Origin of the sequence: Burkholderia latens (assembly GCF_902499045.1) — a bacterium.
GTDB lineage: Bacteria > Pseudomonadota > Gammaproteobacteria > Burkholderiales > Burkholderiaceae > Burkholderia > Burkholderia latens.
This window is the reverse complement of record NZ_CABVPL010000002.1, coordinates 1-57,671: the sequence shown is the minus strand read 5'-3', so window position 1 is coordinate 57,671 and position 57,671 is coordinate 1. Positions and strand designations below refer to the sequence as shown.

The following is a 57,671-nucleotide window of genomic DNA, read 5'->3' as shown; positions in this document are numbered from 1 at the left end:
CCGCGCACCTCGAAGCCGATCGCATCCGCGACGTTACCGCGCGCGTCGACGAGCTCGAGCCGGTGCCGGCCCGGCCACGGCATCCACGCGATGCGGTCGGCATGTCCGATCACCTTGTCGTCGAGCCGCCACGCGAACCGCGCCGCGTGCCCCGACGATCGCTCGAACCAGATCCGCTGGTTCTTCGGCGGAATGTCCGGATCGATCGCGAAGATCGTGCCGTCGGTCGGCGCGCCGATCGTCAGCGGCGCGCGTGCGCCGTCCTTGCCCGGCGTGACGGGCGCCGCGAGCCGGATCGTGTCGACCGCGGTGCCCGCGATGAACCACTCGCCGCGTGACGGCTCGACATCGCGCTCGAACGTGATCCGGCGCGTTTCGACGCCGGCCGGCGGACGCGGCGCGCGGCTCGGCGCGTCGCGATGCAGGTAGCCGGCGACGGCCGACCACACCGGCGATGCGCCCGTCACGCCCGACACGTCCCACATCGGCGAGCCGTCGGCATTGCCGACCCACACGCCGACCGTATAGCGCGACGTGAAGCCGATGGTCCAGTTGTCGCGCATGTCCTTGCTCGTGCCGGTCTTGACCGCGGAGAAGAAGCGCGTCGCGAGCGGGTTGTCGAAGCCGAACGTGCGAACGCGCGCGTTGTTGTCGGACAGGATGTCGGTGACGACGAAGCTGGCCGCTTCGCTGAACACACGTGTGCCGTCGTCCGCACGTGCCGATCCCGGCGATGCGCCGGAAGCGGGCACCGCGGCCGGTACGTCGACGACCTTGCGCGCGACGCCGCCGTTCGCGAGCGCGCGATACGCATTGGTCAGCGACAGCAGCGTGACGTCCGCGCTGCCGAGCGCGAGGCTGAACCCGTAGTAATCGCCTTCCTGCGCAAGCGGCAGCCCGAGCGCGGTCAGCGTGCGCGCGAAGCGATGCGGCGTGACGAGCACGAGCGTGCGCACGGCCGGCACGTTCAGCGAGCCGCCGAGCGCGCTGCGTACGCTGACCCAGCCCTTGAAGTCCTTGTCGTAGTTCTGCGGAATATAGAGGCCGCCGCCGGCCGCGAGATTGATCGGCGCGTCGTCGAGCAGCGACGCGGCCGTCAGCCGCTTCTCGTCGATCGCCTGCGCATAGAGGAACGGCTTGAGCGTCGAGCCGGCCTGGCGCGGCGCGAGCACCGCGTCGACCTCGCGTGCGCCCGACAACGCTCCCGACGAACCGACCCACGCGCGAATCTCGCCGCTCGCGTTGTCGAGCACGACGACCGCGCCGTCCTGCACGTTGCGCCGGTGCGCGGGCGCGTTGAGCTCGGTCAGCGCGCGCGTGAGCGTGTCGCGCGCGAACCGCTGCAGCGGCGCATCGAGCGTCGTGCGTACCTGCGCGCCGGCCGCCGGCTTCACTTCGGCGGCGATGCGGCGCGCGAAGTGCGGCGCGAGGGCGGGGCCGTACGCCGTGATGTCGTTACGCGCGGCATTGGCCGGCCGCGCGATCACGAGCTGCACGTAGCCGTCGAGCGACGCGCACGCGTGCTCCGCGCGCATGTCGCGCAGGATCCGGCACGCACGCTCGGCGACTTTCGCAGGCGCGGCGTTGGGCGCACGCACCAGCGCGGCGGCGATCGCGGCCTCGCGCGCGTCGAGGCCGGACGGCGCCTTGCCGAACAGCACCTGCGACAGCGCGGCGAGCCCGACCGTCTCGCCGCGGAACGGCACGAGGTTCAGGTACGCCTCGAGGATCTGGTCCTTGCGCCAGCGGCGCTCGAGCAGCAGCGCGTTCATCGCCTGCGTCGCCTTCTGCGGCAGCGACCGCTGGCCCGAGCGGCGCGGCGAATCGCCGAGCAGCCCGGCGAGCTGCATCGTCACGGTCGACGCGCCGCGCGTGCGCTCGTTCCACAGATTGCCCCACGCCGCGCCGGCGATCCCGCGCCAGTCGACGCCGCTGTGTTCGTAGAAGCGCTTGTCCTCGGACACGACGATCGCTTCGCGGAACGCCGGCGACACGTCGGCGAGCGACACCCAGTCGCCGCGCCGCTGCGCGAGGTCGACGCGCGTGCGCTGCAGCGGCGTGCCGTCGCGCGCGAGCAGCACCCAGTCGGAGCTGCGCCAGTTGCGGCGCACGTCGTCGTAGCCGGGCAGCGCATGCGCGACGAGCGGCGCGGCCAGCACGACGGCGACGAAGAGGCGGCCGGCGAAGCGTCCCGGCCGCGGCAATCGGCGATCGATCATCACGGGCCCGTTACTTGCCCGCGTCGGCCGGCTTCACGGTCATCGGCGGGTTCGGCCACAGGCCGTACACGGACGGCGCGTACAGCGCCTCGACGCGTGTCGGCGGCAGCCCGAACGTGCCGACGTTGTTCAGCCGCACCGTGTACTCGACCGAGAATTTGCCTTTCGGCAGATAGTCGTAATACGCGCGGTAGCCGTCGAAGTCGCGCTCGATGAACGCAGGCCATGCGCCGTCCGGCGATTTCTCGCCCTGCGTCGCGGCCTCGGAGTCGCGGCCGAGGCCGGAGCCGAGGATCGTCGCGCCGGACGGAATCGGATCGTTGACGACCACCCACGTCATGTCGCTCTGCGCATCGATGTCGAGATGCACGCGCACGACGTCGCCGCGCGTCAGCACGCCGTTGACGGCGGGCGACACGGGCGTGACGGTTTTCGTAATCCGGTAGCCGGCCGCGAACGGCGCGCGCAACGGCACGGCCGCGAGGCTTTCGACGGTCGCCCACGGTCGGCCCGTGCCGTCCTGCGTGACGGACAGCGTCGCCGGCGCCTGTGCTGCGCGCGGCCACGGCATCAGCACGCTGCGCGCGGCGGCGGCGCGCGTCGCGGGCGTGGCCGACGCCGGCGCATCGGCGGGCGCGGCCGCCGGGGCTTGCGACCACGAGATGGCGCGCTCGTTGCCGCCGAGCGCAACCTTCGTCGTGCCGGCGACCGGCGTGCTCTCGTAGGTGCGCGAGAACCGCTCGATCGCCAGCTGGCCGAGTGCATTCGACGTCGTCGTCTGCCATGCGCCGTGGCGTTGCAGCGCGAGCAGGCCGGCCGCCACGCGCGGCATCTCGTCCTTCCATGCCGGATCGCCGGCGAATGCCAGCGCGAGGCGCGCTGCGTTGGTCTCGTTGCTCGTCATCAGCCACCACAGGTCGTCGTCGCGCGCGGTCGAGAACACGAGCTGCGTGCCCTGGTACGTGAGGCGCGCCCGCAGGATCTGCTCGACCTGCGCGCGTTTCTCGTCGCGCTGCGGGATGTCCTTCACGCGCGTGAGGATCGCGTGATAGTCGATCACCGCCGACGTCGGCCACTGGTTCGGCGCGATCTCGATCGAGCCGAGCATCCGGCCTTGCGCGGCGCCGTAACGCGACAACGCCTCGATCGCGGCGAGCTTGCGCAAGTCGCGGTCCTGGCGCGGCGCCCATGCGTTGCGCTCGATGCGGCCGTCGATGAAGCGCGCGAGCCCGGCTTCGAGCTGCGTGCGCAGGTCTTCCGGCAGCGCGAAGCGCGGATCGAGCCGGCTGGCCTCGTCGGATACGACGAGCAGATACGACGACAGCGTCGGGCTGCCGTAGTGCGCATCGTCGGACGACGGCGGGAAGTAGTTCGCGAGCCCGTCGCTGTCGAGATACACGGGCATCCGCGCGACCAGCGCCTGCCATTGCGCGGCGTCGTGCAGGCCGATCGCGCGCGACGTCTGCTGTTCGAGGCAGCGGTACGGATAGCGCTCGAACCAGCGCCGCACGCCGGGCAGGCCGTCCGCGAGCTTCGATTGCAGCGACACGGCGATACCGCCGCGCGGCGCGCCCTGCGCGTTGTTGACGGCACCGGCCGGCGCCGCGACGGGCACCGTCAGCGTGCCGTCGACCTGCGCGAGCGTCGCCTGCTGCACGGTCACCGGCAGTGCGGGCACGACCTTCTGCGCGACGGCCAGCGCGTCGGACGCGCGCTTGCCGCCTTGCTCGGCCGCCTCGATGCGCCAGTTCAGCGCGCCGGCCGCGTCGAGCGCCTGCTCGGGCACGGTGATCGTCCATGCGACTTCGGTGGCCGCATTGGCCGCGAGCGACACCGTTTGCGGCGCGACGTCGAGGCCCGTCACGCGCGGCGTCACGACGACCTGCATCGCGCGGTCGGTCGTGTTGCGCAGCGTGACCTGCGCGCGGAACGCGTCGCCTTCGCGCACGAGCGGCGGCAGGCCGGAAATCAGCTGCAGATCCTGCGTGCTGCGGATCGACGTGCTGCCGGTGCCGAAGCGGTCGGGGCCGACTGCCGCGATCGCGACGATCCGGAACCGCGTGAGCGCGTCGTTCAGCGGCACGTCGACGGTCGCGCTGCCGTTCGCGTCGAGCGTCACGCGCGGATTCCACAGCAGCAGCGTGTCGAACAGCTCGCGCGTCGGCGCGCTGCCGCCGCCGCCGCCGGCCGGCACGGCCTTGCGGCCGAAGTGGCGGCGGCCGACGATTTCCATCTGCGCGGTGGCCGTCTCGACGCCGTACGCGCGCCGCTGCAGCATCGCGTCGAGCAGGTCCCAGCTGTTGTTCGGCATCAGTTCGAGCAGCGCCTCGTCGACGGCGGCGACCGCGATCTGCGTGCCGGCGGGGGCGGGCTGGCCGTTCGGCAGCGTCACCTTCACGTGAGCCTGCGCCTTGGCGCGCACCGTGTAGCGCGTCGCGTCGGTCGTCACGGTCACGCCGAGACGATGCGCGCCGGTGCCGACCTTGATCTCGCCGAGGCCGTAGCGGAACGCGGGCTTCGACAGGTCCACGAACGCGGTCGGCGCTTCGTAGTGACGGCCTTCGCGCCAGAACGCGCGCGCCCATTCGACCGGCGCTTTCCAGCCCCACGTGAAGAACGAATACCACGGCACTTCGCGAATGCGGCCGCGCAGCGCGAGCACCGACACGTAGACGTTCGGCCCCCACGATTCGCCGACCTTCAGGTCGACGGTCGGGTTCTTGCCGTTCAGCTGCACGACGTGCGTTTCCATCACGCCGCCGCGCTCGACCGCGACGAGCGCGGTCGCGTAGCGGAACGGCATGCGCACCTGGAAGCGGGCCGTCTCGCCCGGTTCGTAGGACGTCTTCTCCGGGATCACGTCGATCCGGTCGGTGTTGTCGCCGCCGAACCACAGCTCGTCCTCGCGCGTGACCCATACCGACGTCGACGCGTTCGACGTGCGGCCGTCGCCGTCCTTGGCGATCGCGATCAGCTGCACGTTGCCGGCCTGTTCGAGCGTGGCGTCGCAGGCCATGCGGCCCTTGTCGTCGGTCTTGCCCGAGCACAGCACGCCGAGGTCGCGCGTGTCGCTCTTGTTGTCGTACGCGTAGAAGCCGCCGACCATCCGCTTGCGCGACGAGGTCGTGACGTGCGCGACGCCCTTGATCTCGATCGCGACCGATGCACGCGGCTTGCCCTGCAGGTCGACCGCGAGCGCCTGCACCGGCACGCGCTGGCCGACCGATACCCAGCGGCCGGCCTTGATGCCGGCGACCACCGCGGCCGGCCACAGGATCGTGTCGCCGCGAATCGTCTGCACTTCGCCGTTCGGGTCCGCGAACGTTGCCTCGAGCGCGATGCGCTTCGGCGCGTCGACGTCGGGCAGGCCCTTGAGCGTGACCGAACCCGCGCCGTTGCGATCGAGCGTCAGCGGCAGCTTGTCCGCGATCAGCTTCGTCGCGTCGGGATCGTTGTTCGCGGCCGACGCGTTGTCGCCGTCCTGCGCATCGTCGTCCGCGTTGCCGTCGCCGCGGTCCGGACGATACGGCGTGAAGCTGAAGTCCTCGAAGCGATCCGCGAACGGCGGCGACGCCCACTTCATCAGCGCCGACACCTGCACGGGCAGGTTCGACGCGCCGCCGCCCGACACGTAGTCGATCTGCACCGCGAGCGGCGCTTCCTTCACCGCGACGAGCGGACTCTTCTGCGCGTCGCGCGCGCCGATGGTCCCTTTGAGCACCGGCAGGCGGAACGCCTCGACGCGGAAGCTGCCGCTGTAGTAACTGGCGGTCGGCGCGTCGTCCGGGCCGCCTTCGAGCGTGACGCTGTATTCGCCGAGCCGGGCCGCCGGCGGCAGCGTGAACTGCGTGTCGGCGCTGTGGTCGGCCGACCACGTGAGCGGCAGCTTGTACGTCTGGTCCGAGCCGAGATGGCGAATCGTCACGCGCGCCGGATACTGCGCGGGGAACGCGAGGCTCTGCAGCGTCTCGGTGCGCAGGAAGTGCTTCATCGACACGGTTTCGCCGGCGCGCAGCAGCGTGCGGTCGAACACGGTATGCGCACGCACGGTCGGTGCGCGGTCGGTGTCGGTCGGCACGTTGAAGCGCCACGACTCGATCCCGCGGTTCCAGTTCGAACTGACGAACGCCATGTCGGGGCCCGTCTTCGGGTCGTCGACGCGCGCCGACACGAAGTAATCGTCGAAGCGCTCAGACTGATTGCATTCGCGTTTCGGCTCGAACGGCCCGTCGAGGGTCAGCAGGCCCTGCGCATCGGTCTTGCCGGACGCGATTTCGTCGCCGTTGCAGTCCGACACGCGGATCTGCGCGTTCGGCACCGGCTTGCCCTTGTCGAGCGTCGTGACCCACACGAGGTTGTTCTCGCGGCCCTGTTTCAGATGCACGCCGAGGTTCGTGACGAGCACGGTGGTGCGCACGTACATGTTCGACGGCTTCGCGAGCAGCGAGCGGCCGAGTGCAGGCGACGCGAGTTCGAGCACGTAGAAGCCGGGCTTGTCCATCGGCACGCCGACGACCTCGAACGGACGCAGCGCCTTCGGATCGGCCTTCGGCAGCGTCAGCGCCTGCACTCCGGGTTCGCCGGTCAGCAGCGACAGCGAGCGCACGTCGATGCGGCGGTTCTGCGGTGCGGGCATCTTCTCGCCGGCTTCGAGCGGCACGTAGACGGGATGCTGGCCCTTGCGTTGCAGCAGGCCCGGAATCCGCTCGTCGATCGTGCCGGCCGTCATCGACCAGTTGTCGAAGCGGTCGACGGTCCGCATCCATTCACGGATCTCGGTGTCGTTCTCGACCTTCAGGTTCGAGAACTGCGCACCGCCCGCATTGAGGCCTGCAATGTGAAGATCGGCTTCGACGTTGCGCAGCGTGACCGGCACGAGCGCCGGCGTATCGGGTTCCGCGAAGCGTTCGACGATCCCGAACGTGCCCGACGAGAATTTGGCAAGCGGCGGCATCGGTGCGGTGCGTGTCGCGAGCGGGAACAGGTCGGCGTTCGACAGCGAGCGGTCGGTCACGTCGCGCAGGCCGGACGGCAGCTCGATCGTCAGGTTCGCCTGCGCAGGCAGCGGCGGATCGAACTTGACGGTCGTCACTTCGTCGCTGTGGTCGTCGGCCGAGAAGGCCGGCGAAAGCGAACCGTCGGGGCCGCGGAGCTTGATCGCCTCCGCGTTCTTGCGCGAGATCGGCGCATTGAACGACAGCGTCAACGGGCGCAGCGGCGTGCACGGCGCCTTCGCGTTCTCGCGCTCGCACGAGAAGCTTGCTGCGAACGGTGCGCGCACGGTGAAGTCGAAGCGGCGCTCGGTGTCGTTCGCGATGCCGCTCGGGCTCGCGACGCCCTTGCCGTACACGAGCTGCATCTTCGCGCTGGCAGGAAGGGCCTGCGCGCACGACAGCGTCAGCACGCGCGCGGCGTCCTTTTTCAGCCCGAAGTGGTCGAGCAGCGCGTTGCGCGTCGCGTCGTCGGCGGCGGTGACGGGGATGCGGTTGCCGATCCCGGCCGCCTCGCACCAGATGTTCGCGAGCGCCGAACGCGGCTCGGCCGGGCCGTTCAGCTTCAGCACGAAGACCTGGCGTTCCTCGATCTCCCGCGAGCCGGGGCGCACCGTCACCGGGAACGGGCCGCCGGTCTGGAACGTGAAGCGGCGCGGGCCGCTGACCGCATTGCCGGCGACCGAGCGCAGCGTGTCGTTGAGCGCGACCGAGCAACGCACGCCCGGCGGCAGGTCGTTCTCGAAGTCGTACACCCACGTCTTGTCGTCGAGCCAGTGCCCCTGGCCGCGTGCGGCAGCGGAATCGTTGCAGGTCATGCGCGCGGGGTTCGGCGCGGACGCCGACCCGAACGCGACCATCGGCTCGTCGAACTTGACGACGCTCTGCCGCACTTCGGTGACGGTGCCTTGCGGCGACACGCTCACGGTGCGTGCCGCGCCTGCATGCAGCGACAGCGCGGCGGCGGCGCCGAGCGCGGCGACCGCGCCGATGCGCCAGAGCAGTCGCGTGGTGTGGTTGGCTGGAAGCGTGTCGTTGTGTTTGTCGTGCTGCTTCATCGCTCGATGCCCTCGGAGGGAAGCTTTCTGTTTGATTGCACGCGATTCTAACCGACGCGCATGCGAGCGAATGGCGGGATGCGGCGTGTAGTCGGCTTGCGACATATCGGCATCCGGATGCAGAATTGTCGCGCCGACGACACAAAGATGCAGGGAAATGTCGATTGTCTCGGATTGCGGAACATTTAATGGACTATAAAAGCATTGTCCATTCCGCTTTGTGCGCGTACATTTCAGGGCCGCGCGAAAGTTTGAGAAATATCAAGCGTGGTTTTCCCGAATCCGGTGTTCGAGAGAAGGAAACATGCACAACGACAACACCCCCCACTCGCGTCGCGACAGCGACGCAGCCGCAACCGGCATCACGCGGCGTCAATGGCTGCAGGGCGCACTGGCGCTGACGGCGGCGAGTCTCACCGGCTCGCTGGCGTTGCGGGCCCTGGCCGACAACCCCGGCACCGCGCCGATCGACGCGTTCATGACACTCTCCGAAGCACTGACCGGCAAGAAAGGGCTGAGCCGCGTGCTGGGCGAACGCTACCTGCAGGCGTTGCAGAAGGGCTCGTTCAAGACCGCCGACGCGCTGTCGCAACTGGCGGGCGCGCTTGCGTCCGGCTCGTTGACTCCCGATCAGGAGGCCGCCGCGCTGTCGACGCTCGGCGCGTGGTATCTCGGCATCGTCGACAACGTCGTGATTGCCTACGAAGAAGCATTAATGTTCAGCGTCGTGTCCGATACGCTCGTGATTCCGTCGTATTGCCCCAACAAACCCGGCTTCTGGGCCGAAAAACCGATCGAGAGGCAAGCCTGATGGCCGATACCGATACGCAAAAAGCCGACGTCGTGGTCGTCGGGTCCGGTGTCGCGGGCGCAATCGTTGCGCACCAGCTGGCGATGGCCGGCAAGTCGGTGATCCTGCTCGAAGCAGGCCCGCGCATGCCGCGCGGCGACATCGTCGAGCGCTTTCGCAACCAGCCCGACAAGACGGACTTCATGGCGCCGTACCCGTCGAGCCCGTGGGCGCCGCATCCGGAATACGGGCCGCCGAACGACTACCTGATCCTGAAGGGCGAGCACAAGTTCAACTCGCAGTACATCCGCGCGGTGGGCGGCACGACGTGGCACTGGGCCGCGTCCGCGTGGCGCTTCATCCCGAACGACTTCAAGATGAAGACCGTGTACGGCGTCGGCCGCGACTGGCCGATCCAGTACGACGACCTCGAGCACTACTACCAGCGCGCGGAGGAAGAACTCGGCGTGTGGGGCCCCGGTCCCGAGGAAGACCTGTACTCGCCGCGCAAGCAGCCGTACCCGATGCCGCCGCTGCCGCTGTCGTTCAACGAGCAGACGATCAAGAGCGCGCTCAACGGCTACGACCCGAAGTTCCACGTCGTGACCGAGCCGGTCGCGCGCAACAGCCGTCCGTACGACGGGCGGCCGACCTGTTGCGGGAACAACAATTGCATGCCGATCTGCCCGATCGGCGCGATGTACAACGGCATCGTCCATGTGCAGAAGGCCGAGCAGGCCGGCGCGAAGCTGATCGACAGCGCGGTCGTCTACAAGCTCGAGACGGGCCCGGACAAGCGCATCGTCGCCGCGATCTACAAGGACAAGACGGGTGCAGACCATCGCGTCGAGGGCAAGTATTTCGTGCTCGCCGCGAACGGCATCGAGACGCCGAAGATCCTGCTGATGTCCGCGAACCGCGATTTCCCGAACGGCGTCGCGAACAGCTCCGACATGGTCGGGCGCAACCTGATGGACCACCCGGGCACCGGCGTGTCGTTCTATGCGAGCGAGAAGCTGTGGCCGGGCCGCGGCCCGCAGGAGATGACGTCGCTGATCGGCTTCCGCGACGGCCCGTTCCGCGCGACCGAAGCCGCGAAGAAGATCCACCTGTCGAACATGTCGCGCATCAATCAGGAGACGCAGAAGATCTTCAAGGCCGGCAAGCTGATGAAGCCCGACGAGCTGGACGCGCAGATCCGTGACCGCTCCGCGCGCTACGTGCAGTTCGACTGCTTCCACGAGATCCTGCCGCAGCCCGAGAACCGCATCGTGCCGAGCAAGACGGCCACCGACGCGATCGGCATTCCGCGTCCCGAAATCACGTACGCGATCGACGACTACGTGAAACGCGGCGCCGTGCACACGCGCGAGGTTTACGCGACCGCCGCGAAGGTGCTGGGCGGCACGGACGTCGTGTTCAACGACGAATTCGCGCCGAACAACCACATCACGGGTTCGACGATCATGGGCGCGGATGCGCGCGACTCCGTCGTCGACAAGGACTGCCGCACGTTCGACCATCCGAACCTGTTCATCTCGAGCAGCTCGACGATGCCGACCGTCGGTACGGTGAACGTGACGCTGACGATCGCGGCGCTGGCGCTGCGGATGTCGGACACGCTGAAGAAGGAAGTCTGACCGTGCGGAAATCTACTCTCACCTTGCTGCTCGCCGGCTGTGTCGCGCTGCCGGGCCTCGTGCGCGCGGCCGATTCGGCCGATCCCGCGCAGATCAAGCGCGGCGAATATCTCGCGGTCGCGGGCGACTGCATGGCGTGCCACACCGTGAAGGGCGGCAAGCCGTTCGCGGGCGGCCTCGCGATGCCGGTGCCGAAACTCGGCAAGATCTATACGAGCAACATCACGCCGGACCCGGACACCGGCATCGGCAAGTGGACGTTCGAGGACTTCGAGCGCGCCGTGCGCCACGGCGTGTCGAAGAACGGCGACAACCTGTATCCGGCCATGCCGTACGTGTCGTACGCGAAGATCAACGACGACGACGTGCGGGCGTTGTACGCGTACTTCATGCACGGCGTCGAACCGGTGAAGCAGGCGCCGCCGAAGAACGAGATCCCCGCGCTGCTGAGCATGCGCTGGCCGCTGAAGATCTGGAACTGGCTGTTCCTGAAGGACGGCGCGTACCAGCCGAAGCCGTCGCAGAGCGCCGAGTGGAATCGCGGCGCGTACCTGGTGCAGGGCCTCGCGCACTGCAGCACGTGCCATACGCCGCGCGGCATCGCGATGCAGGAGAAGTCGCTCGACGAGACGGGCGGCAGCTTCCTGTCGGGCTCGGTGCTCGCGGGCTGGGACGGCTACAACATCACGTCGGACCCGAACGCGGGCATCGGCAGCTGGACGCAGCAGCAGCTCGTCCAGTACCTGCGTACCGGCAGCGTGCCGGGCGTCGCGCAGGCGGCCGGCCCGATGGCCGAGGCGGTCGAGCACAGCTTCTCGAAGATGACCGACGCCGACATCGGCGCGATCGCGACGTACATCCGCACGGTGCCGGCCGTCGCCAACGGCGATGCGAAGCAGTCGCGCTCGTCGTGGGGCAAGCCCGCGGAAGACGGCCTGAAGCTGCGCGGCGTTCCGGTCGCGTCGTCGGGCATCGACCCGGCGCGGCTGTACCTCGGCAACTGCGCGACGTGCCACCAGATGCAGGGCAAGGGCACGCCGGACGGCTACTATCCGTCGCTGTTCCACAACTCGACGGTCGGTGCGCCGAACCCGACGAACCTCGTGCAGGTGATCCTGAACGGCGTCGAGCGCAAGGCCGGCAGCGAGGACGTCGGGATGCCCGCGTTCCGCAACGAGCTGACGGATGCGCAGATCGCCGCGCTGGCGAACTACGTGACGGGGCAGTTCGGCAACCCGGCGGCGAAGGTGACCGAGCAGGACGTCGCGAAGGCGCGTTGACGCCGGGCGCGATACGTCGCAGGCAGCACAACACTGACAAGAAGAGGAGGCACAGCACATCGGTTGGCCCCGATGCCGGTTGTTGCAGAGCGGGGCGGGCGGCGTTGGCGGCCGCCCGTCCTGGTTCGTTGGCAATCCGGTGCGTGCGGTTGCGCGCATCGTTTTCGTTGATCACACCATGATACCGAATCAACCGTTTCTCGCGTCCCAACGCGATGTGCTGCTGCTGTTGTCCCGAATCCTGCTCGTGATCCTGTTCGTGATGTTCGGCTGGCAGAAGATCGCCAATTTCTCCGGCACGATCGCGTTCATGGGAAGCGAGGGCGCGCCGGCGCCGATCATTTCGGCGGCGATCGCCGTCGTGATGGAGCTGATCGTCGGCATCGCGCTGCTCGTCGGCTTCCAGACGCGGCCGCTCGCGCTGCTGCTTGCGCTGTATACGGTCGGCACCGCCTTCATCGGCCATCACTACTGGACGATGACGGGCGGCGAGCAGATGAACAACATGATTCATTTCTACAAGAACATCGCGATCTCGGGCGGCCTGCTCGCGCTTTGCGCGGCCGGCCCCGGGCGTTTTTCGATCGATCGCGGGTAAACGGACCGCCGGCCTGTGCATGGGGCACATGCCGGTCGGTCGAGACTCCGAGGGGGCATCATTTTGCGACTCAAACACTTCGCATGGCTGATCGCGGCCGCCGCGCCGGCGGCCGCTTTCGCGCAGACGAGCGTGACGCTGTACGGCCGTATCGACGGCGGCGTCGAATACCTGAACCACATCGCGACACCCAACGGCAGCTCGACGCGCTGGAGCGCTGAAGGCGGCGACTGGGGCACCAGCATGTTCGGGCTGAAGGGTTACGAGGATCTGGGCGGCGGGATGTCGACGGTCTTCAACCTGGAGACCGCGTTCCAGGTGATGAACGGTACGACGGGCGGCGGGCGCATGTGGTCGCGCCGCGCGTATGTCGGGCTGAAGAGCGACACGTGGGGCCAGTTGCAGGCCGGCCGCAACCTGTTCATCGACAGCGACGGCGTGTGGGAATTCGATCCGTTCGTCCAGCAGGCGTTTTCGTCGGCATCGCTCGTGCGCGGCCGCAACTGGCAGCAGAGCAGCAACAACATCGAATATCACAGCCCGGTGATCGGCGGCTTCGACGTGCAGGCGCAGTATGCGTTCGGCAATCAGTCGCGCGGTTTCAACTACGGCGCGGCCGACGATTTCGGCCGCTCGGACGGGATCATGATCTCGTACCACTCGCCGGTGCTCGACGTGCGCGGCATCTACGACGAGCTGCGCGACAACAACGGCAAGTTCAGCAACATCTTCACCGCGTCGCGCGAGTATTTCGTCGGCGCGAACGTGAAGGTGTCGAAGTTCAAGATCCAGGGCGCGTATACGCACTATCAGGCGCCGGACAGTCCGGCTGGTGTCGCCGATCGTGCGGATCACTACTGGCTCGGCGCGACTTATGCGGCTACGCCCCAGTGGGCCGTGACGGGCGGCGGGTATTACGTGAAGGTGGGCGACGGCGGTGGTGACGCGTCGCACGATCCGTCGGGCCACGCGATCATGTACGTGCTCGGCACGACGTACAACCTGTCGAAGCGGACGTTCCTGTATGGGACGGTCGCGTATGTGCGTAATGGCGGGAATTCGAACTTCTCGCTGATCGCGTCGCCGCGTGACGCGACGTCGGGCACGAGCCCGATGACGGGCGAGTCGCAGACGGGCGCGTATGTGGGGATGATGCATACGTTCTGAGAGGGGCGGTTTGCGTAGGTGAAAGAGACTCGGGTGATCGGACCTGAGCCTTTTTGCGTTTACGGCGCTTAGAGGGCGCGTGCCTTGCACGAGCATGGCATTGCGGGGAGCCCGTGCTAGATGGCTTCACAGTTTTTGACCTTTATAGACGGAAAGCTCCAAGGCAAACGACAGTTATTCGATTTATCGCTATCTAGCTGGCCCCGGCTACGGTGGGCGCTGTCGTTACCGTTGCCTGACCCCACGGGCGGCGTGCCTGTGCCGCCTGCCGATATCGTTGTGCTCGAAAGCATGGCGCAAGTTGCATCCGAGTTGGATTTGATATGATGAATTCCGGCTCGATCCGGTGTGTGGCTTGAATCCTTTCTATGCCGAAAGCCCCAGCAGTGGCCGGAAAATTCTGGGCCTTTTTCCTATTTCGATGAGATACCAATCTGCCGCCCGGCGCTTCCCGGCGGCCGTTTTTGTTACTACACGGTACGGGGTAGCCTGATGGTTTCCGATCTCCTGAACAAGGCACTGCGCACGCAATACGTGCAACACGGACGAATTGTCCGCCTCGATACGCCGCTTGGCGAAGACTGGTTAGTCCCGCTTTATGTCCGGGGGCGCGCGTGTCTTGGGCGAGACTTCGAATTCACGATCGATGCAACGTCGACGCGGCTCGAAACGATTCAGGCCAAGGCGCTGATCCGGCAATCCGTGACGCTGTGGATTCGGCAAACGGACGGGAGTGAAATGCCGATTCACGGCTATGTGACTGCGTTCAGTCGCTTGGGCGGGGACGGAGCCAATACCTATTACCAGCTCCGATTCAATTCGTTCCTCGCGCTGCTGAGGCTCGGTAGTGACAGGCGTGACTGGATCGAGACGCCCGCGCAGCAAACCGTGTCCGACGTCCTCGCCAAGTATCCCCAATCATCCGGTAACGTGAATTGGCAATTGCGCCAAGCGCTGCGCTCGTATTCGCAGCGGATGCAATGGGAGTCCGACTGGAACTACGTCCACCGTACATTCGAAGAACTCGGTCTCTTTCCGCGTTTCGACATCGCGCCGGACGGCAAGTCACACAAGGTCGTCATCATGGACGATCTTTTTTCAGTTCCCGAATTAAAGCGCAAGATCATTTCGTTTAGCGGCGCGGTACAGGACGAGGAATTCGACGGCCTTCGGGAGTGGATCGATTCGCAGGAAATCCAGTCCGCCGAACTCGACAGGAGCACGTTCGACTACAAGCGTCCGGACCTTTCCAAGCACGTCACCATGCCCGCGTTCGATCTTGACGACGTTCCGGGCTTGGGCGAGCAGTACGACTACACTGGGTCGCATACGTGGTCGGATCGCGACATGGGCGAAACGCAAGCAAACGTTGTCGCTGAGGAATGGCGCTCGCGCGCACAGCGCTTTCACGGTGTCGGCGCATTGCGTTGCGCATGGCCGGGTCGCTATGGCGTGCTGACGGGGCACCCGGTGCACGATGCGCAGTCGGAACAGGATCGCGAGATGGCGATTCTTTCGGTGAACTGGCTCATCCAGAACAACGTGCCGGGTATCGAAAACCTGATGCGTTTTCGCAAGAGCCTGCGCGCCGAAATCGAGCAGGCGCGAGCGACCGGCGCGGGTTCGGCGGTGCGCCATGACGACGGCAGCGTTGGATTTTTCCACGTCGAAATCGAAGCGCAACGGCGTCGGGTCGCATTCCGCAGTCCCTTCGAACACAAGAAGCCCGTTATGCAGCTTCAGACGGGCATCATCGGTGGACCGGACAACGAGGAAATCTATACGGATGAATTGCTGCGGGCGAAGGTGCGACTGACATCGGATCGACTCAATTACGGCGACCAGAACGTGTCGGCGTGGATACGCGCGGCGATGCCCGATGCGGGCTACAAGCGCGGCGGCATGTTCCCGCTGCGCAAGAACGACGAAGTCCTAATCGATTTTATCAACGGTGATTGTGACCGTCCGGTGATCCTGTCCAGAATGCATGGTGGCGAAAGCAAGCCCGAATGGCACACGCACGGGCTGACCTCGGGCTTGCTGTCGCGCGAATACGGCGGAGAAGGCTACAACCAACTGATGATGGACGACGCCAGCGGGCAGAACCGCGTGCATCTGTACTCGACAAGTTATAGCTCTCATTTGCACCTGGGCTACCTGATTCAGCATTCGGGCAATACGCGCGGCGCGTTCATCGGTCACGGCTTCGACCTCAAGTCATTGGGTTACGGTGCGGTGCGGGCCGAGCAAGGGCTCTATGTGTCGACGCAACCCGCCGCCACGCAACCGATGAGCGCGACGGCGGCATCCGAACAACTGACGCGCGCCGAAGCAATGCTGGAAGCAACGTCAAAGGCGAGCCAGACGAATCACGCGCAAAGCCAGCAAGACGGCCACGACGCGCTGAAAGCGTTCACGGACGCGACGCAGCACCCGGTGGCCGGCACAACCAAGGGCGGGCGCACGGCAGGCGGCGGCACGGGCAATGCGAACGGCTTCGCCAAGGCAATCATGCTGCTGTCAAGCCCGGAAGGCATCGCCGCCTCGACGCAAGGTTCGGCGCACGTCACGGCAAATCAGCAGGCCAATGTGGTCGCCGGCGAGAACATCAACCTCGCGGCCGGACGGGCATTGCTCGCCAGCGTACTGGAACAAATCAGCCTGTTTGCGGAAAAACTCGGTGTCAAGATTTACGCGGCGAGCGGCCCCATAGACCTTCAGGCGCAGAACGATTCGATGAGCTTGGCCGCTGCGCAGGATGTCAAAATTACGGCCGGCAAGAAGATGGTCCTGTCGGCCGACGAAATCTGGATTGGCGCGAACGGGTCGTATATCAAACTGACGGCGAACATGATCGAGAACGCAACGTCAGGCCAGATTGTGGAAAAGTGCGCGGATTGGGAAAAGGCCGGCGCGGCAAGCGGTACGCTGAAAAACCCGCTGCATTCGTCGCCGGTATCGGTCGACGGCGGGCGTTCCGCGTTGTTCTCCGGTTGAATCGCGCAGCCGGTATCGTTTCACCATAAGAAATCCTGAAAACCGAATCCGAGTCGGGAATCATGACCAAAACGCCCCATAAGAAGAAGCACCATCCGGCGGCCGCGCCGCACCCGGCCGCCAAACCTGCCGAGCCGGTCGATACGCCGCTGAGTTGGGCCTACCCGTTCACGCCCGCAGACAAGAGCGACGCGGCCGACCCGATGACGTATTTCAGGGCGCTGGCGAAGTCCGCGACCGGCTTTTATCCGTTGGGCGTCAGCGGCATGTGGCATGGGGGCGTGCACTTCGACGACGGCAGTGCGCAAATGCTCAAGTTGGACGGCGGCGTACATGCGATTGCAGACGGCAAGATCGTCGCGTACCGGCTGAACACGAAATACGAGGAAACGAAGTACCCGAACAACAGTCTGGCGCACTTCTCGACCGGCTTTGTACTGGTCCGGCATGAACTGAAACTGCCGCCGAAGCCGGCCCCGAAGGAACCCGCGAAACCGGCTCCGGCGTCGACCCCCGCATCGGCTCCTGCGTCGGCACCCGCGCCCGCATCGACCACCGCCGCGCCTGCACCCGCGTCCGCTCCGGCAGCTCCCGCGCCATCCGACAGCAAACCGGCGAACGACAAAGCCCTCGTGTTCTTCAGCCTGTACATGCACACGATGGATTGGGCCAGCTACCAGAAGGCAATCGAACAGGCTAAATCGAACCCGAAGCCCGATCCGGCGCTTCCCGTGCCGATGTCGTATTGGGAAGGTGAGCGCTACTATCGGGTCGGCAGCAAGGCGAAGGACAAGCAAGCTATCCCGAAGCCGAAAGCGCCCGTTCCGCCTGCGAAGCGCACCGATGGGGCCGACGATCTGCCGATCAACAATACGAACGAAAGCGCGCCGCCGCCTGCAGATACCGATCAGGATGTCGCCCTGCCGCCGCCCGAGACGGGATTGAACATTCGGGAATTGCCGAACGGCAAGAGCAAGATTGTCGGCGTGTTGCCGACTGGGGCCGAAATCATTGCGGGCGAAGGCGACCCTGCTCACCCGGACTGGATCAAGATCAAGTCCATCAAATCGGGCACGGTCCTGTCTGCCGAAGTCGGCAAGCCGGTTTCCCCCCAAGCGCAGTGGAGCTATGTGTTCAAGGGGGAACTGGACGCCGTAGTCGACCCGCAGCCGCTTGATACGGTCGTGATCCTGAAGGAGCCGCAGCATATCAAGGCGGGCGAAGTCGTCGCCCACGTCGGCCAGTATCAATGGCCGATGAAGGCCAGTCCGATACCCCCGAAGCCGAACTACCCGATGCTGCATCTCGAAGTGTTCGCGGGGCCGGACCTGAAGGACTTCATCGATCGAAGCCGTGCGCGTGCGAAAGAACTGAACGAAAAAAACAAACAGCTTCTGGAAATCGAACCGGGGGCGAAGCTGGTCAGCGAAATTCCCGCACCGGACCAGAAACTGACCCAATCCGGGTTGAAGCTCGTGCCAATAGGCGATGCAAAGGGTTCGCGCTGGATCAAGGTGCAGCCCAATAGCGTGACGAATGTGCCCGCGAAAGGCAAACAGAAGGCCCAACAAAAGTTAGCGCCCGTCGGCAACCCGCTGTGGGTCGAAAGCAGTCTGGCGAACACGATCAGCACCGCGAACGTAGCGGGATGGCAGAATTTTCCGCTGGACGTTTCCAAGGCAAGCGGACCGGGCGCGGACTTTAGGAACGTGTTGCGCCGTACTGAACTCGACAAGCTCGGTGAGGGCAATGTCGCGGTCGACGACAAGGGCCATCATTGGTGGAACATCACGGTCGGCTCGAAGGACGGCTCTGGCCTGATTGGCTGGGTGTGCGACACCGATCACCCTCACGTACAGCTTCGTAGTCCGTGGGAATGGCCGGGTTTCGAATTGGTGGACAACGGCAGCGTCAGCCCGGCCGACATGTTCAAACGCCATATCCATACGACCGAACAATATTTGCCGGACGAGGAAGGCACTGAGTTTGCGGTGGAAGCGGTGAAGGTCAACGCTGGCGAACTCATCACGAAGATTGAACAGGCGATCGATACGGACCACGACGGGAAGGTGACAGCGCAAGAACTGAAACACGCACTGGAAACGCAATGGATGGCCGAAGCGGTGTCGCATCTTGTTGTGCGCAACGAAACCGAATGGGGCGGCGGTCTGAGCAAGTGGGAAGAACTTACCCCGCTCATGCAGAAGCAGACCGAGTTGTGGAAGACGGAACTGGATCGGCTCGCGAAGCTTCAGTGGTGGGACCAAATCAAGGGCGTCGACGGCTTCCCCACGGACCTTTCGCCGTGGCACCTTCATCCGATTGGGTTGATCGGGAATTTCACGGGTTGTAGCGCAAAATGTAAAACTGACGTGCTGGACTTTCTCACCACAGAGGGCATGTTCTATGCCTCCGTAGAAGGTTTTCACCTTATCCTCGATTCGGAAGGGTTTGGTGAAATTCCATACGTTCCAAAAAATAGCCAATCCAGTGGCGTAACAATTGGTTACGGCTATGACTTGGGGCAACAAACCGAGGCGATGGTTCGCAGTGATTTAGACGGCTTCTTTACCGAGGATGAGATTACCCGGTTATTAACCGCACTCGGAAAACGAGGGGATGCAGCGAGCAAGTTTATTCCATCTTTTGCCGATATAAAAATATCCGAACCAAAGGCCCTCGAGATGGCTAAGAGGGTCAAAAAGCGTTACGCTCAGTTTACCGGTGATGCATTCCCGGGCACTACAAAATTACATCCTCATTGCCAAGGAGCGCTGCTCAGCTTAGTCTATAATCGAGGGGCTCAACTTGAGGATAAACCCGGACAAAAATCACGAGCTCACATGAGGAACATTAGAGCAGCCATTGAGAATAAGAATCTTCCGGAGGTTGCCGTGCAGTTACGGGCCATGAAAGTACTGTGGGAAGGAACTGGGAACGATGGTCTACTCAAACGGCGAGAGAAAGAGGCAGTTCTGTTCGAGAAAGGTATGACTTGCGACTGTTGGAGATAGATTGTGACGAAGAATATCGTTTTTTTTGCACTGATGCTTATTTCGAGCGTAGCCTTTTCGAAGGTGGTCTGCGATGGTCAAACCAACGCGGAGTTAACCAATTGCGCACAAAGAAATTATGAGGCTGCCGATAAAATTTTAAATGGAAGCTACAATGAATTTCTAAGAAAAGCCACTCCTCCGGAGAGGCAAAATCTCATCGCAGCTCAACGAGCATGGGTTGCGTATAAAGAGAAATATTGCGATGCAGCTTTTGATGCCACCTCTCCGGGGGCGGAAGCGTCTATCGATAAATGGGCTTGCCTAACATCGGCAACAGAGGTGCGAACAAATGAAATTCGCTACTTAGAATCATCTATCGGTATGGACGATTTTAGGCGGTCACTATCCGTCATGGCGAATCTTTACGAAAACGGAGACACCACCAAGGTGATGTCGAAGTTGATAAAAAGCACACCCGACGGAAGCAATCCAAATTGGGTTAAATATGTAGATCTGAATTGCAAGATGACTGCGGCAAAGTTGCAGGAAGAACGCAACGCTTGTACTGCTAGACTTAATTTCTTTAAAAACTGGTGACTTTGTCCTTCACTTCGCCTTGACACTCGACAGATGATCAATTTGATTCGAATCGGCGACGACACCGACCACGGCGGCAAAGTCGAAACAGGCTCATCGACCATGAAATTCGATGGTCGCTACGTCGCGCGCAAAGGTGACCGCGTGTCGTGTCCGCTGCATCCGGAAGTGTCGCCGAACATCATCGAGGAAGGCGACGAATCGATGAAGGACAACGGCATCCCGATTGCGCGGCACGGCCATCGGGCTACGTGCGGCTGTCACCTGATTTCGAGCCTCGTGTAACGCTACAACAGTGGCGCGAGGCCTGGCCGCAGTGGGCAGCGCACGATCACGGAGCCGTCGTTCTTCGACAGCACGACGAGCTGCGTAAAGCTGTTGGCGGGAGCGTAGCGCGACAGGTATAGGTCGAGTTGAAGGATCAACACGCCGATACCGTTTTCAATGAACGCGCTCTCATCCGCCGCCATCACGATTTCGAAGCCTCTCACAAGGGCCGAATGCGGCTTGATCGCCAGTAGTCGCTCGACGACGTTCCGCTTGACGAACGAAATCGCGCCAATGTGTTCGGTGCATCGGTCGCTTGGCGCAAGCTGGCGCATGAGCTTCACGAAATCAGGCCACCCCTCACGTGTCAATTGCGTCACGTTGGCCGTCGTCAGCGCGAGCACGCGCCACTGTGCTTCCGACTCACGGGACGCGCTATAAGTCAGCGTCGGTTGTTTCAGCAGCGTAATCCTGCAAGGAACCTGATCGTTTTCGTTTTTCAGATCACCCTTGAGGGAGCCGATCCGCATCCACGAAGGCCAGTCGCGATTCGTGCAGGTGAGGTCGGCACTCAATTGCAGCGGCGTTTTCGCCACCGCTGTCCCGTCCCCGCGTAGCAATACGAGCGACGTTTCACGTCCGGGGTGATGGATTATCGCGTAAGGATCGTGGCGCGTGATCCAGAACCGTTCACCGGCCCCGACGCCCCACGCATTCGGCGGCGGAATAGCGGTCCCGTCTGACGGATCGCGAACTGCATCGACCGAATAGATACCGCGAATGTCTGGCCGGCTGGGCTTTGGCACGACGGGATAATCGGCAACGATTTCGCCACGCGTCGACTTGACGCCCATATGCTTGAACAGGTTCACGATTGGCGTACAGAACAGTCCGATGTTGTCCGCCGAGAGTGGCGTGAGCGCTTGCGCGATGCGCGAATCGGCGTGTACGCCTCCAATCGCCAGATGTAGTGTTACGCGACGTGCGCGGTTCGTTTGAACGGGTTCAAGACATCGGCGTAATTGAATGTCGACGAAGTCGAACTTGTCCGGAAATCCGACGTATTCCAGCAGCGGTTGAATCAGCGGCGAATTTTGTGACGGTGGCAGCAGCGTATCGACCGGGCCGAACCCGACCGGTGTGACCGGTATCCCCGCAGCTGGCATCCACCGCCCGCTGTCGTCGGCTTCCACATATGCGCCCCGGACGCGCAGCAGGACCGTATCCAGCAGCGCGACGACCGTCTGGCGTTCTCCAGCGAAATGAACGCGCAGCGTGTCGGGCGAAATCGCGCCGAGAGGCGAGGTGGCTACCGTCGACTCAATCGTGATGGAAATGAAGCTGGTTATGTTCGGCGGCAAGGTGACTTGTGCCGGTGCGACGGTGCTGCGCGAGAATCGAGCGTTTGCGATGTTGAGCGGCGCAAGCGTTACGTCATAAGCGGTTCGAAAGCGAACTTCCCCGCCGCGCGACGTGAGTTCCATGCCACGCGGCAAGACGGTCGGCTTGTCCGGGAATTCCTTGATCGAATCGAAGAGAGCGATCGAACATGAAGGGAACGGTCGCAAATAGTGCGGATGCAAGACATGAAGCAACGCTTCCGTGAACTTCGGTGCGCCGTCGTGCAGGTTGGCCCGGATTTCAGCTGCAATCAACGCGAACGCCTGCATCATCCGCTGGACGTGTGGGTCGTCCGTCTGTCCGCCTGTAAAGAGCAGGTCGGCGGCAATTCGTGGATACTCGTTGGAGAAGGTTGCGAACTGATTCTCCAGCTTCGTCAGTTCCTGTTCATAGTAGCCGCGGAGCTTGTCGTGCATATCCAACGTCGTAAGGCCTCTGCAGGTCACGACGTGCGTCGTATTGTCCAACGGTCATCGTAGTCGAATCTTCATTCTCCGAGTTCCTGCAGCCCAATAGTCCGACGCCAAAAGATGAGTCTGATGCGGTTACGGCAACTGCACGACGGCGGGAAGAAGCCGCTTACGTTCGCATGCAATTGATATTCAGTAAATGATATCGATGGATTTTTGCGTCAGCCGAGGGTTCCTCAATCTCGGCGGGAATATGTTTCGCAGTGTGAACTTCGAGGGGCGGCTCGTCGAGATAAGGTCGGGACGGCAGCCACCGACGCGGGACAGGATCAGTAGGGGGATGTCAGCGAGCGCGCGTTTCTCTTCGTATGGACGTTCGGGACCATGAAGCATCCCGGCATGCATGTCACTGAAGAACAGTGCGCGTTGAAGATAGCGGATCGGACATCGCGTTCTCCAGAGTGACCGGTATGGACGGAAACGCAAAAGGATCCCGTCCGGAACCGGCGGGGCCTGTGGGAATCTGTGACGCTACGATCTTGCGCGCACCCGCCGCACGGGCCCGCCGAAGGCGGTGGTGCGCGTGGTCGTCGAAAGGGTGATCGTGGCGTCGTGTATTGATCAATGATGCCCGATGCGCGCGCGACGTCAATGACGCTTCGCGTGCCGCACACCGGCCACCGCTCAATCCAGCGCCTTCCCAGCCTTCTCGTCCATGCAGCGGATCGCGAGCAGCGTCAGCACACCGCACCCGATCGCATACCACGCAGGCGCATTCGGATTGCCTGTCGCCGCGATCAGCCACGTGACGAAGAACTGCGCGAAACCGCCGAAGATCGCGACACCCACGCTATACACCAGCGCACCGCCCGTCGCCCGCACCGCCCGCGGGAACAGCTCGCCGAGCATCGCACCGGTCGCACCGATGTTGATCGCATGCACGATCGACAGCGCGGCGATGATCGACAGCAGCGACGCGGCGCCCGGCCAGCGGTTCAGCGCGATGAACGCCGGATAGATCGCGGCCATCAGCGCGATGCGCGTCCACCAGACGATCCGGTTGCGGCCGAACACGTCGGACAGCAGGCCGCCGATCGGCGTCACGAGCATCAGGATCGCACCGGCGACGCAGCCGGCCGTCATCGATAGCCACGTCGGCAGATGCAGCACCTGGACGCCGTAGATCGCCATGTAGAACACGATGATGTAGTGGATCGACGTGCCGCCGATCGTCACGCCGAGGCCCGCGAACACGGCCTTGCCGTGATGACGCAGCACGTCGGCGAGCGGCAGCGATGCGACCTTCTCGTCGGATGCGTGTGCGGCGGCGGGCACGGCGGCCGGCACTTCGTCGACGGTGCGGCGCAGCCAGTAACCCAGCGGCACGAACAGCGTGCCGATGATGAACGGCACGCGCCAGCCCCAGCTTGCGAGTTGCGCGGCAGTGAGCGTCGACGTCAGTGCGACACCGGTCAGCGCGCCCGCGAGCGCGGCGAGCCCCTGGCTCGAGAACTGGAAAGACGCGTAGAAGCCGCGCCGATGCTGCGGCGCCTGTTCGAGCAGCAGCGTCGTCGACGCGCCGACTTCGCCGCCCGACGCAAAACCCTGCAGCAGTCGCGCGAGCACGAGCAGCAGCGGCGCGGCGATGCCGATCTGCGCGAAGGTCGGCGCGACCGCGATCGTCGCGGTGCCGAGCGCCATCAGCAGCAACGTGAGGATCATCGCCTTCTTGCGGCCGGCGCGGTCCGCATACATGCCGATCACGAGCCCGCCGAGCGGGCGCGTGACGAAGCCGACGCCGAAGCTCGCGACCGCGAGCATCAATTGACCGAACGACGAATGCACCGGAAAGAACAGCTTGCCGATCAGGATCGCGAAGAAGCTGTAGACCGTGAAATCGTAGAACTCGAGCGCGTTGCCGACGGCGGCGGCCGCGATCAGCCGGCGTTTCTTCGCGGCGGCGCGGGCATCGGCCGGCGAGCCGGCGAACGAAAGGGCGGACGTTTCCATGAGGTTCCCCTGCTAAGCGCGGAACTGCGTGATGAAGGGCCGTCAGGCCGCGAGCCAGGCTTCGGCGACGCGGACCCAGTAGCTCGCGCCGATCGCGAGGATGTCGTCGTTGAAGTCGTAGCCGGGGTTGTGCACCATGCAGCCGCCCTTGCTGCCGATCCCGTTGCCGATGAACGCATAGCAGCCGGGGCGCGCTTCGAGCATGAACGCGAAGTCCTCGCTGCCCATCAGCGGCGGCGCGTCGGTCTCGACGCGCTCCGCGCCGAGCATCTGGCGTGCGATGTCGGCCGCGAACGCGGTCGGCTCGGGATGGTTGACGAGGACCGGGTAGCCATAGTCGTAATCCACGTCCGCGGTGACGCCGAAGCTCTCCGCCTGGCCCTTCGCGAGCGCTTCGATGCGGCGCGCGAGCAGTGCGCGCACGTCGGCATTCAGCGCGCGCACCGACAGCTTCATCACGACGGTTTCCGGAATGATGTTGAAGGTCTCGCCGGCCTGCACGCTGCCGACGGTGATCACCGCCGCGTGCTGCGCGTCGACCTCGCGCGCGACAATCGTCTGCAGCGCGACCATGATGCTGCCCGCGGCCGACATCGGATCGCGCGCGAAGTGCGGCATCGCGCCGTGGCCGCCGACGCCGCGCAGCGTGATCGTCACGCGGTCGGCCGACGCCATCGCGGCGCCGGTGCGAAACGCCATGTCGCCGGCGGCGCGGCCCGGCATGTTGTGGATCGCGAAGATCGCGTCGCACGGAAAGCGGTCGAACAGGCCGTCGTCCATCATCGCCTTCGCGCCGCCGAAATTCTCCTCGGCCGGCTGGAAGATCAGGTTCAGCGTGCCGGAGAACCGGCGCGTGGCCGCGAGATGGCGCGCGGCGCACAGCAGCATCGCCGTGTGGCCGTCGTGGCCGCACGCGTGCATCTTGTTCGCGTGCCGGCTCGCATACGGCAGGCCGGTGGTTTCGGCGAGCGGCAGCGCGTCCATGTCGGCGCGCAGCCCGACGGTGCGCGTGCCTTGCCCTTCGCGCAGCACGCCGACGACGCCGGTCTTGCCGATGCCGCGATGCACTTCATAGCCCCAGCCTGCGAGCAGCTCGGCGACGAGATTGCTCGTCAGCGTTTCCTCGAACGCGAGCTCGGGATGCGCATGGATGCGGCGGCGCACTTCGATCAGGTCGGGGGCGATCGCGGCGATGCCGGGGATCACGGGGTTCACGGCGTGCAGCATGGTGTCTCCAGTGGGGCAGGTGGTACCGGGGGGCGTTTGACGCGCATATGACGACCAAGCATATAAATTTATGTCGGGTACCAGAAGCTGCTAAATTGCTTTGGTGCTCACCACCGGTTGTCGCTCGGGAATACCCTGAGCGGCCGCGCGCGGCCGGGCATCGGGTATCCACGAATCACGCATGCCGTCATGAAATACCATCAGCTGAAAGCGTTCGTCACCGTCGCGGAAGAAGGGAGCATCCGCGCGGCCGCGCGGCGCCTGAACGTGTCGCCTGCGGCGTTGACGAAAGCAGTCAAGGAACTGGAGCTCGCGCTCGGCGTGTCGCTCGTGGTGCGTACCGCACGCGGCGTGCAGCTCACCGCGTTCGGGCAGCAGTTGCAGGTCAGGGCGCGGTTGATCGTCGCGGAGATGCAGCGGGCGCGTGACGACATCGAGCAGGCGCAGGGCGCGATGACGGGCTCGGTCGCCGCGGCGATCACGCCGGCCGCCGCGGTGACGATTCTGCCCGATGCGTTCCGCGCGTTCCGGCGGCGCTTTCCGGTCGCGCGCGTCAATCTGATCGAAGGGTTTCCGGGTGTCGCGCTGCCGCGGCTGCATGACGGTTCGCTCGACTTCGCGGTGGCCGTCGTCGTGCCCGAGCTGCTGGCGGCCGAATTCGATCACGCGGAACTGTATGCGAGCCGGTCGCTGATCGTCGCGCGCAACGGACATCCGCTCGCGCAGGCCACGTCGCTGGCCGATCTCGTCGACGCCGACTGGCTGATGAATCCGTCGCCGGAAAGCTCGACGCAGGTGCTGTTCAATTCGTTCGTCGCGTATGGATTGCCGGTGCCGCAGCGGGTCGTCGAATGTCCGAGCTTCGGGCTCGCGCACAGCCTGATGACGGGCTGCGACCTGATCGCGTCGATGCCCGAGCAACTGCTGCACGGCGAGTGGGCGCGCGACAAGCTCGCGGTGCTGCCGATTCGTGAGCGGCTGCCGGCCGTATCGGTGCAGGTGATCACGCGCCGCGACAGTCCGCTCACGCCCGCCGCGGCGATGCTGCTCGACTGCCTGCGCGATTCCGCGCGGCGCAAAGGGTTGGGATGAGCCATGCAGGCCGGCGCATGTGATGGATCGAATCGTCATCCTGACTACCCGACATGCACCTTCGGCGAGTCATGCGTGCGGCACGCACTTCGGCGCGCTCGCCGCGAGCCGGTATCATAACGGCCGGCCTGCCGCCCCGGCCGGCTTCCAACCATACGCCATCCGGCATCCAGCAATCAGAGGCATCACATGACCAGTGCAACCCAATTCGACAACGTATCGGTCGTCAAGCGCGCGAACGTCTATTTCGACGGCAAGTGCGTGTCGCATACCGTGCTCTTCCCGGACGGCACGCGCAAGACGCTTGGCGTGATCCTGCCGTGCGCGCTCAACTTCGGCACGGACGCGCCCGAATTGATGGAAGTGCAGGCCGGCAAGTGCCGCGTGAAGCTCGACGGCAGCAGCGAATGGCAGACCTACGGCGCGGGCGAGTCGTTCTCGGTGCCGGGCAAGAGCCGCTTCGACATCGAAGTGCTCGAGACGCTCGACTACGTCTGCAGCTATCTGTAAGCGCGGAGTGCGCTGACAACAAAAAGCCCCGCCGAAGCGGGGCTCGTCGCATGCGGACGGCGCAATGCCGTCCGGCGCGGCGCTTACAGGCAGGCGTTGATGTCGCCGGCCGAAGCGGCGTCGCCGCGCACGCCGACCCACGTCTTCGCGCCCGGCTTCCACGACGGGCGAACCATCGCAGCCGCGCCGTTCGGCGGTTGCTGGCCCGGCGCGTACACGTCGGTCGCGAGACCGTTGGCGAGCACGTTCTGCGAAATCACCTGTTGCTGCGACTTGTCGGCCCATGTCTTCGCGATGCAGGCCGAGACGTCCTGAGCGGATTTCTGGCTTTGTCCCACGTTCTGCACGGCCGGATCGGCAGCATGCGCAGAAATTGCCACGGTCAATGCGATGAGCGGTAAGTATTTCACGTTCACGTTTTATCTCCCTCGAGTCGTGATTGATTGAGTGGGATGCGCAGCGAAAAGCTGCTGCCTGTGAGATTGCATTCGACAGAGGCGGTTCCGACGATTCCGAAACAAGTTGTTAACGCGCTTGCCAAACGACAATCCGGATGCTGTCCGTTCTGTTGCATTGCGGCATGAGTCGCGTACGGCCTGCGTCGATGCGCGGACGCGGCTACGACTACGACGTCATGCGCCGTACGGCCGGCTCGCTTGTCCGTGAGTGTGGTGGATCGACGGCCTCGGCGTGCTGCATTGTCTGCATGTCGCGCCGCGGCGTTTCTTGTTGGATGACGACTCGGAATGGCTGAATGGTGGCCCCGTCGCATGAGCACCATGATGACAAACTTTCGTTCGGTGAATTGTCAACGAAGTTTAAACGCCGAAAGCGCAGGAATGCGAAACGGCGCGCGACGTGCGCGCCGTTTCGGAAGGAGCGGAATGCGTGGGAGCCGATGCGCGACGAGCGCGCCGCGCGCGCTGCCACGGTCAGCCGACGTTGCGGTTGGCGCGATCGCGAAGATTGATCGGCACGATCGGGCGGAAGCGTTCGCGCTTCTGTTCGTCGTCGAAGTGCTGGAGCGCGGGCTTGATCAGATCGCTGCGCGACACGATGCCGATGATGCGCAGCGATTGCGGATCGTCGACGACCGGCAGACGCTCGAGGCCGAGCACCGCGAGCCGCGATGCGACTACGCGGCACGTTTCGTGTGCCTGCGCGACGGCCGGCACGCGATCGGCGAACGCGCTCGCGAGCGTCGCGCCGAGGCCCGCCTGCGCGCGGTGCGCGTCGAGCGTCGCGCGATCGACGAGGCCGAGCAGGCGGCCGTTCTGCACGACCGGATACGCACGATGCGTCTGCTTCGCGCCGAAGTATTGCGACTCCACGGTATCGAGCGTCATGGCGCCGTCGATCGAGACGAGCGCGCCGGCGGACGTCATCACTTCGGCGACGTCGTGCCGTTCGAGCGGATCGACGCCGTATTCGCGGTAGATGTGATAACCGCGGCGCGCGATCTTTTCCGTCATGATCGAGCGCTTCATCACGATCGTCGCGAAGCCGTGCGCGACGAGCGTCGCGGCGAGCAGCGGCAGCAGCGCGTTCGCGTCGTGCGTGAGGCCGAACGCGAACACGATCGCGGTCAGCGGCGCACCGAGGGTCGCGCCGAGCGTCGCTGCCATGCAGACGAGCGGCCACAGCGTCGGATCGCCGCCGGGCAGCACGGGCGACAGCACGGTGCCGAGGCCCGCGCCGAGCATCAGCAACGGGGCGAGCACGCCGCCCGACGTGCCGGAGCCGAGCGCGATCACCCACATCACGGCCTTCACGATCAGCAGCGCGAGCGCGATCTTCAGCGCGATATGCTGGTGCAGCAGATCGCCGATCACGTCGTAGCCGACGCCCAGCGCGCGCGGCTCGAGCCAGCCGCCGACGCCGATCACGATCGCGCCCAGCGCCGGCCACCACATCCAGTGCACCGGCAGCTTCGCGAAGCCGTCCTCGATGCGGTACAGCGCAGCCGACAGGCCGCATGCGAGCGCGCCCGACAACAGGCCCGCGACGACGCACGACAGCAGCGCGACGGGCGTCGGCGACGCGGTGGTCAGCGGGAACAGCGGCTCCACGCCGAAGAACACGGCGCGCGCGAACCCGGCCACCGCGCATGCGAGCGCGACCGGCAGGAAACTGCGCGGGCGCCATTCGAACAGCAGCAGTTCGACGGCGAGCAGCACCGCGGCGACGGGCGTGCCGAACACGGCCGTCATGCCGGCGGCCGCGCCCGCGACGAGCAGCGTCTTGCGCTCGGCGGCGGTCACGTGCACGCATTGCGCGATCAGCGAGCCGAGCGCGCCGCCCGTCATGATGATCGGCCCTTCGGCGCCGAACGGGCCGCCGCTGCCGATCACGACGCCGGATGACAGCGGCTTGAGCACCGCGACCTTCGGCGACATCCGGCTCTTGCCGAACAGGATCGCCTCGATCGCTTCGGGAATGCCGTGGCCGCGAATCTTCTCCGAACCGAAGCGCGCCATCAGCCCGACGATCAGGCCGCCGATCACCGGCACGGCGATCGCCCACGCGCCGAGCGTGTTGTTGGCGGGCGAGCGATCGGCGAACGAAAACTGCTGGAAGAAGAACAGGTTCGTAAACAGGTGAATCAGGCTCAACAGCACGAACGCCGCCAGCGTGCTGAGCACGCCGATCACGGCAGCCAGCAACGCGATCCTGGGCAGGCGTTCGTTGGTCGAGAAATCGCGTTTGTGCGGAGCGTTCATCGGTGCGAGAAAAGGTCGGTAAAGTGGGGGTCAGTAATCGATCTGCGGAACCTGGAACGTGCCCTTCAGCGATTTCAGTTCCGCGCGATGCATGGCCGCGAGCCGCGCGAGCAGCGTTTCGCCGGCCTCTTCGAGATGCACTTCGACCTGCCGGCGATCTGCTTCGCTCGTCCTGCGCTTCACGAGCCCGAGCGCCTCGCAACGCGTCACCAGCGCGACGACGCCGTGGTGCTGCGCCTGCAGGCGCTCGGCCAGTTCGCCGACGGTGGCCCATTCGCGATGCGGGTAGCCCTTGATGTGCAGCAGCAGCAGGTATTGCAGCGGCGTCACGCCTTCGCTTTGCGCGGCGCGTTCGGAGAAGCGCTCGAAGCGGCGCATCTGGTAGCGGAACTCGGACAGTTGCTGGAAATCGCTTTTGTTGAGCGCGCGGCGGGTATCGGTCATCGTGGTCGGTCGGACAGTCGGTTTCGATAGCGCGGAATATATCACGGCATGATATAAATGGCCGTTCTTCGGCGGAAAAACTGCATTTTTCTGTTCGTCGCGTGCTGTTCGCCGGCGCTATGCGGCCTCGAGCATCTGCGTCTGCCGGTACAGGCCCGTGACGAGATCCGTCTGCGTGATGATCCCGACCAGGCGGCGCGACGAATCGACCACCGGAATATGGTGGTGGCCCGAATGCGTAAACAGCGGCACGAGCGCGGTGATCGGCATCGTCTGCGGCACGCACGCGACGTCGCGCGTCATCACGGTGGCAACGCTGGCGGGTTGACCGCCAAGCGCCTGCGGCAGCCGCGCCGACAGCCGCTGCCACAGCGGGGCCGGGCGGCGCAGCGGGCGCGTGAGATCCGCGCGCGTGACGATGCCGATCAGGCGATCGTCGCCGTCGACGACGGGCAGCGCTTTCACGCGATGGCGGTCGAGCAGCGTCAGCGCGGCCGTCACCGACGTCGACGGCGCGACGTCGATCGCATTCTTCGTCATCAGATCCGCGCACGTGAGCTGGCCGAACGTGCGCGCATACGCTTGCATTTCGGTTTCACGCAGCAGCATTTCGAGGTCGTCCGGATCGACGTCGAGCCATTCGCCGCGGCGCTTCAGCACCGCGTCCAGATCGGCGCGCGTGAAGCCGCCGCGCGCCGGTGCGGCGCTGCCGCCCTGCGGCTTCGCGTCCGGACGCACGCCGCCGTGCGGATAGCGGTGACCCGTCAGCGCGTGGTACACGAGCGCGGCCGACAGCAGGATCGCCGATTGCAGCGCGATCGGCTCCACCACGAAACCGAAGCCGAGCGCATGGATCGCCGGGCCGCCGAGCACCGCCGTCAGCGCGACCGCGCCCGACGGCGGGTGCACGCAGCGCAACGCGAACATGCCGCCGATCGCGAGGGCGACCGCGACCGCGGCGGCCGTGATCGGATCGGCGATCCAGTGTGCGCACGCAACGCCGACGGTCGCCGCGACCAGATTCCCGCCGATGATCGACCACGGCTGCGCGAGCGGGCTGGCCGGCACCGCGAACAGCAGCACGGCCGATGCGCCCATCGGCGCGACGAGCAGCGGCACGAGGCCCGGCACGCCGGGCAGCAATCGCATCGTCACGCCGACCGTCGCGATGCCGACGAGCGCGCCCATGCACGAGCGCATGCGCTCGCGCCAGCCGAGCGTCATCGGGTGGGGAATGAAGCTGTGCAGCCATTGCCGGAGCGTGCGGCGCGACGGGGAGGAGCCTGACGACATGGACGGTAAGCAGAAAAAGGACGGCGCGGATGGCGCCGCGCAAGAAAGGCGGAATTATATCGTGTTGTGATACAAATTGCCGCGCCGCATCAACGCGTTGCGTGCGCGCATCGCGTCGATCTTGCAGAAACCTTTCATCGGATGCGCGCGTGGAAGCCATGCAGCGCGCAGATTCGTCTGCAGCGGCGTACAATTCGGCCACCCCATTTCCCGATATGCCGCCACCACGCAAGCGATGCCCGCTCTTCCGCCTGTTCTCCGGCAAGGTGACTGCGTGCGCGTGGCTCGCGCGCCCGCGCCGATTCCCGTCTGAAGCGAGCGCCGCCGACGTTTCCTCACCGACACTCCCCCAGCCAATCCAATGGACATGCTCGAAAACATGCGCCTGTTCGTGCGCGTTGTCGAAGCCGGCAGTTTTACCGCGGTCGCGAAAGAAATCGACGCGACCACCGCGCAGGTGTCGCGCGCGGTATCGAATCTCGAAGCCCACGTACAGACGCGCCTGCTGCATCGCACGACGCGGCACCTCGGGCTCACCGAAAGCGGCGAGCGCTACTTCGAGCGCGCGAAATCGATTCTCGCCGAGATCGACTACGCGAACGCCGAGGCGCGCAACGCGCTGCTGCGGCCGAGCGGCAAGATGCGCATCCACGCGATGACGGGGCTCGGGCAGAGTCATGTCGTGTCGTCGATCGTGCGCTATCAGGAAGACAATCCGGACGTGTCGGTCGACCTGACGCTCGCGCAGCGGATGCCGAACCTCGTCGAGGAAGGCTACGACGTGTCGATCGTGACCGCGTCGCAATTACCCGATTCCGGTTATGTCGCGCAGACCTGCGGCACGAGCTGCAGCGTGCTCGTCGCGTCGCGCGAGTACCTCGCGCGGCACGGCACGCCGAAGACGCCGGACGACCTGCCGAACCACGTGTGCCTGCGCCTCGACACGCCGGCGTCGCCGGCGAGCGAATGGCGGCTCGAGCGCGGCGACGGCGAGGAGACCGTCTACGAACTGCAGCCGGCGCCGTTCCAGGTCAACGTGCCGGATGCGCTGTGCGTCGCGGTGCGGGCCGGGCGCGGAATCGCGTGCGTCGCGCTGTACACGGTGCTCGACGACATCCGAGAAGGGCGGCTGATCCGCGTGCTGCCCGAGTACCGGCTGCAGACGGTCAGCGTGTATGCGGTTTATGCGACGCGCCGCTATCTCGACGCGAAGATCCGTACGTTTCTCGACCATCTGCGCACGACGCTCACGCCTGCGCTGGAGAACGATCTGCGCGAACTCGACCGGCTCGCGCTCGAACAGTCGCCGGCGCGTCGCCAGCGCGCGTGATTCGATGTTGGTCTAACATCGAAAGACCATCGATCGATCCAGGAATTGAATGATCGAACTGAACCAGCTTCGCTGCTTCGTCGCGGTGGCCGAGGAGCTGCATTTCGGTCGCGCGGCCAAGCGGCTCTTCATGACGCAGCCGCCGCTGAGCCGCCAGATCCAGCTGCTCGAACATGCGCTCGGCATCGCGCTGCTCGAACGCAGCAGCCGGCAGGTCCGGCTGACCGCGGCCGGCGAGCGCTTCCTGCGCGACGCGCGCCATATCCTGGAGTTTTCCGCGCGGGCCGAGCAGGCCGCACAACGCGTCGCGCACGGCCGGGCCGGCCGCATCACGCTCGGCTTCACGGCCGTCAGCGCGTACCGGATGATTCCGGTGCTGCTCGCGCATGCGGCGCATGCGCTGCCGGACGTCGACGTCGAGCTGCGCGAAATGGTGTCGACCGTGCAGATCGACGCGCTCGCGTCGCGCATGCTCGATGCGGGCTTCGTGCGCCAGCGCGCCGCGCGCCATCCGCTCGAATACCGGCTCGTACAGCGCGAGCCGATGCTCGTCGCGGTCGCGCAGGGCGCGCCGCTCGCGGCGTACGAACGAATCGGGCCCGACGAGCTCGACCGGCAGCCGTTCATCGCGTATTCGCCGAACGAGGGGAAGTATTTCCACGACATGATCTCGGGGATGTTCGCGAGCGCCGGGCGGCTGCCGAACTATCTGCATTACGTCGGGCAGACGCATACGATTCTCGGCCTCGTGCGCGCGGGGCTCGGCGCGGCGCTGGTGCCGGCGTCGGCGCGCGAACTGCATGTCGATGGCGTCGTGTTCCGGCCGCTCGCGGGCGTTGACGTGGCCGCCGAGCTGTATCTCGCATGGCGGGCCGACAACGACAACCCGGCGCTGCCGGTGTTCAACGCGATGGTCGAACGGTTCCTGACGGAAGGGGCGGAGGGCGGCGTCGTTTAGGACATGAAGCGCGCCGGCCGCATTCGTCGATCGGGCGCTGGCGCGCGTGCCGTGCTGACTGCGTGTGGCGCGTGTGCGCTTTCACTGGCGCGGGACGCTGCCGAGCGGGCCCGCCGCGCCCGCGCCGTTCAGCGTCAATGCGTGACCGACAGGAACAGATAGGCCGCGAACAGCGCCAGATGCACGACGCCGTGCAGCACCGTCGTGCGGCCCTGGCTGAGCGTCAGCGTGCTGACGAGCAGCGTCAGCGCAAGCAGCACGGTTTCCATCGGGCCGATGCCGAGCGTCAGCGGCTGGCCGACCCAGATGAACACGGCCGCGACCGTCGGGATCGTGAGCCCGATACTCGCGAGCGCCGACCCGAGTGCGAGATTCATGCTGGTCTGCAAGCGATTCGCGCGCGCGGCGGTGACGGCCGCGAGCCCTTCGGGGAGCAGCACGAGCGCGGCGATCACGATGCCGACCGCCGCCTCGGGCGCGCCGAGCTTCATTACCGCGTGCTCGACGGCCGGCGACAGCAGCTTCGCGAGCAGCACGACCGCGACCAGACTCGCGAACAGCAGGACCATGCTGACGATCGCGGTGCGGTTGCTCGGTGCCGCCGCATGGACCGCTTCATTGGCGCTGTCGTGCGCGGCGAGGAAGTAGTCGCGATGGCGCACGGTCTGCACGAACACGAACGCGCCGTACAGCACGAGCGATGCGACGCCGGCGAACGCGAGCTGGGATTTCGAAAAGAACGGGCCCGGTGCGGCGCTCAGGTAGTTCGGCATCACGAGCGACAACACCGACAGCGACGCGAGCACCGCGAGCGCCTTGCTCGCGCCGCGCCCCTGGAAGTCCTGTTCGCCGTGCTTCCACGCACCGACGAGCAGGCAGAGACCGACGATCCCGTTGCAGATGATCATCACGGCCGCGAACACGGTGTCGCGCGCGAGGCCCGATTTTTCGGGGCCCGCGCCGAGCATCACCGACACGATCAGCGCGACCTCGATGACGGTCACGGCGACCGCGAGCACGAGCGTGCCGAACGGTTCGCCGACGCGGTGCGCGACGACTTCCGCATGGTGCACGCCGGCGAACACGGCGCCGGCGAGCGCGGCGGCGAACAGTGCGATGACGAGGCCTTCGGCCGGCGCGACGCGCGACAGCGCGAGTACCAGCCATGCGGCAAGCGGGGCCCACAGAGTCCAGCGCGGGAGCTGGTTGGAGGAGATCGGCATGGACGGTTTCCTATGCGAGTGGCGGCGCGCGACGCGCCGTCACGGGTTGACGAAGCCCGGCCGGAAATTCCGCCGAACGAGGACGATTTGATGCTGATGGGCGGCAGCGCGGAGCAGCGCTGCCTGGCGTTCGCCGCCGTGAGGCGCCGACGGGCGCGGGCGGGCCGCGGCGGCGCGCCGCGGGACGGAACTGTTCGATGTGACGGGGCGCCGCGCGGAACGCGCTGGCCCGCGGCGACGACCCGGCCGGGCATTGCGAACGGGCCCGACAGGGCGCGGACGATGAACGGCGGCGGCGTGACACGCGGTTTTCCCCTTGAAATCCGGCGATTTGCCGAATTTTATCAGGCGTTCCGGGGTCGCTATCTCATTTCGAATGCTTTCATTGACCTTTCGGTTCGCGGAAAGTGCCGTAGGCTTTCAATTTTTTATCTTTGCAGCTTCCGTAACGGTCTCTTGCACGACAAATTCGGGCTCGCCCTGACATAAATCTACCGACCGGTCGGTTTATAATCGCTCGCACTTCCACTTGATGACGGATCGCAAGCGATGGCTGTTTCTTCTGCACATTCGGTGAATTCGGGCGCGCTGGCGCCGTCGGCGGTCGTTGGCGTGATCGGCGCCGGCGCGATGGGCGCAGGTATCGCGCAGGTCGCGGCGGCGGCCGGTCATCCGGTGCTGCTTTACGACCTGAACGAAGCCGCGTGCGACAAAGCGCTGGCCGGCATCCGCGCGCAGTTCGCGCGGCTCGCGGAGAAAGGCCGGATGGAGCCGGCGCACGCGGACGCCGCGGGCGGCCGGATTCGCGCGGTGCGCGCGCTGGCCGATTTCGCCGGCGCCGCGTTGATCGTCGAAGCGGCGGCCGAACGGCTCGACGTGAAGCGCGAGATCTTCGCGACACTCGAACGCCATGTCGGCGACGACTGCGTGCTTGCGACCAACACGTCGTCGATCTCGATCACGTCGATCGCGGCCGGGCTGCGCGCGCCGCAGCGCGTGGCGGGCCTGCATTTCTTCAATCCGGCGCCGCTGATGGCGCTCGTCGAGGTGGTCAGCGGGCTCGCGACCGCGCCGGACGTCGCGCACGTGCTGTACGACACGGCCGCCGCGTGGGGCAAGCGCCCGGTGATGGCGAAATCGACGCCGGGGTTCATCGTCAACCGCGTCGCGCGGCCGTACTACGCGGAGGCGCTGCGCGTGCTGAACGAGCAGGGCGGCGCGCCTGCGTCGATCGACGCGGTGATGCGCGAAGCCGGCGGCTTCCGGATGGGACCGTTCGAGCTGATGGACCTGATCGGCCACGACGTGAACTTTGCGGTCACTGAATCGGTGTTCCGCGCGTACTTCAACGATCCGCGCTACACGCCGTCGCTGATCCAGCAGGAGCTCGTGAACGCGGGCTTCCTCGGGCGCAAGTCGGGGCGCGGCTTCTATTCGTATGCGGACGGTGCGGCGCCGCCGCCCGCGCCGGAACTCGAAGCACCGCGCGCCGCGCCGGCCGACGTCGCGCTGTTCGCGCCCGGCGGCCCTGCCGCCGCGCTGCATGCGCGCTTCGTCGAACGCATCGCGAACGCGCGGCACAACGGCGTGCCGGCGGACGAACTGCTCGCCGTGGCCGGCCGTGCATCGATCGCGCTGACCGACGGCCGCACCGCGACGGTGCGTGCCGCGCAAACCGGCGTCGCCGACCTCGTGCTCGTCGATCTGGCGCGCGACTACGCGCAGGCCGGGCTGGTCGCGCTGACGCGCGCGCTCCAGTGCAGCGACGCCGCGTACGCGGACGCGGTCGGCCTGTTCCAGCAAGCGGGTTTCCGCGTCGTCGGGATCGCCGACGTGCCGGGCATGGTCGCGATGCGTACCGTCGCGATGCTCGCGAACGAGGCGGCCGACACGGTGAACCAGGGCGTGTGCTCGCCCGCCGATCTCGATCTCGCGATGGAGAAGGGCGTGAACTATCCGTGCGGCCCGCTCGCGTGGGCCGATGCGATCGGCATCGGCTACGTGCATCGCGTGCTGTCGAACCTCGCGGCGAGCTACGGCGAGGACCGCTATCGCGTGTCGCCGCGCATCGCCGCGCTGCACGCGGCGGGCCGCACGTTCCGGTCGTAGCCGCCGCGCCGTCACCTCGAATACGACACCGACATCACTCCACTGGAGGAGCACCCCGATGACTCATCCGACGCATCCCGCCGCCGCCCTCGACCCGATCGAGACCGCCAGCCGCGACGAACTTCACGCGCTGCAGCTCGAGCGCCTCAAGTGGTCGCTGCGCCACGCGTACGACAACGTTGCGCACTATCGCCGCACGTTCGACGCCGCGGGCGTGCACCCGGACGACCTGAAGACGCTCGCCGATCTCGCGAAATTCCCGTTCTCGACCAAGAGCGACCTGCGCGACAACTATCCGTTCGGCCTGTTCGCAGTGCCGCGCGAGCGGGTCGTGCGCGTGCACGCGTCGAGCGGCACGACCGGCAAGCCGACAGTGGTCGGCTACACGGCGCGTGACATCGACACGTGGGCGAACGTGACCGCGCGCTCGATTCGCGCGGCCGGCGGCCGCCCGGGCGACACGCTGCACAACGCGTTCGGCTACGGGCTCTTCACCGGCGGCCTCGGGATTCACTACGGCGCGGAGCGGCTCGGCTGCATGGTCGTGCCGATGTCGGGCGGGCAGACGGAAAAGCAGGTGCAGCTGATTCGCGATTTCGAGCCGAAGATCATCCTCGTCACGCCGTCGTACATGCTGAATCTGATCGACGAGATGGTGCGGCAGGGAATGGATCCTGCCGCATCGTCGCTGAAGATCGGCATCTTCGGCGCCGAGCCGTGGACGCAGGCGCTACGCGACGAAGTGGAGACGCGCGTGGGGATCGATGCGCTCGACATCTACGGGCTGTCGGAGGTGATGGGCCCGGGCGTTGCGTGCGAATGCGTCGAGACGAAGGACGGCCCGGTGATCTGGGAGGACCATTTCTATCCGGAGATCATCGACCCGGTGACCGGCGAAGTGCTGCCGGACGGCAGCGAGGGCGAGCTCGTGTTCACGTCGCTGACGAAGGAGGCGATGCCGGTGATCCGCTATCGCACGCGCGACCTCACCGCGCTGCTGCCGCCGACCGCGCGCGCGATGCGCCGGCTCGCGAAGATCACGGGCCGCTCCGACGACATGCTGATCGTGCGCGGCGTGAACGTGTTCCCGAGCCAGATCGAGGAAATCGTCGTCGCGCAGACGAAGCTGTCGGGGCTGTTCCAGATCACGATCTCGCGCGACGGCCACATGGACCGGCTCGATCTCGCGGTCGAGCTGCGCTCCGAGGCCGCGGCCGGGATGACCGACGGCGATCGCGCGGCGATCGCGCGCGAGCTGCAGCACCGGATCAAGACGATGATCGGCGTGTCGGCCGGCGTGACCGTGCTCCCCGCGGGCGGCATTCCGGCGAGCGCGACCGGCAAGGCGCGGCGCGTGATCGATCGCCGGCAGGCGGCCTGAGCGGCGCGCTTCCGTGTTCTACTTCGAGGAAACCTGTTCGATGGATGGATTGAAGACCCTGGCCGTCGCCGTCGATGCGCGCGGCATCGCGACCGTCGCGCTGCAGCGCGGCGACGTGCTCAACGCGTTCGACGAGACGATGATCGCCGAGCTGACCGACGCGTTCACGATGCTCGGCCGGCGCGACGACGTGCGTGCGATCGTGCTGCGCTCCGAAGGCCGCGCGTTCTGCGCGGGCGCGGACCTGCAGTGGATGCAGCGCGCGAGCGCGAACGACGCGGCGGCGAACCTGCGCGACGCGCAGCGGTTCGCCGCGATGATGCGCGCGATCCGGCAGTGCCCGAAGCCGACGGTCGCGCGCGTGCAGGGTCACGCGTTCGGCGGCGGCGTCGGCCTGTGCGCGGCGTGCGACATCGTGATCGCGAGCGATCATGCGCGCTTTGCGGTCAGCGAGGCCCGTTTCGGGATCCTGCCGTCGGTGATCGGCCCGTATCTTGTCGAAGCGGTGGGCCAGCGCCAGGCGCGCCGGCTCGCGCTGACCGCGACGCAGCTCGCGGCCGCCGAAGCCGTCGCGATCGGGCTGATCCACCAGGCCGTGCCGCTCGACGCGCTCGACGCCGCACTCGACAAGACGCTCGCCGAGCTGAGCCGCAACGGCCCGAACGCACTGATGGAGATCAAGCGCTTCTTCGATGCGATCGGCGAGTATCCGCCGTCGGACGAACGCGCGGCGTTCACCGCCGAGACGATCTCGCGCGTGCGCGCGACGCCGGAAGCGAAGGAGGGCTTCGCCGCGTTCTTCGCGAAGCGGCCGCCGGCCTGGGAGCCGGCCGCCGAATAAGGCGGCGCGGCGCGCGCGGGCCGCGATTTGCGTCGCGGCCGGTCTCGCTTGCTCTACAATGCGTGACCCCCGGCCCGGCCCCGACCGTTGCCGGCCCCAGCCCCGACCGTCTCTTCGCCCCGATGATCGTCAACCGCCTTATCTCCGAGATCCTGTTCGGCTTCACCGGCCTGATCGGCATCATCAATCCGATCGGCATCGCGTTCCTGTTTCTCGAACGCACCGAGGCGCTGACCGAGCGCGAGCGCAACCTGCTCGCGAAGAAGGTGGCGTTCAATGCGTTCGTCGTGCTGCTCGTCGCGTTCTTCGCCGGCACGCCGGTGCTGCATTTCTTCGGGATCTCGATGGAAGCGTTGCGGATCGGAGGCGGTTTCGCGGTGGCCGTCGCGGGCTGGCAGATGCTCAACGAGCCGGACGGGCCGGCCGCCGGCGGCGATACGCCGATCAAGCCGATCGATGCGAACGCGATCATGACCCGCGCGTTCTTCCCGCTGACCGTGCCGCTGACGGTCGGCCCCGGCTCGATCGCCACCGCGATCGCGCTGAACGCGAACCGCACGCACAAGCTGTCCGAGTTCATGCTGTCGAGCATCGTGTCGATCGCGGTGTCGGCGCTCGTCGCGGTCGTGATCTGGCTGACCTACAGCCGTGCCGCGCTGCTGTCGCGCTATCTCGGCACCGAAGGCACGAAGGTCGCGAAGCGCGTGTCCGCGTTCCTGCTGCTGTGCATCGGCGTGCAGATCATGCTGACCGGCTTCTCCGAATTCCTGCAGCCGCTCGCCGACCAGATCAAGTAACCCGTTCGTCCTTCCGTGCGTGGCGTGGCGCGGTGTTGCGTTGCGCTTTCGCGTCTTCGCTGCCGGCCTGCCGAAACCGTGCTCCGCCGCGTCAAACCTGTGGTTGCCGCCGGTCCGCCGGACCCGACCGGATAACAGCCGGCCGCCGAATACGCGTTCGCGCACCGCGCGATACCATGCAACGTCCGGCGGATGCCGCGCGGCGTTCGTGCACGGCGCACCGACCGCGGCGCGGCATCCGGCCGCAATCCCACTTCAATGGCGAGGCAGGCAATGGAATACGTGAAATTCGGGTCGACCGGGATGGACGTGTCGAAGCTGGTGCTGGGCTGCATGACGTTCGGCGAGCCGTCGCGCGGCACGCATCCATGGACGCTGCCGGAAGCGGAAAGCCGCCCGATCATCCAGCGCGCGATCGAGGCCGGCATCAACTTCTTCGATACGGCGAACATGTACTCGGACGGCACGTCGGAAGAAATCGTCGGCCGCGCGCTGCGCGACTTCGCGAAGCGCGACGACGTCGTGATCGCGACCAAGGTGTTCTACCGGATGCGGCCGGGGCCGAACGGCGCGGGGCTGTCGCGCAAGGCGATCATGACCGACATCGACCAGAGCCTGAAGCGGCTCGGCACCGATTACGTCGACCTGTACCAGATTCACCGCTGGGACTACGGCACGCCGATCGAGGAGACGCTCGAGGCGCTGCACGACGTCGTGAAGGCCGGCAAGGCGCGCTACATCGGCGCGTCGTCGATGTTCGCGTGGCAGTTCGCGAAGGCGCTGTATACGTCGAAGCAGAACGGCTGGACGCGCTTCGTCAGCATGCAGAACCACCTGAACCTGCTGTATCGCGAGGAGGAGCGCGAAATGCTGCCGCTCTGCGAGGCCGAAGGTATCGCGGTGATCCCGTGGAGCCCGCTCGCGCGGGGCCGGCTCACGCGCAACTGGGACGAGTCGACCGGCCGGCAGCAGAGCGATGCCGTCGCGCAGCGGCTCTACGACACGACGGCCGATGCCGATCGCGCGGTGATCGACGCCGTCGCGAAGATCGCGGCCGCGCGCAACGTGCCGCGCGCGCAGGTCGCGCTCGCGTGGGTCGCGCACAAGCGCGGCGTGACCGCGCCGATCGTCGGCATCTCGAAGCCGCATCATCTGGACGACGCGCTCGGTGCGCTTCAGCTGAAACTGACGGACGACGAAATCGCGGCGCTCGAAGGCCCGTACGTGCCGCACGCGGTGGCGGGCTTCAACTGACGAGCGGAACCGGCGCGATGCCGCCGCGCAGGGCGCCCGGCGCCGAGCGCTCAGCGCGCGGCGGCGAGCATCGGATAGGTGAACAGCCCGAAGTGGACGATGTTCAGCCCCGCGTGCGCGAGTGCGGCCGCGAGCAGCCCGCCGCGCCGCCACGCAAGCCCGTAGCCGACACCGGCCACCGTGCCGAGCACGACCCACTGCCAGCCGGCGGCTGCGTGCGCGGCGCCGAACAGCACCGCGCCGATCGCGAGCGCGGCCCACGGCCCCCAGCCGAACCGGCCGAGCACGCGCGTGAGCCCGCCCTGTACGTAGCCGCGGAACAACGCTTCCTCGGCGAGCGTCACGAGCAGTACGTTGTTGACGAGCCACATCCAGCCCGACGCCGGCCATTTCGGCGCCCAGCCGACCATCCCGAACGCGAGCGCGCCGGCCAGGCACGCGGTCGCCGTCGCGGCCGCCGCCACGACGCCGGTGCGCAGCGCACGCGCGAGCGGGACGTCCGGCGCGACCCACGGCAACACCCACAGCAGCCACAGGCCGACCAGCGGCTTGTCGAAATTCAGGTACATCGTGAACGGCACGGCGTCCGGCGTGAACCGTGTCGGCTCGATCACGCGCGGATTGTGAAAGCCGGGGATCAGATGCAGGCTCAGCGCGACCGCGAGCGCGGCGAACACGACGTGCGACGCGATCCGCACAGCGAGCGGGCGGCCCGGCGCGACGCCCCAGGCGGCGGCCGCGAGCAGCGCGAGCGGGGCGAGCACGATCGGCTCGAGCTTGCCGATCGCGAACGCGCCCGCATAGCCGAGCGCCGCGGCGGCGATGCCGAGGCCGTGCAGCGGGCGCCGCCATGCGAATGCGGCGGACGCGAACAGCGCGAGCCAGACCGAGGCACACGGAAGAAGCGAAAGAGACATGGGGCAATGCACCGTGCAGACGAAACGCCGCGCATCATACCGCAGCGGCCGCGGTATGTTGCCGGCCGGTCAGCGGCCGGCGATCTCGGTGACGCCGTCGCGGGTCGGGATGTCGACGCTGTTGCGCTCGCGCATGCGCCGCCGGTACCAGAAGGTCCACACCATCAGCGCGCCGAACACCGTGTAGCCCATGATCGGCGATACGACGAGCACGCGCTCGACGGGCCACGTGACGACCATCCACAGGCGCACGAGCATCTCCAGCGTCATGCACGCGCCCCACACGAACGTCATCAGCCGCAGCATCTGGCGCAGCCCCGGCTGCTCGGCCCACACCGTCTCGAAACGCGCGGCGCCGCCGGTCATTTCGCGGGCGACCGTCGCGCGGGCGAGATAGAAGATCAGCGGGCGATCGCGGAACAGCGACAGCAGGAACACGACGCCGATCGTGCCGGACGCGAGCGATTCGCGCATCAGCAGCGTGCGTGTGCTGCCGCCGAGCGCCATCCCGACGATCGACAGCGCGATGCCGAGCAGCACGACGGCGGCGACCGCATCGACGCGGCGGGAGCGGATGAATTCGACGATGGACCAGACGATCGGCGGAACGGCCGACGCGTACAGCGCGCCGGTTTCGCCGAAATACGGATGCGCGACCCGGTACGCGACCCAGGGCAGCAGCAGGTTGACGACGAGTTCGAGGATCAGGCCGGCTCGTGGTTTCACGGAAGCGGGCGCGCGGGCGGCGCGCGGCGGTGATGTCGCTACGAGTATATCGAAGTCCGACCCTGCGCGTCGCGGGCGGCGCCGTTGTACGCGCATCGAAAACGGCCGGCGTGTCGTGCCGGCCCGGCGGCGGGCTGATCGGGAGCGCGCCGGGCCGCTTGCTGCCGCTTGCTGCCGTCACGCGTCGATCGCGACCGGTTCGCGCGTCGTCATGCGGCCGCCGGCTGGACGATGATCTTCACGTTCCGGTCCTTGTGATTGACCAGCTCCTCGAAGCCGTGCGTGACGATGTCGCCGAGCGCGATGCGGCCGGTGATCAGCGGCTGCACGTCGATGCGGCCGTCCGCGATGAAGCGGATCACGTCCGCGAATTCGCCGTTGTACGCGAGCGAGCCGATCACTTCCTTCTCGGTCGACACGATATCGAAGAAATTGAACGGCGTCGGCTCCTCGAAAATGCCGACCATCACCGACTTGCCGGCCTTGCGGATCACGTCGATCGCGAGCTTCGCGGTGGCCGTGTGCCCGATGCATTCGAACGACACGTCGGCGCCGTAGCCGTCCGTCAGCGCGTGGACTTCCGCGATCGCATTCGACGCCTTCGGGTCGATCACGACCGTCGCGCCGACCTCCAGCGCCTTCTGCTTGCGCGCGGCTGACATTTCCAGCGCGATCACGCGGCCGGCGCCCGCGGCCTTCGCGCACATGATCGTGCACAGGCCGATCGTGCCGGCGCCAACCACGACGACGGTCTGCCCGACGATGTTGCCGGCCTTCTTCACCGCATGCAGCCCGACCGCGAGCGGTTCGATCAGCGCGCCGGCCTCGGTCGGAAAGTTGTCGGGCAGCTTGTACAGCAGCTCGGCCGGCACGTTCACGTATTCGGCGAACGCGCCGTTGTTCATCAGCCCGGTGAACGCAAGGTTCTCGCAGATGTTGTACAGCCCGTGCCGGCAGTACCAGCAGGTGCCGCAATGCTGGCACGCGTCCGCCGTCACGCGGTCGCCGATCGCGAAGCCCGTCACGCCGGCGCCGAGCGCCGCGATTTCGCCGCTGAACTCGTGGCCGAGGATGCACTGGCCCTTCAGGCCCGTCAGCGGATGCGGCGCGTCGACCGGGATGAACACGGGGCCGGCGACGTATTCGTGCAGGTCCGAGCCGCAGATCCCGCACCAGTGCACGCGGATCTGGACCCAGCCGGCCGGCGGGTGCGCCGGAACGGGAACCTGTTCGACGCGGATGTCGTGGCGGCCGTGCCAGACGGCGGCCTTCATGCTGGGAGCGGTATTCGGTGCCGGTGTACTCACGTTGGTGTCTCCGTCAGGTTGTCGTCGGGCGCGCGGCAAGGGGCGGCGCGTCCGTCGCGCGAATGCGCGAGCGACCGATATGCAGGAACGGGGCCAGCCAGGATGTACGGCCGGATGGCGACAAAGGCGAGCGGGCGATGTGCGGTGCAGCAGGCTGTCCGGCGTTAGGATCGGGCGAGGTTGCGCCCAAATCGCGCGGAAATTGCTGCGCGTGCGACGATGGGCCGGGGTGAGACGCCGGGACGTTCGTCTCACGGCATTGAGACGAAAAGCGAGACATGCGGCGCGGCGGTCGGGCTCGGTCGGCGGCACCGTCGGGACGGCCGCCGCCGGCCATTGCGGCGATCGATGAAACGCGTCGTTGCGCCGGCTCCCCCTTTACTTGAAGTGCACTTCAATTTGTATCATCAGCGCCAGTCCGTTCGCGCGTGGTGCGCGACGGTATCACCGAAGGCGGAACATGGGCGGATCGCACGAACTGCAGGGCCGGCGCCGGGCACCGCGCCGGTCCGCCTGTCTCGATCCTTCGTCAAACATCGGTGCCGGACATCATGGATAGCCCGGCCTGCGAAGAGGATCCGTCGTGCGCCGCGTCGGCATTCGATGCGCCGGACGTAGCCGACGTGCGACACCTGCATGACGAGATGCCGTCGCCCGACGACGCCGACGCACATCCGGATGCGACGCGCGCGGCGCTGATTGAATGCGGGCGCGCACGGCGGCGCGGTGCCGCGGCGTTGTCGCCGTTGCGGCCGCAACTGTTCGTCGCGGTGCTGGAAGCCGGCGGCGACGGGTTGCTGGTGCGCTGGGTCGAGAGCGGGCGCTGCCACTACGGCGAGCAGCGGTGGCGGTTGCGCGTCGCGCAGACGTCCGGGCGTTGCGCGATCTCCGGGCGAGCGATCGAGCCGGGCGAGCCGGTGTTCCGGCCCGTGCGGCGGCCCGTGCCGGCCAATGCCGACGAGATGATCTGCCCGGCGTCGGTGCCGGACGCAGCGGGCGCTGCGGCGGACGCGGGCGGGAACGCCGGCCATGTCCACGACGCCGCCGATCCGGCCCACGTGACGGGCTGAATCGCGACGCCGTTACGCAGCCTCGTGACGTGATAGCCGTGGTCCGACATCGCTCGCATCCGCGCGGCGCGACGAGCGCAACGCCGCTCGCGCGGGCGGGCTGACGCGTTACTTGAGGTCCTTTCTGTATTGAATGAACCCCGCGTTGTTCGCGAGTTTGTCGTATAGCGCGCGAGCGGCCGTATTGGTTTCGTGCGTGAGCCAGTACACGCGGCTCGCGCCGGCTTCGCGGGCCCGCTCGTACACGGCCTCGATCAGCGCGCCGCCCGCGCCGTGGCCGCGAGCCCCTGCCGCCGTGAACAGATCCTGCAGATAGCAGTAAGGTCCTTCCGTCCAGCACGAGCGGTGATAAATCGCATGCACGATGCCGACGAGCGTACCGGACGCGTCGAACGCGCCGAGTACGAACATCGGTTCGTCGGGATCCATCAGGCGCGCCCACGTCGTCGCGAACACCGCATCGCTCAGCGCGGTCTCGTAGAACTTCTGATAGTCGCGCCACAGCGGGCGCCATGCGGCTTCGTCGGCGGCCACGAGCGGCCGGACCGTGACACGCGTCGGATCGTTCACGCGGCTGGCGGCGTCGCGCGCGAGCGACTGCGCGTGTCGGATCGCGACGAGCGATTCGCGCTGCGCGCCGGTGGCGTCGAAGTTCTCCGGCGCGAGCCATGCTTCGAACGCCGCGCGTACGTCCGGCCATTCGCCGTCGACGATCGAGAACCATGCGGTGTCGCGATTGCGGCCCTTGTAGACGATCGCCTGCCGGAACGTGCCTTCGTAACGGAAGCCGAGCCGCGCAGCCGCCTTGCGCGACGGTTCGTTCAGATCGTCGCACTTCCATTCGTAGCGCCGGTACCCGAGCGTGTCGAACGCGTACTTCATCAGCAGGTACTGCGCTTCGGTCGAGATCGGCGTGCGCTTGAGCAGCGGCGAGAACGTGACCGAGCCGACCTCGATCACGCCGTTGGCCGGATCGATGCGCATCAGCGCGAGCGTGCCGACCGCGCGGTTCGTCGCGCCGTCGATCACCGTGTAGTGCAGCGGATCGGTGCTTGCCGCCGCACCGCGCGCGTAGTCGCGGTAGCTCGACTCGTCGGCGTACGGCCCGTGCGCGAGATAGGTCCAGTCGCTGCCGTCGGGCGCCTGCGCGTACGCGGCGTACAGGTCGGCGGCATGGCGGTCGGCGTCGAGCGGTTCGAGGCGGCAATAGCGGCCTTCGAGCACGATGCGCTCCGGGCGCGGGCGCGCGGACCAGTCGGGAACGGGGCGGCCGATGGGCTGCTTGAAGTCGTTGGTGAGCGTGGACAAGGTCGATCTCGCTTCGGTTGGCGGCCGGCGACATGCCGGCATGCAGACGATCGTAGTCCCGGCGAGGTACCATGAGAAGCGCCAGAGTACCGCAATTTTATGGTGCCACGAACCGGCCGTGCCGGTGGCGCCATGCGTCCGGATTCTCACGCCACGACCACCCGATGACGACTGCCATTCCTTGCGCCGCCGAGCCGCTGCTGCCGCTCGATGCGCCGCTCGCGCGCACGCCCGGCGCGCCTTCGCTGCAGCGGCAGCTGCTGCGCCGCGTGCGCGACGCGATTCTAGGCGGCGCGATGCCGGCCGGCACGCGACTGCCGGGCACGCGCGCGCTGGCCGAGACGCTCGGCGTGTCGCGCAACACGACGGCGGCCGTCTACGAGCAGCTCGTCGCCGAAGGCTTCCTGCAATCCGATCGTCGCGGCACGCGCGTGGTCGGGCTGTCGCGGCCGGCCGCGCCGCGCCGGCGGGCTGCGCCGCCGGCCGTCGCGCAGCGGCTCGGCCGGATTCGTCCGAGCCTGATCGGCACCGGCGAATCGGAAGGCTTCCGGCCGGGCGTGCCCGCGCTGTCGCATTTCCCGGTGGATGCGTGGCGGCACGCGATCGACCGCGCGCTGCGTCGCGCCGGCCGCGACCTGCTCGCGTACGGCGATCCGCTCGGCGAACGGGCGCTGCGCGAGTCGATCGCGCGCCATCTGGCGGTGACACGCGGCGTGCGGTGCGATCCCGAACAGATCGTGATCACCGAAGGCGCGCAGGGCGCGATCGCGCTGTGCGCGCAGCTGCTGACGAACCCCGGCGATACGGTGTGGGTCGAGGAGCCCGGCTATCGCGGCGCTCGCAGCGCGATGCAGGCGGCCGATCTCGACGTCGTGCCGATGCCCGTCGACGCGGAAGGGCTGCGCGCCAACGACGCGGACTGGCTCGAACGCACGCCGCGGCTCGTCTATACGACGCCGTCGAACCAGTTTCCGACCGGCGCGGTGCTGTCGATCTCGCGCCGGCTCGCGCTGATCGACGCCGCGCGCCGGCATCGCGCGTGGATCATCGAGGATGACTACGACAGCGAGTTCCGTCACACCGGCGAGCCGATCGGCGCGCTGCACGGGCTCGCGGCCGATTCGCCGGTCGTCTATCTCGGCTCGTTCAGCAAGACGATGTTTCCGGCGCTGCGGATCGGCTTTCTCGTGCTGCCCGACGCGTTGCTCGCCGCGGTGCGGCCGGCGCTGCCGGAGATGCTGCGCGGCGGCACGCGTCACGTGCAGCTCGCGCTGGCCGACTTCATCGAGACAGGCGAGTACGGACGGCATCTCGGGCGGATGCGCCGGCTGTATCGCGACCGGCGGCGCCTGCTGCTCGCTGCGCTGGACGACGCGTTCACCGTGCCGCACCAGGTGGAGGGCGGGCCGTGCGGATTGCATCTGGCGTTGCGGCTGCCGGCGCGCTATCGCGACCGCGCGATCGTCGAAGCGGCGCGCGAGCATGCGATCGGGCCGTTTCCGCTGTCGGGATTTTCGATCCATGCGACGTCCGCGGCGAACGGGCTCGTGCTCGGATTCGGCAATACGCCGGCCGACGCGTTCGCACCGATGCTGCGGACGTTGTCGGCGCTCGCGCGGCGCGTCGCGGGCAAGTGAACGGTGCCGCGCCGGCGCGATACGCCGGCCCGATATTCAGTGAACTGCGCCGGCGATCACTGCAAGGGAAGAATGAGCCGGATCGCTGCTTGCCGGCCGATGCCGTGCATCGCGAGCGGCTTCACCGCGCGCGTTCCGCGCGGATGATCGTGCGCGCCGCCGCCAGGCACAGCACCAGCAGCACCGCCACGTACGCGACAACCGCGCCCCACGCGCCGTGCTGCCAGAACGCGCCGCCGACCGAGCCGAGCACGCTCGATCCGACGTAATAGGCGAGCAGATAGAGCGACGCCGCATGCCCCTTCGCGGAACCGGCCAGATGTCCGACCCAGCCGCTCGCGACCGCATGGGCGACGAAGAAGCCGATCGTGATCAGCACGATCCCGACGATGATCGCGACGAGCGACTGCGAGAGCGTCAGCGCGAGGCCGGCCGCGAACACGAGAATGCCGCTGACGAGCACGGGCGCGCGCCCGAGCCGATCCGCCAGCGCGCCCGCGCTCGACGACGACACCATCCCGAACAGGTACGCGCCGAAGATCAGCCCGCACGCAGTCGCGCTGAGATTGAACGGCGCGGCGGTCAGCCGGAATCCGGCGTAGTTGTAGACGGTCACGAACGCGCCCATCACCAGGAAGCCGATCGCGAACACGAACGGCAGCCGAGCGTGCTGCAGCTGTGCGTTCCACAGCCGCAGGTGGTGGCGCAGCGTCAGGTCGGCCCGCTTCACGAAGCGCCGCGACGGCGGCAACAGCATCACGAACGCGATCGCCGCGACGAGATCGACGACGCCGATCGTCAGCATCGCGGTGCGCCACGAGAAATACTCTTCGAGCGCGCTCATTCCGATCCGTCCAATCATGCCGCCGAATGCGGTGCCGCCGACATAGAGCCCCATTGACAGGCCGAGCCCGTCGGCGGCGATCTCCTCGGCCAGATAGGCCATCGCGACCGCCGGGACGCCGCCGAGCGCGAAGCCTTCGAGCGCGCGCCACACCAGCAGCCCGTTCCAGTTCGGCGAAATCGCGGCCAGCAGGTTGAACAGCGCCGCCAGCGTCATCGACGCGAACATGAGCCCGCGTCTGCCGACGCGTTCGGACAGCGCGCCCGCGCACAGGATCGACACCGCGAGCATCCCGGTCGACAGCGACAGGGACAGCGAGCTCGACGCCGCGCCGATACCGAATTCGCGCGCGAACGCCGGCAGCAGCGGCTGCACGCAGTACAACAGCGAGAAGGTGGCAAAGCCGGCGAGGAACAGCGCGAGCGCGATGCGCTTGTATGCGGCCGAGCGCGGCGACACGCCGGCAGGCAGCGCATCGGCAGCGGTGCCGGCGGCGCGAGTCTCGGCGGACGAAATCGCAGGAGAAGACATGGTATGCACCGGTTGGGCGACGGAATACCCGAATTCTTGCGTACGCTCAAACATATGTCCAATATATGAAAGAAACCGCAGCGATATGTTTTGCCACTGGTATGCGGGCCGCTGCCGGTGTCCATTCCCACCGAATCGAGAGCCTTTCACGCATGGAACTTCGGCATCTCCGCTACTTTCTGGCCGTTGCCGCCACATCGAACTTCACGAAGGCCGCGGAAACGCTCGGCATCGGGCAGCCGCCGTTGAGCCAGCAGATCAAGGCGCTCGAGAACGAACTCGGCGTGGAACTGTTCAAGCGGACCGCACGCGGCGCCGAACTGACCGTGGCCGGCGAAGTGTTCGCCGAAGAGGCGCGACGCGTGCTCGACGACGCGGAACGCGCGGCGCGGGCGGCCAAACGGGCCGCCCGGGGCGAAATCGGGCAGCTGCGCGTCGGCTTTACCGGCACGGCGGCGTTCAATTCGAAGGTGGCCGATCTGATCCGCCGGTTTCGCGAAGCGTTTCCGGACACCGAACTGACGTTGCAGGAGGCGACCTCCGGCGTGCTGCTCGAAGCGCTGGAGGCCGGGCGGCTCGATGTCGCGATCGTGCGCCCGGAGCGCCGTATCGCCGATACGCTGGTGGCGGCGGACTGGGACGAAGAGCCGATGTTCGTCGCGGTGCCGGTCGCGCATCCGCTCGCGCAGCGGCGCAAGATCGAGTTGGCGGCGCTCGCCGACGAGGCGTTCGTGCAGGTGCCGCGCCAAGCGGGCAGTGCGCTGTTCGACGATATCGTCGCCGCGTGCAATGCCGCCGGCTTCGAGCCGCGCATGGCGCAGCCCGCGCCGCAGATCGCGTCGGCGGTGACGCTCGTCGCGGCCGGGCTCGGCGTGTCGATCGTGCCGAAGGCGATCACGCAGGTGCAGGTCGCGGGCGTCGTGTATCGGCCGGTCGCGGGCGACAGGCTGCGCGCGAAGCTGGCGATTGCATCGCGGCGCGACGATCCGTCGGCGGTGGTGCGGAATTTTCTGTTGCTGGCGTAGACCGGTGCAGGCGGCGTTCGCGGAAGCTGCTCGCGCCGTCGTCGCAGTGCGTGGCCGGTCACACGCTCACAGAGCCGACAGCAAACGCAACTGGTGATCGGTCTCGGTTCCCGTGATCAATGAATAGCAGCCTGTCTCCCGACGTTCCACGACCGACAGGCCTTGCGCGGCGGAGAAGATGTTCCAGTCGGCATCGTCGACGTGGGTGAATCTGCCGCGTGCTCGCGCGAACGCCCGCAGCATCGGGCTCGCGTCGCGGCGGAGCACCAGGCGGTCGGCATTCAGCACATACGGCGGCCAGCCCGCACGAAGGATCAGATAGCAGGGAACGGAATGGCGATCGATTTCCATGCGGGCTCCGGGTGATTCGGGTGTTCGCGTCGAGCCGGTCAAACCCGTGGCGTTCGATCTTCCGTCATGACGGACACCTTCGCTCAACGGATGCAACGCGCGATTGCATGTCCGGCCGCGCGCTCGACGCGCATGCCGCCACGGGCTATCGCTGCGGGCGCTTCATTGCCTCGGCTTCCATTGCCGCAAGCCGTTCTTCGCTCGCGGCCAAGTATTCCATCGCATCGTCGACCGATGCCAATGCATGTTCGCATGCGAGCCGCGCGCCGTCGACGTCGGCTACCGGCTCGTCGTCGTCGTTCGGGGGAGGATCGAGCATGTCCGCGAGCATCGTCGCCAACTCGGCGGTGTTCCATGGCTCGCCCCTTTGCTTTTTCCGCTTGATGTAGTGGCGGATTTCCGCATCTTGTTCGCGCGTGAGCGGCAGATGCCGAAAGGTGCTGCTCGGACCGGTGTCGATCATGATGTTGCTCCAACGTTCCGGTTGATCCCGGTTTGGCGGCGTCCTGACTGCGTAACGTCAACCACGATACGGATTCCGGATCGATGCGGTTGCGGACGTGCTGGCTCGCGGATCCCCGGTTGCGAACGCTCTAAGCGCGTACGAAGTCGAGCCTGACGCGCCGATACGAAGGCTCGCCGAGCGCGGCTCCGTTGGCGAACGCGTGTGGCGCTTGCTCGGCACAGAGGATGGTGCGATACGGTAGCGAGCGATGGCGGGCGCGGCGGTTCGCCGCAGGCAGGCAAGTGAAATCGATCATACGCGCATCTGCGCGCTGTGCGCCGGTTTCTTTCCGGCTACTGCGAAGTGTCACTCGATCGCGATGTACGGCAGACGCCGATTTGCGGCGGGTGTCGGCGTGCCGGACGAAGAGCCGGCGCGTTGTGTCGCCATCCGAACGGTCAGGCGTTCAGCCACGGGCGTCGATCCAGTCGCGAGCCCAATCGTCCGAGTGACGCAGTGCCGCTTCCTCGCTGTTGAAGTAATCGAGCGAGTAAAACTCGTACAGCGCGTCGTCGGTGCGGGGGCCGGCGCGGCGAAGCGTCAGGTTGGACGAGAAACTGCCGTCCGGAAGGCGATGGGCGAACGGCGAAACGGCATAGCCGCAGTAATGTTTGATAGTAAGTGTTTGCATGGTGGTACAACGGTTCGACCACGGTCGGGCGGCAATGGCGCACGCGCAGCCGGTGGTCGATGATGGTCAGTATTCCTTTGGTTCTGGGCGCGGCGCCGAATATCGGTCGGCCCAATGGGCGTGCGTCGGCGGACGCCGCACGCGGCTTTATGTCGGACGTTCGGAACGCGGCCGAAAAGCCGATTCACGCAGATCCTTCGAGCACGCGCGCAGAGTGACGAGCCGCCGGACGGGGCACGGAAAAGTCAAGGAGGGAGAGGACAACGAGTACCGCGGCGGGGCGGTCGGTGATGAGCTGCAATCGCGCTTCTTGAAAACTTCAGTGGCGGACAATACTCGGCGATGCTGCTGCTGTCAAGCGTATTTCGTACGTATTCCATGCGCCGGCACAACTGGAATGCCGGCAGCGCGGCCGATGCGCGATACACCGGAACGCCATGCCGGCCGCCGGACAGGACGCGCACGACATACTGGACGATGCAAGCAAGTCAAAACGTACGCGGCACTGGCGAATTTACCGGCAGCGCGTCCGAAAGTGCGTGCTTATAGGTGAATTACGCCTGTCGTTCCCGCGCATACTTTGTTCATTACTCAATGATCGGAGACGCGAGATGGGCTCCTTGAGCATGTGCAGGGTCGTCGGCACGCGCACGGTCCAGATATTTTTGCCGGACGGCACGGATATCGCGAAGATCTACATCGTCGACGAAGAGTACGGGGCCCGCCAGCCTCGGTCCATGAGCGTGCGCGCGTACCTGGACGCCGGAATGACCGGAGAAGAAGTCGTGCGCCACATGCTGAGCGTCGTTTCTGCGTCGCTCGAGCAGGTCGCCCATCTGGATACGCATTGATCCGAAAGGCGGGCGCTTTCCGCAATGGTCCCGTCGTATCGATCAGCCAAGGCGAACACAAGGATTCGGGTTCGGCGTGCAGTGGATGTTCGGATTGACGAACCGCGGACTTTGTCCGGAAGGCGCGCGGTCGCGGTTCAGCCGCCGCGCGGCTGCGCGGCGTCCGGGTTTCGAATCGTATATTTCCCGGGGCGGCGTGGACTATAAATGGAGGGGTGTACCAGTGCTTGTCGAGCGTCCGCGCGTGCTGCGCCGGTTGGCGCGTCGACTGCCCAGGGAGGTGCGCCGTGGTTCGCCAGACGCTTGCTCGCGCCGTGCTTCGCACCGCGTTGATCGGGGGCGCGTTTGCCGCCTGTTCGTCGTTGCCGCCGCCAACCATTGCCGCGACCGTCGCGCCACCCGCCGCACCGCCCGTCGCGAAGGAGCGGCCGGTCGCACCGCGTTATTCGATGCCGGTCGACTTCCCGGCGATCGTCGACCGCTACAGCCCGGCGGTCGTGACCATCATGACCGCCGCGCCTGATCAGCAGGCGGGCGGTCCTTCGTTCGCGATCCTCGAGCCCGACGATCCGCTCGCCGCGTTCTTCCGGCGCGGCGCGCCGCCGCCACCGATGCAGGGTGCGCAGGCGCCGGCGCCCGATACGTCGCCGCGCGTGCTGGCGGGCAGCGGCTCCGGCTTCATCGTCAGTGCGGACGGGCTGATCCTGACTGCCGCGCACGTCGTCGCCGATGCAACCGACGTGACGGTGCGGCTCGCCGATCATCGCGACCTGAAGGCGACGGTGCTGACCGTCGATCCGCAGAGCGACGTCGCCGTGCTGCGCGTCGACGCGACGAGGCTGCCGGTCGTGCGCATCGGCGATTCGTCGCGGGTGCGCGCCGGCGAACCGGTGATGACGCTCGGCGCGCCGGACGGTTCGGGCAACACGGTCACGGCCGGCATCGTCAGCGCGACCGCGCATCCGCTGCCGGACGGCAGCGCGTTTCCGTTCTTCCAGACCGACATCGCGGTGAATCCCGACAACTCGGGCGGCCCGGTGTTCAACCGCGCCGGCGACGTGATCGGCATCGCGGTACAGGTCTACACCGGCGCTGACCGCTACGCGAGCACGACGTTCGCGATTCCGATCGCACTCGCGACGAAAGTGCGTGCGCAGGTGCAGGCGCAGATGCGCGCGAATGCGCAGGCGCCGCGCGCGTCGTCCGGCAACGTGCTCGGCGTCGACGTGCAGGACGTCGGTGCGGGACTGGCCGCCGCGTTCGGCCTGCCGCGTCCGGCGGGCGCGCTGGTCAACGGCGTCGAGCCCGGCTCGCCGGCAGCCGCGGCCGGCGTGAGGGCGGGCGACGTGATCGTGAAGTTCGGCGGCAAGCCGATCGGCCGGTCGGCCGAATTGAACGACCTGGCCGGCGCATTGCCGGCCGGCGCGAAGGCGCCGCTGCGGCTGATCCGCAACCGCACGCCGATGGTGCTGACCGTCACCGGGGCCGGAACCGCCGACGCGGTCGACAACGGGATCGACAGCGCGGGCCCAACGGGCGCAACGGGTGCAACGGGCGCAACGGGCGCAACGGGCGCAACGGGTGCAACGGGTGCAACGGGTGCAACGGGTGCAACGGGTGCAACGGGTGGCGCGGGCACGGTCGGCACCGCCGCTGCCGCCGGCATGGCGATGGCCGCCGCCCGACCGGCCGACACCGGCGACCGGCTCGGGCTGACGATGCATCCGCTGAGCGATGCGGAACGGCGCTCGACGGGCCTGGCGGTCGGCATGATGGTCGATGCGGTGCACGGGCCGGCGGCAAAGGCGGGCATCCGGCCGGGCGACGTCGTGCTCGAACTCAACGACACGCTGCTCGAAACGCCGGACGACGTGCCGATGCTCGAAGCGAAGGGCGGTGTGATCGCGGTGCTGATCCAGCGCGACAACGCGCGCAAGTTCGTGTCGGTGCGGGCGCGGTAGCGCGGTGGCCCGTTGACGCGCGGTGCCGACCGTTCGCGAATTCAGGTCATGCGCCGCTGTGCGTGATGCTGCCGCCGGCGCGTGCCGAGTTGGTGGCCGCGGTAAGTGTGCGAACCCGCGACGCACACGAACAGCGGCGGGATCGATCCGATATGAAGCACGACTTTGCCGATCCCGCGCGACGGTGCGACAGCTTTGCCCGCGGAATCGGCGGCAATCGACCGGCAACGATCGACGCGGCGCGGCGGCCGCCGAATGGACGGCCCGCCGCGTGAGCATGCGTGCTGATCCCTTACGGTTTGGCGCCCACCACGAACTCGAACGCGGCCACGCCATCGACGCCGCCCGTCACGCGATCGCCCGGCCGCAGCGGGCCGACGCCGGCCGGCGTCCCGGTGAAGATCAGGTCGCCGGCCTTCAGTTCGACGGAGCGCGACACGTATGCGATCACGTCCGGCACCGGCCAGATCATGTCGGCGAGATCGCCTTGCTGGCGCGTTTCGCCGTTGACCGCGAGCCAGATCCGGCCGCTCGCCGGATGGCCGGTCGCACTCGCCGCGCGCAGCGCGGTCACGGGGCCCGACGCGTCGAAGCCCTTCGCCCAGTCCCACGGACGGCTCAGTTTCTTTGCTTCCGCTTGCAGGTCGCGGCGCGTGAGATCGACGCCGACGCCGTAGCCCCACACGTGTGTCAGCGCGTCGGCCGGGTCGATCGACCGGCCGTCCTTGCCGATCGCGACGACCAGCTCGATTTCATGATGGAGGTCGCCGGTCAGCGGCGGATACGGGACGGTGCCGGCGGCCGGCACGATCGCGTCGGCCGGCTTCGTGAAGAAGAACGGCGGTTCGCGGTCGGGATCGGCGCCCATTTCGCGCGCGTGGTCGGCGTAGTTGCGGCCGACGCAGAACACGCGGCGCACCGGAAAGCGCGCGGACGACTGTTCGACTTCGATGGAAGGACGCTCGGGAGCGTCGATGACGTATGCGGACATCGGAGGGCCTCGTTCGATGGAAAGAAGGATGCCGTCGCCCGCGCAATACGCGGCGGGCCGGCATGGATGGAACGATACCCGACGCCCGCACGCCGGAATGCGACGCAACTGCGTTTTAACCGGACAAAACTACGCGTCGCCGGCCGCCGGCGTTTCGTGCGCGTCCGGCAGCGCGGCATTCGCGTCGCGGTACGCCTTCGGCGACACGCCGACCCGCGCGCGGAAGCGCCGCGCGAAATACCCTTCGTCGCGGAAGCCGACCGAGCGCGCGATGTCCGCGATGCGCCGGCTGGTATGCGCGAGCAGCGACTGCGCGAGCGCGATGCGCCGTTCGGTCACGAGATCGGTGAAGGTGCTGCCGGTTTCCTTGCGCACCAGATGCGCGAGGTAGTTCGGCGACAGGAACGCGGCCTCGGCGGTGGCCGCGAGCGTCAGATCCTCGCGGGTCAGGTTCGCGCGCACGTGGCGCAGCACGCGCGCGAGCGCATCACGCCGCCCTGCGCGCTGGGCGCCGCGCTGCGCGAGCTTGTCGAGCGCGCCGGCGTACTGCGTGCAGACGAGCCCGATCAGCTGCAGCAGGTAGCCGCGCAGCAGCGTGGTCGAGCCGAACGTGCGCACGCGGTCGGCGTCGAGCATGCACAGCGCGAGGCGGCGCGCCTCGTCGAACGCGTCGCCGGTCAGGATGAAGTCGAGATGCTCCTGGAAGCGGAACGGCGTCAGCTCGGGAAAGCGGTGCGCGGGAACATCCTCGAGATCGAGCGGATCGACGTCGAGATCGGCGCGCAGGAACGCCTGGCTGAAGTTGATCACGATGAAGTGCGCGCCTTCCGGATGCGGAATCAGATGCTCGCGGTGCGGCAGCACGAACGCGAGCGCACCGCGCGGAAACGGCCGCGTGACGCCGCCGATCCGCTGCTCGGTGTCGCCGCCGAGGTTGAACTGGATCTGGAAATACGCGTGCCGGTGCGGCTCGGTGATCGCCTGGCGCGACGCCTGGTCGCGAATGTAGAAGTCGAGCCGGTCGCTGCGTTCGGGCATCCCGTACAGGCGCGGCGGGGCGGTGGAGGGCATGGCGGATTCTGCTGGTCGTGACGCGGTTGAGCCGCGATGGTACAGCGAACCGCGCGTGGCCGGAATCCGCCGCGTGGTCGTCGGAGGCCGGCCAGGCGGGGCAGCCGGACGCGCCGTCAGCGCGCCCGCTGCGGCGACCGCGCGATCAGGCGGCCGGATGGAAACCCAGATAGCGGCAGCGTGCATCTGCGCCGTCGGACGCGATCTGGCCGGACGCGCCGGCCGATCGCAGCGCGTCGGCGGTCGCGGCGCGGTTCGTCAGCAGCGTCCATCCGGCCGGCGCCGGTTCGTCGGCCGCCGCCGCGCCGCGTGCATCGCCGAGCGCGTGCAGCGCGGCCAGCAGCG

Annotated in this window: 44 protein-coding genes and 1 pseudogene (1 of these 45 running past the window's edge); 24 read left to right on the top strand and 21 right to left on the bottom strand. The window is 66.8% G+C overall.

All coding sequences use genetic code 11. From position 1 onward, the window contains the following. On the bottom strand, nt 1-2,219 hold the 5' portion of the coding sequence (gene pbpC, locus BSE24067_RS01560; protein WP_151065804.1) for a penicillin-binding protein 1C. Its footprint begins 34 nt before the window's first position; only the first 2,219 of its 2,253 coding nucleotides appear in the window; the start codon lies at nt 2,217-2,219; the stop codon falls past the left edge of the window. Nucleotides 2,220-2,229: 10 nt separating this feature from the next. After that, on the bottom strand, nt 2,230-8,268 hold the full coding sequence (locus tag BSE24067_RS01555; protein WP_174904678.1) for an alpha-2-macroglobulin family protein: 6,039 nt from the start codon (nt 8,266-8,268) through the stop codon (nt 2,230-2,232). Between the two features lie 304 nt (nt 8,269-8,572). On the opposite strand from BSE24067_RS01555, the gene BSE24067_RS01550 reads away from it, so the two are divergent. The 9 genes from BSE24067_RS01550 to BSE24067_RS01510 all read left to right on the top strand — a co-directional run bounded on the left by BSE24067_RS01550 (nt 8,573) and on the right by BSE24067_RS01510 (nt 20,618). Continuing rightward, a complete protein-coding gene (locus BSE24067_RS01550; RefSeq protein ID WP_151065730.1) occupies nt 8,573-9,079 on the top strand; it encodes a sugar dehydrogenase complex small subunit in 507 nt (168 codons plus the stop codon). Then, the gene (locus BSE24067_RS01545) at nt 9,079-10,698 is read left to right on the top strand and encodes a GMC family oxidoreductase (RefSeq protein ID WP_151065729.1); all 1,620 of its coding nucleotides are present in this window, start codon (nt 9,079-9,081) and stop codon (nt 10,696-10,698) included. The genes BSE24067_RS01550 and BSE24067_RS01545 overlap by 1 nt, the downstream gene beginning before the upstream one ends. A gap of 2 nt (nt 10,699-10,700) precedes the next feature. Further along, nucleotides 10,701-11,978, top strand: coding sequence for a cytochrome c (locus BSE24067_RS01540; RefSeq protein ID WP_151065728.1), 1,278 nt, complete (start codon nt 10,701-10,703; stop codon nt 11,976-11,978). A gap of 178 nt (nt 11,979-12,156) precedes the next feature. After that, nucleotides 12,157-12,576 carry a DoxX family protein gene (locus BSE24067_RS01535; RefSeq protein WP_151065727.1) on the top strand — a complete coding sequence of 140 codons (420 nt, stop codon included), beginning with the start codon at nt 12,157-12,159 and terminating at the stop codon, nt 12,574-12,576. A gap of 63 nt (nt 12,577-12,639) precedes the next feature. Further along, entirely contained in the window at nt 12,640-13,743 is a 1,104-nt protein-coding gene (locus BSE24067_RS01530) for a porin (protein ID WP_151065726.1), read from the top strand. A 492-nt stretch (nt 13,744-14,235) separates the two neighbouring features. Continuing rightward, entirely contained in the window at nt 14,236-16,740 is a 2,505-nt protein-coding gene (locus BSE24067_RS01525) for a type VI secretion system Vgr family protein (RefSeq protein WP_151065725.1), read from the top strand. Nucleotides 16,741-16,802: 62 nt separating this feature from the next. After that, the gene (locus BSE24067_RS01520) at nt 16,803-19,754 is read left to right on the top strand and encodes a pesticin C-terminus-like muramidase (RefSeq protein ID WP_151065724.1); all 2,952 of its coding nucleotides are present in this window, start codon (nt 16,803-16,805) and stop codon (nt 19,752-19,754) included. A gap of 3 nt (nt 19,755-19,757) precedes the next feature. Next, nucleotides 19,758-20,333 carry a lysozyme inhibitor LprI family protein gene (locus BSE24067_RS01515; protein WP_151065723.1) on the top strand — a complete coding sequence of 192 codons (576 nt, stop codon included), beginning with the start codon at nt 19,758-19,760 and terminating at the stop codon, nt 20,331-20,333. 33 nt (nt 20,334-20,366) lie between these two features. Next, nucleotides 20,367-20,618 carry a PAAR domain-containing protein gene (locus BSE24067_RS01510; RefSeq protein WP_151065722.1) on the top strand — a complete coding sequence of 84 codons (252 nt, stop codon included), beginning with the start codon at nt 20,367-20,369 and terminating at the stop codon, nt 20,616-20,618. Between the two features lie 2 nt (nt 20,619-20,620). Here BSE24067_RS01510 and tssF read toward each other — a convergent pair whose 3' ends face one another. The 3 genes from tssF to BSE24067_RS01495 all read right to left on the bottom strand — a co-directional run bounded on the left by tssF (nt 20,621) and on the right by BSE24067_RS01495 (nt 25,648). After that, a complete protein-coding gene (gene tssF / locus BSE24067_RS01505) occupies nt 20,621-22,417 on the bottom strand; it encodes a type VI secretion system baseplate subunit TssF (protein WP_151065721.1) in 1,797 nt (598 codons plus the stop codon). 678 nt (nt 22,418-23,095) lie between these two features. Then, on the bottom strand, nt 23,096-24,421 hold the full coding sequence (locus BSE24067_RS01500) for an MFS transporter (RefSeq protein WP_151065720.1): 1,326 nt from the start codon (nt 24,419-24,421) through the stop codon (nt 23,096-23,098). A gap of 42 nt (nt 24,422-24,463) precedes the next feature. Continuing rightward, nucleotides 24,464-25,648, bottom strand: coding sequence for a M20 aminoacylase family protein (locus tag BSE24067_RS01495; protein ID WP_151065719.1), 1,185 nt, complete (start codon nt 25,646-25,648; stop codon nt 24,464-24,466). Nucleotides 25,649-25,837: 189 nt separating this feature from the next. Here BSE24067_RS01495 and BSE24067_RS01490 point away from each other — a divergent pair, with 189 nt between their 5' ends. Both BSE24067_RS01490 and ppnP read left to right on the top strand, forming a co-directional pair. Next, nucleotides 25,838-26,740, top strand: a complete 903-nt coding sequence (locus BSE24067_RS01490) for a LysR substrate-binding domain-containing protein (protein ID WP_151065718.1) — start codon at nt 25,838-25,840, stop codon at nt 26,738-26,740. Between the two features lie 189 nt (nt 26,741-26,929). Then, nucleotides 26,930-27,250: a pyrimidine/purine nucleoside phosphorylase gene (gene ppnP, locus BSE24067_RS01485; RefSeq protein ID WP_006478890.1), complete on the top strand. Its 321-nt coding sequence runs from the start codon at nt 26,930-26,932 to the stop codon at nt 27,248-27,250. A gap of 83 nt (nt 27,251-27,333) precedes the next feature. On the opposite strand, the gene BSE24067_RS01480 is transcribed toward ppnP, so the two are convergent. The 4 genes from BSE24067_RS01480 to BSE24067_RS01465 all read right to left on the bottom strand — a co-directional run bounded on the left by BSE24067_RS01480 (nt 27,334) and on the right by BSE24067_RS01465 (nt 31,707). Then, nucleotides 27,334-27,666: a hypothetical protein gene (locus tag BSE24067_RS01480; protein WP_174904677.1), complete on the bottom strand. Its 333-nt coding sequence runs from the start codon at nt 27,664-27,666 to the stop codon at nt 27,334-27,336. Between the two features lie 516 nt (nt 27,667-28,182). After that, nucleotides 28,183-29,970: a chloride channel protein gene (locus BSE24067_RS01475; protein ID WP_151065717.1), complete on the bottom strand. Its 1,788-nt coding sequence runs from the start codon at nt 29,968-29,970 to the stop codon at nt 28,183-28,185. 30 nt (nt 29,971-30,000) lie between these two features. Continuing rightward, on the bottom strand, nt 30,001-30,414 hold the full coding sequence (locus tag BSE24067_RS01470) for a MarR family winged helix-turn-helix transcriptional regulator (protein WP_151065716.1): 414 nt from the start codon (nt 30,412-30,414) through the stop codon (nt 30,001-30,003). 117 nt (nt 30,415-30,531) lie between these two features. Beyond that, entirely contained in the window at nt 30,532-31,707 is a 1,176-nt protein-coding gene (locus BSE24067_RS01465; protein ID WP_151065715.1) for an HPP family protein, read from the bottom strand. Nucleotides 31,708-32,068: 361 nt separating this feature from the next. On the opposite strand from BSE24067_RS01465, the gene BSE24067_RS01460 reads away from it, so the two are divergent. Next, entirely contained in the window at nt 32,069-33,037 is a 969-nt protein-coding gene (locus BSE24067_RS01460) for a LysR family transcriptional regulator (protein ID WP_151065714.1), read from the top strand. A 49-nt stretch (nt 33,038-33,086) separates the two neighbouring features. Beyond that, nucleotides 33,087-33,995 carry a LysR family transcriptional regulator gene (locus BSE24067_RS01455; protein ID WP_151065713.1) on the top strand — a complete coding sequence of 303 codons (909 nt, stop codon included), beginning with the start codon at nt 33,087-33,089 and terminating at the stop codon, nt 33,993-33,995. Between the two features lie 134 nt (nt 33,996-34,129). Here BSE24067_RS01455 and BSE24067_RS01450 read toward each other — a convergent pair whose 3' ends face one another. After that, a complete protein-coding gene (locus tag BSE24067_RS01450; protein ID WP_151065712.1) occupies nt 34,130-35,218 on the bottom strand; it encodes a calcium:cation antiporter in 1,089 nt (362 codons plus the stop codon). Between the two features lie 12 nt (nt 35,219-35,230). On the opposite strand from BSE24067_RS01450, the gene BSE24067_RS01445 reads away from it, so the two are divergent. The 6 genes from BSE24067_RS01445 (at nt 35,231) to BSE24067_RS01420 (ending at nt 41,600) form a co-directional block, all read left to right on the top strand. Beyond that, nucleotides 35,231-35,707, top strand: a complete 477-nt coding sequence (locus tag BSE24067_RS01445) for a hypothetical protein (RefSeq protein WP_208455050.1) — start codon at nt 35,231-35,233, stop codon at nt 35,705-35,707. Nucleotides 35,708-35,767: 60 nt separating this feature from the next. After that, on the top strand, nt 35,768-37,327 hold the full coding sequence (locus BSE24067_RS01440; RefSeq protein ID WP_151065711.1) for a 3-hydroxyacyl-CoA dehydrogenase: 1,560 nt from the start codon (nt 35,768-35,770) through the stop codon (nt 37,325-37,327). A gap of 58 nt (nt 37,328-37,385) precedes the next feature. Next, nucleotides 37,386-38,708, top strand: coding sequence for a phenylacetate--CoA ligase PaaK (paaK, locus tag BSE24067_RS01435; RefSeq protein ID WP_151065710.1), 1,323 nt, complete (start codon nt 37,386-37,388; stop codon nt 38,706-38,708). A 40-nt stretch (nt 38,709-38,748) separates the two neighbouring features. Next, the gene (locus tag BSE24067_RS01430; protein ID WP_151065709.1) at nt 38,749-39,549 is read left to right on the top strand and encodes an enoyl-CoA hydratase-related protein; all 801 of its coding nucleotides are present in this window, start codon (nt 38,749-38,751) and stop codon (nt 39,547-39,549) included. 122 nt (nt 39,550-39,671) lie between these two features. Continuing rightward, nucleotides 39,672-40,346: a MarC family protein gene (locus tag BSE24067_RS01425; RefSeq protein ID WP_151065708.1), complete on the top strand. Its 675-nt coding sequence runs from the start codon at nt 39,672-39,674 to the stop codon at nt 40,344-40,346. Nucleotides 40,347-40,619: 273 nt separating this feature from the next. Next, nucleotides 40,620-41,600 carry an aldo/keto reductase gene (locus BSE24067_RS01420; protein WP_151065707.1) on the top strand — a complete coding sequence of 327 codons (981 nt, stop codon included), beginning with the start codon at nt 40,620-40,622 and terminating at the stop codon, nt 41,598-41,600. A 50-nt stretch (nt 41,601-41,650) separates the two neighbouring features. Here the strand turns inward: BSE24067_RS01420 and BSE24067_RS01415 are convergent, their stop codons facing one another. The 3 genes from BSE24067_RS01415 to BSE24067_RS01405 all read right to left on the bottom strand — a co-directional run bounded on the left by BSE24067_RS01415 (nt 41,651) and on the right by BSE24067_RS01405 (nt 44,517). Beyond that, a complete protein-coding gene (locus BSE24067_RS01415; RefSeq protein WP_151065706.1) occupies nt 41,651-42,517 on the bottom strand; it encodes a CPBP family intramembrane glutamic endopeptidase in 867 nt (288 codons plus the stop codon). Nucleotides 42,518-42,586: 69 nt separating this feature from the next. Further along, nucleotides 42,587-43,243 (bottom strand): VC0807 family protein, encoded by a 657-nt coding sequence (locus tag BSE24067_RS01410; RefSeq protein ID WP_151065705.1) that lies wholly within the window; start codon nt 43,241-43,243, stop codon nt 42,587-42,589. 209 nt (nt 43,244-43,452) lie between these two features. Further along, entirely contained in the window at nt 43,453-44,517 is a 1,065-nt protein-coding gene (locus BSE24067_RS01405; RefSeq protein WP_151065704.1) for a 2,3-butanediol dehydrogenase, read from the bottom strand. A 572-nt stretch (nt 44,518-45,089) separates the two neighbouring features. Between BSE24067_RS01405 and BSE24067_RS01400 the strand changes: the two genes are divergently transcribed. Beyond that, complete coding sequence (locus BSE24067_RS01400) at nt 45,090-45,620, top strand: DUF3331 domain-containing protein (protein ID WP_151065703.1); 531 nt, start codon at nt 45,090-45,092, stop codon at nt 45,618-45,620. 108 nt (nt 45,621-45,728) lie between these two features. On the opposite strand, the gene BSE24067_RS01395 is transcribed toward BSE24067_RS01400, so the two are convergent. Then, a complete protein-coding gene (locus BSE24067_RS01395; protein ID WP_151065702.1) occupies nt 45,729-46,928 on the bottom strand; it encodes a GNAT family N-acetyltransferase in 1,200 nt (399 codons plus the stop codon). 164 nt (nt 46,929-47,092) lie between these two features. Between BSE24067_RS01395 and pdxR the strand changes: the two genes are divergently transcribed. After that, nucleotides 47,093-48,565, top strand: a complete 1,473-nt coding sequence (pdxR, locus tag BSE24067_RS01390; RefSeq protein ID WP_174904676.1) for a MocR-like pyridoxine biosynthesis transcription factor PdxR — start codon at nt 47,093-47,095, stop codon at nt 48,563-48,565. 121 nt (nt 48,566-48,686) lie between these two features. On the opposite strand, the gene BSE24067_RS01385 is transcribed toward pdxR, so the two are convergent. After that, nucleotides 48,687-49,940 carry an MFS transporter gene (locus BSE24067_RS01385; RefSeq protein ID WP_151068444.1) on the bottom strand — a complete coding sequence of 418 codons (1,254 nt, stop codon included), beginning with the start codon at nt 49,938-49,940 and terminating at the stop codon, nt 48,687-48,689. Nucleotides 49,941-50,092: 152 nt separating this feature from the next. On the opposite strand from BSE24067_RS01385, the gene BSE24067_RS01380 reads away from it, so the two are divergent. Beyond that, entirely contained in the window at nt 50,093-50,965 is an 873-nt protein-coding gene (locus BSE24067_RS01380; RefSeq protein ID WP_151068443.1) for a LysR family transcriptional regulator, read from the top strand. A gap of 66 nt (nt 50,966-51,031) precedes the next feature. Here the strand turns inward: BSE24067_RS01380 and BSE24067_RS01375 are convergent, their stop codons facing one another. The 3 genes from BSE24067_RS01375 to BSE24067_RS01365 form a co-directional block, all read right to left on the bottom strand. Then, entirely contained in the window at nt 51,032-51,316 is a 285-nt protein-coding gene (locus BSE24067_RS01375) for a hypothetical protein (RefSeq protein WP_151068442.1), read from the bottom strand. A gap of 145 nt (nt 51,317-51,461) precedes the next feature. Beyond that, nucleotides 51,462-51,779 (bottom strand): hypothetical protein, encoded by a 318-nt coding sequence (locus tag BSE24067_RS01370; RefSeq protein ID WP_151068441.1) that lies wholly within the window; start codon nt 51,777-51,779, stop codon nt 51,462-51,464. Between the two features lie 448 nt (nt 51,780-52,227). Then, on the bottom strand, nt 52,228-52,452 hold the full coding sequence (locus BSE24067_RS01365) for a hypothetical protein (RefSeq protein WP_151068440.1): 225 nt from the start codon (nt 52,450-52,452) through the stop codon (nt 52,228-52,230). Between the two features lie 611 nt (nt 52,453-53,063). Between BSE24067_RS01365 and BSE24067_RS01360 the strand changes: the two genes are divergently transcribed. Further along, nucleotides 53,064-53,303, top strand: coding sequence for a hypothetical protein (locus BSE24067_RS01360; RefSeq protein WP_151068439.1), 240 nt, complete (start codon nt 53,064-53,066; stop codon nt 53,301-53,303). Between the two features lie 287 nt (nt 53,304-53,590). Next, complete coding sequence (locus BSE24067_RS01355; RefSeq protein WP_151068438.1) at nt 53,591-55,264, top strand: trypsin-like peptidase domain-containing protein; 1,674 nt, start codon at nt 53,591-53,593, stop codon at nt 55,262-55,264. 292 nt (nt 55,265-55,556) lie between these two features. On the opposite strand, the gene BSE24067_RS01350 is transcribed toward BSE24067_RS01355, so the two are convergent. From BSE24067_RS01350 to BSE24067_RS01340, 3 genes and pseudogenes are all read right to left on the bottom strand, one after another. Next, nucleotides 55,557-56,255: a fumarylacetoacetate hydrolase family protein gene (locus tag BSE24067_RS01350; protein ID WP_151068437.1), complete on the bottom strand. Its 699-nt coding sequence runs from the start codon at nt 56,253-56,255 to the stop codon at nt 55,557-55,559. A 129-nt stretch (nt 56,256-56,384) separates the two neighbouring features. Further along, complete coding sequence (locus BSE24067_RS01345; protein ID WP_151068436.1) at nt 56,385-57,326, bottom strand: helix-turn-helix transcriptional regulator; 942 nt, start codon at nt 57,324-57,326, stop codon at nt 56,385-56,387. 145 nt (nt 57,327-57,471) lie between these two features. Next, a pseudogene (locus BSE24067_RS01340) lies at nt 57,472-57,671 on the bottom strand (YkgJ family cysteine cluster protein); the annotation flags it as partial.

What these genes read in the sequence shown, in the direction of transcription:
- BSE24067_RS01380 (WP_151068443.1), top strand. Translation starts at nt 50,093, where the DNA reads ATGGAACTTCGGCATCTCCGCTACTTTCTGGCCGTTGCCGCCACATCG.
- ppnP (WP_006478890.1), top strand. Translation starts at nt 26,930, where the DNA reads ATGACCAGTGCAACCCAATTCGACAACGTATCGGTCGTCAAGCGCGCG.
- BSE24067_RS01430 (WP_151065709.1), top strand. Translation starts at nt 38,749, where the DNA reads ATGGATGGATTGAAGACCCTGGCCGTCGCCGTCGATGCGCGCGGCATC.
- BSE24067_RS01460 (WP_151065714.1), top strand. Translation starts at nt 32,069, where the DNA reads ATGGACATGCTCGAAAACATGCGCCTGTTCGTGCGCGTTGTCGAAGCC.
- BSE24067_RS01465 (WP_151065715.1), bottom strand. Translation starts at nt 31,707, where the DNA reads ATGTCGTCAGGCTCCTCCCCGTCGCGCCGCACGCTCCGGCAATGGCTG.
- BSE24067_RS01545 (WP_151065729.1), top strand. Translation starts at nt 9,079, where the DNA reads ATGGCCGATACCGATACGCAAAAAGCCGACGTCGTGGTCGTCGGGTCC.
- BSE24067_RS01415 (WP_151065706.1), bottom strand. Translation starts at nt 42,517, where the DNA reads ATGTCTCTTTCGCTTCTTCCGTGTGCCTCGGTCTGGCTCGCGCTGTTC.
- BSE24067_RS01445 (WP_208455050.1), top strand. Translation starts at nt 35,231, where the DNA reads ATGCGAGTGGCGGCGCGCGACGCGCCGTCACGGGTTGACGAAGCCCGG.
- tssF (WP_151065721.1), bottom strand. Translation starts at nt 22,417, where the DNA reads ATGCACGACAAGCTCCGCGGCTACTATGAACAGGAACTGACGAAGCTG.
- BSE24067_RS01405 (WP_151065704.1), bottom strand. Translation starts at nt 44,517, where the DNA reads ATGAAGGCCGCCGTCTGGCACGGCCGCCACGACATCCGCGTCGAACAG.
- paaK (WP_151065710.1), top strand. Translation starts at nt 37,386, where the DNA reads ATGACTCATCCGACGCATCCCGCCGCCGCCCTCGACCCGATCGAGACC.
- BSE24067_RS01345 (WP_151068436.1), bottom strand. Translation starts at nt 57,326, where the DNA reads ATGCCCTCCACCGCCCCGCCGCGCCTGTACGGGATGCCCGAACGCAGC.
- BSE24067_RS01525 (WP_151065725.1), top strand. Translation starts at nt 14,236, where the DNA reads ATGGTTTCCGATCTCCTGAACAAGGCACTGCGCACGCAATACGTGCAA.
- BSE24067_RS01385 (WP_151068444.1), bottom strand. Translation starts at nt 49,940, where the DNA reads ATGTCTTCTCCTGCGATTTCGTCCGCCGAGACTCGCGCCGCCGGCACC.
- BSE24067_RS01510 (WP_151065722.1), top strand. Translation starts at nt 20,367, where the DNA reads ATGATCAATTTGATTCGAATCGGCGACGACACCGACCACGGCGGCAAA.
- BSE24067_RS01350 (WP_151068437.1), bottom strand. Translation starts at nt 56,255, where the DNA reads ATGTCCGCATACGTCATCGACGCTCCCGAGCGTCCTTCCATCGAAGTC.
- BSE24067_RS01475 (WP_151065717.1), bottom strand. Translation starts at nt 29,970, where the DNA reads ATGAACGCTCCGCACAAACGCGATTTCTCGACCAACGAACGCCTGCCC.
- BSE24067_RS01520 (WP_151065724.1), top strand. Translation starts at nt 16,803, where the DNA reads ATGACCAAAACGCCCCATAAGAAGAAGCACCATCCGGCGGCCGCGCCG.
- BSE24067_RS01440 (WP_151065711.1), top strand. Translation starts at nt 35,768, where the DNA reads ATGGCTGTTTCTTCTGCACATTCGGTGAATTCGGGCGCGCTGGCGCCG.
- BSE24067_RS01455 (WP_151065713.1), top strand. Translation starts at nt 33,087, where the DNA reads ATGATCGAACTGAACCAGCTTCGCTGCTTCGTCGCGGTGGCCGAGGAG.
- BSE24067_RS01495 (WP_151065719.1), bottom strand. Translation starts at nt 25,648, where the DNA reads ATGCTGCACGCCGTGAACCCCGTGATCCCCGGCATCGCCGCGATCGCC.
- BSE24067_RS01535 (WP_151065727.1), top strand. Translation starts at nt 12,157, where the DNA reads ATGATACCGAATCAACCGTTTCTCGCGTCCCAACGCGATGTGCTGCTG.
- BSE24067_RS01550 (WP_151065730.1), top strand. Translation starts at nt 8,573, where the DNA reads ATGCACAACGACAACACCCCCCACTCGCGTCGCGACAGCGACGCAGCC.
- BSE24067_RS01500 (WP_151065720.1), bottom strand. Translation starts at nt 24,421, where the DNA reads ATGGAAACGTCCGCCCTTTCGTTCGCCGGCTCGCCGGCCGATGCCCGC.
- pdxR (WP_174904676.1), top strand. Translation starts at nt 47,093, where the DNA reads ATGACGACTGCCATTCCTTGCGCCGCCGAGCCGCTGCTGCCGCTCGAT.
- BSE24067_RS01490 (WP_151065718.1), top strand. Translation starts at nt 25,838, where the DNA reads ATGAAATACCATCAGCTGAAAGCGTTCGTCACCGTCGCGGAAGAAGGG.
- BSE24067_RS01360 (WP_151068439.1), top strand. Translation starts at nt 53,064, where the DNA reads ATGGGCTCCTTGAGCATGTGCAGGGTCGTCGGCACGCGCACGGTCCAG.
- BSE24067_RS01370 (WP_151068441.1), bottom strand. Translation starts at nt 51,779, where the DNA reads ATGATCGACACCGGTCCGAGCAGCACCTTTCGGCATCTGCCGCTCACG.
- BSE24067_RS01425 (WP_151065708.1), top strand. Translation starts at nt 39,672, where the DNA reads ATGATCGTCAACCGCCTTATCTCCGAGATCCTGTTCGGCTTCACCGGC.
- BSE24067_RS01420 (WP_151065707.1), top strand. Translation starts at nt 40,620, where the DNA reads ATGGAATACGTGAAATTCGGGTCGACCGGGATGGACGTGTCGAAGCTG.
- BSE24067_RS01450 (WP_151065712.1), bottom strand. Translation starts at nt 35,218, where the DNA reads ATGCCGATCTCCTCCAACCAGCTCCCGCGCTGGACTCTGTGGGCCCCG.
- BSE24067_RS01365 (WP_151068440.1), bottom strand. Translation starts at nt 52,452, where the DNA reads ATGCAAACACTTACTATCAAACATTACTGCGGCTATGCCGTTTCGCCG.
- BSE24067_RS01555 (WP_174904678.1), bottom strand. Translation starts at nt 8,268, where the DNA reads ATGAAGCAGCACGACAAACACAACGACACGCTTCCAGCCAACCACACC.
- BSE24067_RS01375 (WP_151068442.1), bottom strand. Translation starts at nt 51,316, where the DNA reads ATGGAAATCGATCGCCATTCCGTTCCCTGCTATCTGATCCTTCGTGCG.
- BSE24067_RS01470 (WP_151065716.1), bottom strand. Translation starts at nt 30,414, where the DNA reads ATGACCGATACCCGCCGCGCGCTCAACAAAAGCGATTTCCAGCAACTG.